Below are 57,671 nucleotides of genomic sequence, written 5' to 3'. Positions count from 1 at the left end.
AGTAACAAGCCAATTGACCTACTTTGGCTAATCGATAAATGACTGCTGCTGATTACTTTAGATAAGACATCAATATTAATGCTCACTTTTCAATTTTCGTGCTCGTTTATTCAGCACCACTCTGGTAGAGTGCTTATAAATCAATAGCTTTACTTTAGTAAGCCTTAAATAATAGGTTTATTAAATGTGCATGCGCGTTTTGCCAAATATACGCGCATGCGCACTAATAAGCTGTTAGCTGTATTGATGACTATCGAGAATTAATCAATGAGCTCAGAGCAAACAATTAATGAGCAAGAAATATTACAATCTTGGTTGACGGTCATTGTAATGCTTACGGTTTTTTGGTCGCCAATAGAAAGATATGTTGACCAATGTGTAAGCATTCTCTTTGAATTTGGTAAAGGTAAAAAGAAGCCTCTGACGCTCTCACATAAACTGGGTTTTATTCAGAAAGAACTGACAGAACTAGATTTTACCGACGATGATCTTATATCTCTTATCAAAGCCACAAAAAGTACGGTTCAAATACGAGATATTTGTGTCCATGTGGTAATAGATAGCTTTGATTCAAATGAACTCAAAATAAGTAAGGTGCAAGGAAAAGCAGAAAAATATGCTATTGAAATGTTTACTATAACAAGTGAACGTTTAAATAAATCTGCTAATAACCTCATGCGTTTAAATGCTCATTGGGGAGCGCTTGTTGAAAATCTAAATGAACGGTTGAAGTGCAGCTAATAGCCTGATAAATAGGGGGAATGCGGCTGGCTCTCTCGCTTATCTCGTATTTTAGCCCGTCAAACTTTGCCAGTTATTAAGGCGTTAGCCATCGATCCAGAAAGGAGCAATATGTCAGACTTATGTAAAAATGCCGTAGCCTTCCTACAAAAGAGATTTCCAGTTGCATCTGTACTTAATCATGAAAGTATTTTTAGTGATGCACATGGTAATGAAGCCTTAAGGATTTGGCCGATGATTGCACAAGATTCTCAGTCTGGAATGAAGCAAAGGGCAATAGCGATTGAGAGTTTAGGGAGTAAGGGGGAGATTTATGCTGTTGCTCAATCCATGGATAAAATCTTTTCCGAGCTAGACTCATCTGTTTATGTGAGAATAGGAAATAGCCTAAAACCTACAGGCCATGAAATTGATACAAATCAAATGGTCTTTGCACCAAGAGTTGTTCTTTACACAAATAAGCTTTGCATACCTAGAGAAACCGTCATTCAGGCATTTAATTCCGTTAAGACTCTAATTGATATAGTAGATGAGAGTGAAATGCATAAAACACTTTTTATTTCTTATGGAGGGCCTGATGAGCCGGCCGTTACAGAGATAAACAAAAAGATTAAGTCAAAAGGGATTAAGACATGGTTTTTTCCTGATGATGCTAATCCAGGAGATAAACTACACCGGATGATGCATGATGGAGTTAATAACCATGATCGAGTGTTGTTGGTTTGCTCAAAAGAATCACTTACGAGACCCGGTGTTTTAAATGAAATTGAAAGGGTTCTAGAGCGAGAGGCTAAGGAAGGTGGAACAGAGATTCTTATTCCTATTACTTTAGATGATTTTGTTTACGGCGATTGGGCACCAAGCAGAGGCGATATTGCAGAACAAATAAGATCCAGAGTTATTATTAAACTAGAAATTGGCTCTGATCAAATTGGTAGTTCAATCGAAAAGTTAGCCAAGGTTTTAAAGTAAAATGGCTAACAAGCAGCAACGGACTGTCAAACCTGTCACTCAAATTGCTGCGCAAACACGCGCCAGTTTTGCCAGCCGCTGTGCTGAGCGTTATGCATTACAACGGAGTTTTGAGTAAGATGAAAAAATATTTTATTTCCCTGTTTGCTTTTCTTGTTCTTCAGGGGTGTGGGACTCTCGATAATAAAACTATTTTAATCGACTCTGGTGATCCTAAAGATAAGGTTATTGAAATACTTGGAGTACCGTACGACCGACAATTTAAAGGAAACCAAGAAGCATGGCAATATTGTGTTTCAGGCGCAGGATTTGGTTATAACGACCATAAAATCATTTGGTTTACTGATAAGAAAGTGACAGGCATTACTACTTATAGAACAACTCGTAGTGGCTGTACTGGTTCTGTAAAAACAATCAAATGGGAAGAAGCTCCAGACTATACAATTGAAATTCGTGATAGGTAATACATAACAAGGCGCTAAAGAACAGACAAAAAACAGTTGGCTTTTGCTCGTTCCTCACTAATTTTGGCCACCAAATTTTTGTCGCTTAGCGCGGCGTTAACTAGCACTATAGGATATCTGCTGTGAGATGTTTTCTTTTATTCTTCTTTTTACTTTTGACGGGTTGTTCCGCAACACCAATTGATTACAGGCCTGTTGATGTAACAAATTATGAAGCATCCACAGCCGTAATTGAACAAGTTGTTTATGAACAACCAATTAAATATCGACCATCAGGTATTGTGGTAAATGAACTTTTTATTGGTTTTGACTACGGAGTATTGTCTAAGACAAAATCAACAGGCATCGTAACTCCTTTATCTAATAGCTCAGCCTTAGGACTTAACTCTTCATCTACAGAATTAAAAAACACGATTGAACGCTATTATTTTAATTCTTTATCTATCCCTAGATTATTCAAAAAAAGAGAGTGGTATATTATTAAATTATTAAATAAGAACGGTGGAGTCGTTAAGAATATTTATACTAGAGACGAAACGAAAGCTAAATCCTTTATAAACCATATATCGAAGCTTATTGTATATGCTAGTTAACAAGCGCCTCAAGTGCGGAAACAAAACGCTTAGGCGGGCGTTATGTGAATAGCAAGACTATAGGGATATGTATGAAATTTCGAAATTTCTTGAATGACTTAGCAAATGGTTTAATTGAACCTTCTTTTGTAAAGAACCTTATCATGACTCCCAATGAGGAAGATAACTATTACTTTAGGCTTGGCGATAGATGGTGCCGTGTTGAGCAACTCCTATCAGTAAACCCAGTAGCACTGGATATATTGAAGAAGTTTTCTTTCTGTCAGCTCGATCCTGATTACGCTTTTTCTTCTTGTAATCTCAAGGCTCAATACATCCCTGATGAAGATTTTATCAATGAGGGAAGTGCGATTGTTATATTTTCACTGGTAGGTTCCCAATGGATTCATACTGTTCGTATCTCAAATCAAAATAAACAGTACGATGAACTTGGGCAAGAATTAGTCGAGTCAGAGTAAACTTTTTGAACTGATGTTAGGGCGTAATTAGTTGCCCCTCTAGTTTTAGTCATAAATCAATAGTTAGTTGGTCATATTGGACCCACAGAAAACACCGTTTCCCCATCGAAGTTGCCGAAGTACGTTGGAATAAATCGCGTGATGCCGACAGGGATGTCGGTGTAGCTTTCGCGGGGCAGGATGCCCCATCGGAAGCGTTAGCGATTTATCCATAAGTATGAGGCGCGTATCTAATGCATGTAACTTCGTCGGGGCGTCATGGTGGATGCAAGGAGGATAAGGACGAGCAGTCCTCCTTGCCCGAGTGTGAGCTGGAAGCTCACGACCTTTTATCAAACGAAGTTTGATTGCTTCAACGCTTAGTTGTTAGACATAGTCTAACTTTCAAGTCGAAAACTCGACAGCCACCATTGTTATTAACAGCAAAACAATCGGTTCGCTGAAGCAGACCGAAGCTGAACTCAATCAGCTCCAGAGTTGCCAAATTCGAAAATAAACAAGCGTTTTAAATAACTGGTCTCTGACCTAAACCCCCCGTATAATCGCACCGAAATGTACAGGTTGGACGGTTTTTGTACATATCTATATTCGTACCTTGTTAACCTAGGCGCACGGTGAAGCAGACAATGATTGTTTGCTAACTAGAAAAGCCTTACTTAAGTTAGCAATTATTACACCCTACAAATCAATATAATAAAATCCAAGGGACTTAGTTCCATGTTAGAAAAATTATTCAAATTAAAACAACATCAAACAACGCTAAAGCAAGAGGTTGTGGCTGGTTTAACGACCTTCTTGACCATGGCTTACATTATTTTCGTTAACCCTATGATGCTGGCCGATGCGGGCATGGATCATGGTGCGGTGTTTGTCGCTACCTGTTTGGCTGCAGCAATAGGCTGTTTAGTGATGGGCTTAGTGGCGAACTACCCGATTGCACTGGCACCTGGCATGGGGCTCAACGCCTTCTTTACTTATACCGTCGTTGGCGAGATGGGCTATTCATGGGAGACGGCGTTAGGTGCGGTGTTTCTATCGGGGATCTGCTTTCTAATTCTATCGCTTGTGCGTATTCGAGAGTGGATAGTTAATAGTATCCCTATGTCACTGCGACTCGGTATCGCCGCTGGCATCGGTCTTTTCTTGGCTTTGATAGGCCTTAAGAGTGCGGGCATTGTCGTTGCGAGCCCTGCAACGCTGGTGACTATGGGTGATATTACTGCTTTCCCGGCGGTGATGGCGGTATTGGGCTTCTTCTTGATTATTGCCATGGTACATAGAGGCATGAAGTCGGCGGTAATTATTAGCATTCTTGCTATTACCGCTTTGGGCCTACTGTTTGGCGATGTGCAGTATCAAGGTATTGTGTCTGCGCCGCCTTCAATTATGCCGACGTTTATGAAAATGGATCTGTCTGGTGTGCTTGAAATCAGCATGTTATCTGTAGTGTTTGCCTTTCTATTTGTCGATCTATTCGATACCTCTGGCACCCTAGTTGCGGTGGCGCAGCGCGGTGGCTTCTTAGATGACAAGGGCCGTTTACCTAGACTTAATCGCGCACTAACCGCAGACAGTACGGCAACCATTGCCGGTGCTATGTTGGGAACGTCAACTACGACTAGTTATATCGAAAGTACTGCGGGTGTCAGCGCAGGCGGCCGCACAGGCTTAACCGCTGTGGTCGTGGGACTACTCTTTTTGGGAGCGTTATTTATCTCGCCATTAGCGGGTATGGTGCCAGCTTACGCGACGGCAGGGACACTTTTTTATGTCGCTATCTTGATGATGGCGGGGCTGGTTCATGTTGAATGGGAAGACATCACCGAAGCGGCGCCTGTGGTGGTTGTGTGTATCCTTATGCCACTGACTTTCTCTATTGCTACAGGGATCGCCTTGGGCTTTATCTCTTATGCAATGATTAAATTGATGAGCGGACGCTATAAAGATCTCAGCATTGGCGTGGTGATCTTAGCCGCACTGTTTATCGCCAAATTTATCTATGGCTAACAGCCGTTGTGAATAGATGAACCTTAGATAAAAAGCCACATCGAGTGTGGCTTTTTATTAGGGGGACTGTTAAAAAATCTCGCGCTAAATTTCAACGTTCTGCTAAATTTCCAGCATTTATGATTGGAAAACACTAATTGCCGCTTTTTTTTTAGTTTCTTTGTTGGTGCTTACTACCATTTCAAACCTAGATTGGGTATAAGGATTTATTCAATATAATTTTGTTAGCAAATAATGAACTTAAGTGAGATTAGCTACCGCCGCGTAGTGGTTAAATTGGGAACGAGTGTACTGACTTCTGGCAGCCGTAAGCTAGATAAAGCACACATGGTTGAATTAGCACGGCAGATGGCCTGCTTGATGAAAGCGGGTGTCGAAGTTGTATTGTGTACTTCTGGTGCGATAGCCGCTGGTAAAGAGCATTTAGGCTACCCCGAATTACCCGATACCATTGCCAGTAAACAGTTGCTTGCTGCGGTAGGGCAAAGCCAGCTAATTCTAGCTTGGTCTCAGTTATTTAGTATTTATGGTTTGCATGTTGGGCAGCTATTGCTGACTCGCGCAGACTTGCATGACAGAGAGCGTTACTTAAACGCGAGAGACTCACTCAATGCCTTGCTCAATAATGGCATCATTCCAATTATTAACGAGAATGACGCGGTGGCAACGGCGGAAATTAAGGTCGGTGACAACGACAACTTGTCTGCACGAGCCGCGCTTTTATGTGATGCCGATCTGCTTATCCTTCTAACGGATCAAAAAGGTCTGTTTGACGCTGATCCGCGCAAGAATCCTGACGCAAAACTGATCACCGAAGTTCAAAATATCGATGATAGCCTACGCATGCTAGCGGGCGGTGCCGTATCTGGTTTAGGTACCGGCGGCATGGCGACTAAGCTTGAGGCGGCTGATATCGCGCGTCGTGCAGGTATAGAGGTGGTGATAGCCTCGGGCCACCATAAAGATGTGATTCAAAATGTGGTCTGTTCGAAACCTGTAGGTACGCATTTTACCGCGCTTGAGCATCCATTAGAGAGCCGTAAACAGTGGATCTTAGCCGGACCGAAAGCCCGTGGCCAAGTTGTACTTGATAGCGGTGCGATAGGAGCGGTCACCGAGAAGGGCAGAAGCTTACTTTCTAAAGGCATAACCGAAGTAAAAGGTGTATTTCAACGTGGCGATACCATTGAGCTGATTGATACCAAGGGCAAGGTGTATGCTAAAGGTATGAGTCGCTATGGCTCAGTAGATATGACTAAGATTGCAGGAAAGCACTCAGATAGTATCGAAGAAGTGCTTGGGTATGATTATGGTGATGCAGTGGTTCACCGCAACGACATGGTGGTGTTATGAGTAACGAAGGATATTTAACGGCTTTAGGGCAGAACGCTAAACAGGCAAGCTATGCATTAGCCTGTCTTTCAGGAGCGCAAAAGTCAGCTCTGCTTCGCTGTATTGCCGATAAACTCACAGCTGCAAAGGCCGATATTGTTAGCGCTAACCAACTAGACGTGGCACAGGCGAAGGCCAATGGTCTGTCTGACGCGATGATTGACCGTCTATTACTCGATGAAACTCGCTTAATGGGTGTGATTGGCGACATTGATAACGTGATTGGCTTGACCGATCCTGTAGGTAGTGAGATCGATAGTCGACTACTCGATAACGGGTTACGTTTGTCACGTCGTCGTGTGCCTTTAGGTGTCATTGGAGTCATTTATGAAGCACGCCCCAATGTGACTGTCGATATTGCGGTATTGGCGCTAAAAACTGGTAATGCGGTTATTTTACGTGGCGGTAAAGAAACGCTGGCATCAAATAAAGCGCTTTGTGAAGTGATCCGCTCAGCCATGATTGAACAAGGCTTGCCTGCAGACTGCGTACAGTTAATTGATAACCCAGATAGAAGTTTAGTGTCCGGTTTATTAAAGCTTGATAAGTATGTCGATATGATCGTGCCTAGAGGCGGGCAGAACTTGCAGCGTCTATGTGCGGAGCAAGCAACGATTCCAGTTATTTTAGGCGGAATTGGTATTTGTCATATCTTCGTTGATGCTGAGGCTAACCTAGAAAAAGCGGTTTCTGTCATTGAAAATGCCAAAGTGCAGCGACCTACGGTTTGTAACGCGCTGGATACTGTGCTTATTCACCAAAGTCATGCAGAGCTGTTTATTCCTAAGTTATGTAAGCACTTAGCTAACCTCGGGGTTAAATTCTATGGCTGTGATCAGACGCAAGCTATCTTGACTGCAGAAAGTATTGAGGTTTCTGCGGCAACAGCTGAGAGCTTTGCGACAGAGTGGCTATCTCTGACTCTTGGGATCAAAGTCGTTGCAGACTTAGCCGATGCGGTTGAACATATCCGTAGCTTCTCAAGTGGTCACTCTGAGTCGATATTGACCGATAATATCCATACCGCAAGTGAGTTCATGAATGCTATCGACTCAGCCGCGGTCTATGTCAATGCTAGCACTCGCTTTACCGATGGTGGCGAGTTTGGCCTTGGTGCCGAAGTTGCGGTAAGTACACAGAAGTTACATGCTCGTGGACCTATGGGTTTAGAAGCGCTTACAACCTATAAATGGTTAGCCTGGGGCGATTATACGGTTCGAGGTTAAACAGGGCTTACAAATTGTCTATTTAATTCACATAAAAAAGCCGCATTGAGCGGCTTTTTTTATGACTTTTTCTAGGGGGATGCGCTATTTCGATACGTGTCGTTAAGTGTGCGGCGGTTGAAATATTTGCAGCTCATAAGTGACGATCTGGTGTACGTATAACACAAAGTAGGTGAGTGTCATCAATACCGTATAGATCCTAAAGGGTTTAAGCACGTCTCGCATATAGAAAAAATGCCGATACCGATTCTCTCGGGTAAAGTAGAGTGATGGAATGAGAAAAAAACAGTATAGAAACGCAAAATACCAAGAGTAGGAGCGTCCTAAGTGTAACTCATTTAACAACATCGCCACGGCAACTAGCATAGAACTGAGTCTGATAAACATGGCTATTTTGGGATGTCTGAAATATTTAAGTGCATCCATACATTTGTAATACATAACTAATATCCATTTTGTTACGCAATTGTTACTTTATACCTATGCCTAAGCTGATTTACAATTAAAGTTTAGCTTATTAATGGCTTTTAAACGAAAAAAGCCGAACATAAAGTTCGGCTAGAAGGAGTAACTTTGCTGTTTTAGGCGTTTAAGCTGATATACGTTTCCTTGTTCGCCATTGACCAACTTTGGGCAAAACTTGCTGTAATACCAGAGCGAGAATAATTAAGCCTAGGCCTATATAAGTCGACTTTTCAATGCTCTCTTGCAAAATCCAAGCGATAAAGCCAATCGACATCACAGGGGTGATAAATACCAAGGTACTGATACTGGCTGTGCGCTCGGCTTTCTTTAAGGCGACCAACCAGAGTACGAAGGTGACACCCATTTCAAATAGCCCAACGTAGACGCCAGCCAATAGTGCCTTCAGATCTAGGCTTGGCAGCGATTGGGTCAGCATGAGCGCGACTAGGATAAAAGGCAGTCCCACTAGAAAGCTCAGAAGCAAACTAACAACTGGATCGCCTTTATCTTTGGTATTTACAATCCAGTAAAGCGACCAAAGTACAGTGCTGGTTAGCGCCAGCGCAACCCCTGTCATGCTTTCAAATTGCACGCCAGTAATATTACCTTTGGTGGCAATAAAGAATACGCCGCAATAAGCAACCAATGCCGCTGTGACATCGCTCTTACGCAGTGCTTGCCCAAGTAAAGGCACCGATAATAGCGGCAGCAAAATCGCCCAAGTGTAATTTAGCGACAGTGCTTGTTGAGCTGGCAGCAGATCGTAAGCTTTAAATAAAACTAAATAGTATAGGAATGGATTCAGTAGCCCAGTCTGTAGGTAGAAAAGCGGCCTTGAGAGAAATTGCTGCTTAATTAGCGGTAATTTTCTCTGTGCGATCAGGATGACACCTAAGGCAAATATTGAGGTTGTAACAGCCACAAATACCAGCTGCAGCGGCGTATAGTGCGCCAATGCTAATTTAAATGCAGTTGCAACGGTGGACCATAGGAAAATGGCACCGATACCAAACAGATACGCTTGATGGGATGATTTCAATGTTTACTACTCTACAAAATGAGATGACAACTAAGCGTAAATTGATTCGTGATGAACCCAATTGACACGCTACCTCTAGATTGTATCCATTATACGTTTTGGCTCAGTTTACGAACGAGTCATAGATCAAATTAATGCATTCTTAAGATAATTTTTAAATTTTCCCTTGTATTCACTCTAAACGTCCCAATATAGGGGTTAAGAGACGATTTGGGGTGAAAAAAAAAGACTTGAAAACGATTCGGTCTGTCCCCATTTCAATAACCAGATAACAAATTTAGTTTTTAAAAAGTTTTTCGGAGGACTCCATGGGTAGAATTATTGGTATCGATTTAGGCACAACTAACTCTTGTGTTGCAGTATTAGATGGCGACAAAGCGCGCGTATTGGAGAATGCTGAAGGCGATCGTACTACACCCTCAATCATCGCATACACTGCTGATGAAACCTTAGTTGGTCAGTCTGCAAAGCGTCAGGCTGTAACAAACCCAAATAACACAGTATTTGCTATTAAGCGTCTTATTGGTCGTCGTTTTAAAGATGACGAAGTTCAACGTGACGTTGATATCATGCCATTCAAAATCATCAGCGCTGACAACGGCGATGCATGGGTTGAAGCACAAGGCAAGAAAATGGCTCCGCCACAAATCTCTGCTGAAATCTTGAAGAAGATGAAGAAGACAGCTGAAGATTACTTAGGTGAAGAAGTAACAGAAGCGGTTATTACTGTTCCTGCATACTTTAACGATTCACAGCGTCAAGCTACTAAAGATGCGGGTCGTATCGCGGGTCTCGAAGTTAAGCGTATCATCAACGAGCCAACAGCGGCTGCACTTGCTTACGGTATCGATAAGAAGCAAGGCGACAACATCGTTGCTGTTTACGACTTAGGTGGTGGTACATTCGATATCTCTATCATCGAAATCGACAGCGTTGATGGCGAGCAAACTTTCGAAGTACTTGCTACAAACGGTGACACTCACTTAGGTGGTGAAGACTTTGATAACCGTATGATCAAGTATCTTGCTGACGAGTTCAAAAAAGAGCAAGGTCTAGACCTACGTAACGACCCACTAGCGATGCAGCGTCTAAAAGAAGCGGCAGAAAAGGCGAAGATCGAACTATCAAGCACAACACAGACAGAAGTTAACCTGCCATACATCACTGCTGATGCAACAGGTCCTAAGCACTTAGTGGTTAAGATCACTCGTGCAAAACTTGAGTCACTAGTTGAAGACTTGATCAAGCGTTCACTTGAGCCGCTAAAAGTTGCTCTAGCTGATGCTGACCTATCTGTTTCTGATGTTAACGAGGTTATCCTTGTTGGTGGTCAGACTCGTATGCCTAAAGTACGTGAAGAAGTATCTGCATTCTTCGGTAAAGAGCTACGTCAAGACGTTAACCCAGACGAAGCGGTTGCTATCGGTGCTGCGGTTCAGGCGGGCGTACTATCTGGCGACGTTAAAGACGTATTGCTACTAGACGTTACTCCACTATCTCTAGGTATTGAGACTATGGGGAGCGTAATGACTAAGCTTATCGAGAAGAACACCACTATCCCGACTAAAGCTTCACAAACATTCTCGACTGCTGACGACAACCAAAGCGCCGTGACAATTCACGTACTTCAAGGTGAGCGTAAGCAATCAAGCGGTAACAAGTCTCTAGGTCAATTCAACCTAGAAGGTATCGAGCCAGCTCCACGTGGCATGCCACAAATTGAAGTTGCTTTCGACATCGATGCTGACGGTATCTTGCATGTATCTGCTACAGACAAGAAGACTGGCAAAGCACAAAACATCACCATTAAAGCCTCTTCAGGCCTAAGTGATGAAGAAGTTGAAGCTATGGTTCGTGACGCTGAAGCACACGCTGACGAAGACGCTAAGTTCGAAGAGCTAGTAACGGCTCGTAACCAAGCTGATGGCATGGTTCACGCGACTAAGAAGCAGATCGAAGAAGCGGGTGAGGCACTACCAGCGGACGAGAAAGAGAAGATTGAAGCTGCAATGGCTAACGTTGAAACTGCTGTAAAAGGCAACGACAAAGAAGCGATTGAAAAGTCTACTCAAGAGCTAATGGAAGCGTCTTCTAAACTAATGGAAATCGCTCAAGCTAAAGCGCAAGCACAGCAAGGTCAACCAGAAGGCGAAGCGAAAGCGGCTAAGCCAGAAGATGACGTAGTCGATGCTGAGTTTGAAGAAGTTAAAGACGACAAAAAATAATGCCGGGTAACTCCTAAATTATTGTAGCGGGCGTTACGAGGAAACTCTAACGCCCGTTTGTGCAACTTTAGCAAAGAAAGTATTAAAACTATGTCAAAGCGCGATTATTACGAAGTATTAGGTGTCGGACGTGATGCCAGCGAACGCGAAATTAAGAAAGCTTACAAGCGTTTAGCAATGAAGTTTCACCCTGACCGTAACCCGGGTGATAAAGCGGCTGAAGCCAGCTTTAAGGAAGTTAAAGAAGCTTACGAAATCCTAACCGACGGCGATAAGAAAGCCGCCTATGATCAGTTTGGTCATGCTGGCGTCGATCCTAACCGCGGTGGCGGTGGTTTCGGTGGCGGCGCCGATTTTGGCGACGTATTTGGCGATGTGTTTGGCGATATCTTCGGCGGTGGACGCCGTGGTGGTCAGCGCCAAGCAGCACGTGGTAGCGATCTGCGTTACAACCTTGAACTATCTCTAGAGGAAGCGGTTCGCGGTCTAACTAAAGAGTTACGTATCCCAACATTGGCTGCTTGTGACGCTTGTGATGGCAGCGGTGCTAAGAAAGGCTCTTCGCCAACCACATGTGGTACCTGTCATGGTCAAGGCCAAGTGCAGATGCGTCAAGGCTTCTTCGCTGTTCAGCAGGCATGTCCAACCTGTCACGGTCGCGGTAAGATCATCAAAGATCCTTGTAACAAGTGTCATGGCGAAGGTCGTGTCGAGAAGAGTAAGACGCTGTCAGTTAAGATCCCAGCAGGGGTTGATACGGGCGATCGCATTCGTCTTTCTGGCGAAGGTGAAGCTGGTGAGTTCGGTGCACCTCCAGGAGACTTATATGTGCAGGTGAGCGTGCGTGAGCATGCTATCTTCCAGCGTGATGGCAACAACCTTTACTGTGAAGTGCCAATCTCATTTAGTAAGGCTGCTTTAGGTGGCGAGATTGAAGTGCCAACACTCGATGGTAAGGTTAATCTGAAGATCCCAGCCGAAACGCAGACAGGCCGTATGTTCCGTATGCGCGGTAAAGGTGTTAAGTCGGTTCGCAGCCATGCGGTAGGTGACCTGCTATGTAAGGTTGTAATGGAAACGCCAGTTAACCTTAATGAACGCCAGAAAGAGCTACTTCGTGAATTTGAAGATACCTTAACGGGTCAGTCGAAGAAGCATAGCCCAAAGGCTGAAGGTTTCTTCGATGGCGTGAAGAAGTTTTTTCAAGATCTAAATAGCTAAAACTGGGTTCGTTCAGTATATAATTTAAGCCTCGCAACTGCGGGGCTTTTTATTATACGAATCAGTACAAACATTTAGTCACTAAGCGAGAGTTTAGCGGTTTTGAGGCAAGGTAAAGAGCGAAGAGCATGGTTGAACTTGGTTCAAGTTTATTAAGAGTCACAGCATCAGATTCGCTAAAACTCGCCAGTCTGGAACGTTTTTGGCTGCCTACTTCTGCGTTGAATAGATTTATAAGGGAATAACCATTATTGCAGCTATTCGCCTTGAATTAGTTTGCCAAAAATCGTTCTGAGCTGATCAAATTCTTATACTGATTGGTATTATTTTTAAAATGGAAGAGAGCAATATATGAAAGGAATACTAATACTGCTTAGCGCGGCATTGTTTTTAACGGGCTGTGCAACACATCAATCACCTACAGGCCGTGGGCAAACCTTGCTGTTTTCATCCCAAGAGATGTCACAACTTGGCGATAGCTCTTTTGCTCAGATAAAACAGCAAGAAAAAATCAGTCAAGATAAAGCGCTAAACGCGTATGTTCATTGTGTCGCTGACAGAGTGACTCAAGCGCTGCCCGATCAGAGTTTACCTTGGGAAGTGGTGGTGTTTGAGTCAGATCAAGTCAACGCCTTTGCCTTGCCGGGTGGCCATATCGGCGTGTATAGCGGATTGCTTGATGTGGCGGTCAATGCTGACCAACTTGCCACGGTTATTGGCCATGAGATTGCTCACGTACTGGCAAATCACAGTAACGAGCAGGTATCACGTGCACAGCTGACAGGTGCGGGTATGCAGCTTGCCGATTTGGCGCTCGGTGCTGGCGGTATTGCCGATAAAGAGCTCTATATGGCCGCGCTAGGTTTAGGTGTGCAAGTGGGTTACATATTGCCATACGGTCGTGAGCAAGAGTCAGAAGCGGATGTGGTCGGCGTAGAATTGATGGCGAAAGCAGGCTTTGATCCCGCACAGAGTGTCGAGCTTTGGAAGAACATGTCAAAAGCGGGCGGCGAGCAAGGGCCTGAACTGCTCTCTACTCATCCGTCACACGGCCAACGTATCGCTCAGTTGCAACAGATGCAGGCAAAAGCCCAGCCTTTATATCAAGCCAGCAAATTAAGTGTGAAAAATACTTGTCAAAGACCAAAATAGCTACGGTTTTTAGGGCAACATCACAGAAATTATGATAAAGTTGCGCGCGAAAATTCATTTGAATCATTGAGAGTACAATCATTATGTCTGAGAAGTTCAGTACAATTGAAGCGCAAGCAAGCTACGGTGTTGGTCGTCAACTAGGTGAGCAACTAGCTGCTAACTCGTTTGAAGGTATCGATATTTCTGCTGTTCAATTGGGTCTATCTGACGCTTTCGAAGGTAAAGAAAGTGTTGTATCTATGCAAGATATGCAAATTGCATTCACTGAAATTAGTCAGCGTATCCAGAAAGTTCAAGAAGCTGCTGCAGCTGCTGCATCTGAAGAAGGTGATAAGTACCTAGCCGATAACGGTGCACGTGAAGGCGTTGTGACTTTAGAATCAGGCCTACAGTATGAAGTTATTACTGAAGGTAATGGCGACAAGCCAGGTTACGACTCTACAGTTCGTACTCACTATCACGGTACTTTCATCTCTGGTGATGTATTTGATAGCTCTGTAGCTCGTGGTGAGCCAGCAGAATTCCCAGTTTCAGGCGTTATCGCTGGCTGGACTGAAGCACTACAGCTAATGCCTGTAGGCTCTAAGTGGAGACTGTTCGTACCACAGCACCTAGCATACGGTGAGCGCGGTGCGGGTGCAGCGATCCCACCATATTCAACTTTGGTATTCGAAGTTGAACTATTAGATATTATCTAAGTTAGACAATAAGCCTAAGTTAATACTTAGGCTTTTTTTTGACATATGCAGGGAGACACTGAGATGACTGAACGAGTAAGAGTGGCAATAACCGGCGGCAGCGGTCGTATGGGACGTACTCTTATTGAAGCGGCAAAGCAAAATGACGCTATTTTGCTAGGCGCAGCGATTGAACGTGCAGGTTCGACCCTAATGGGCGTTGATGCTGGTGAGCTTGCTGGGGTTGGTTCGATGAACGTAGCCATCACCGACTCACTCGATAAAGCTGTCGATGATTTTGATGTGCTTATCGACTTTACTTCACCAGAAGCCAGCGTGGTTCACACCGACTGGTGTGCAAGACATGGCAAGGCAATCGTTATCGGTACAACCGGGTTCAATCATGCTCAGAAAGAGCAAATCTCAGCCTATGCTGATCAAGTACCTATTGTAATGGCACCCAATATGGCCGTCGGCGTTAACCTGATGTGGAAACTGCTTGAAGTGGCTGCAGAGGTAATGGGGCATTACAGTGATATCGAGATTATCGAAGGTCACCATAGATATAAGAAAGATGCACCATCAGGCACGGCGCTTAAGATGGGCGAAGTGATTGCCGAAACCTTAGGCCGTGATCTGGAGAAGTGCGCCGTTTATGGCCGCGAAGGTATTACCGGTGAACGTGACAGAGGAACCATAGGTTTCGCGACTGTACGTGCTGGTGACATAGTTGGTGAACACACAGCGCTATTTGCCGATATTGGTGAGCGCTTAGAGATCACCCATAAAGCGTCTAGCCGTATGACCTTTGCCAATGGCGCGATGCGCGCAGCAACTTGGCTGGTCGAGCAAGATGCAGGGCTCTACGATATGCAGCAAGTCTTAGGCTTGAAAGCATAATTATTTAAACCGCTATTAGCGGTTTTTTTTTTGCTAAAAAAATTTTTTTGACAAATTCCTTATCTGTACTATGGACAGGTTTAAATTTTACATATAAAATCGGCGGAATTTGTCAAAATTTTGCATTTTAGCGAAAGTTGGTATCTTAAAAACACACAAAAAACAATCAATTTCAATGATTTGGCTCTTTCCGGAGGTCGCGTTGACAAAGTCTGCCTTACTCGTACTTGAAGATGGAACCATTTTTTCTGGCACTGCAATCGGTGCTGAAGGGATGTCTGTTGGTGAAGTCGTTTTTAACACTTCAATGACTGGTTACCAAGAAATTTTGACTGATCCATCATATTCACGTCAAATGGTAACCCTCACTTATCCACATATTGGTAATACTGGTACCAATGAAGAAGATACAGAATCTGATTCTGTTCATGCATGTGGCCTTATCATTCGAGACTTGCCGCTAATCGCAAGTAACTTTCGTAATCAGCAATCTTTAAGCGATTATTTGATCGCTCACAACGTTGTTGGCATTGCTGATATCGATACCCGTAAATTAACTCGTATCCTACGTGAAAAAGGCGCTCAAGCCGGTTGTATCATGGTTGGTGATTTAGATGAAGCTAAAGCGCTAGCTGCAGCTAAAGCCTTCCCTGGTCTTAAAGGCATGGATTTAGCTAAAGAAGTCACTACAAATGAAACTTACTCATGGCGCAGCGGCAGCTGGCGTTTAGTTGGCGGTTTGCCATCTGACACCCCAGAAGCTGAGCTTAAGTATAAAGTGGTAGCCTACGACTATGGTGTTAAGCGCAACATCCTACGTATGTTGGTTGACCGCGGTTGTGATGTGACGGTTGTACCTGCACAAACTCCGGCGAGTGAAGTGCTAGCGATGAATCCTGATGGGGTGTTCTTATCAAACGGTCCTGGCGACCCAGAACCATGTGATTATGCAATCGCTGCGATTCAAGAGATCTTAAAAACAGATATTCCTGTTTTCGGTATCTGCTTGGGTCACCAGTTATTGGCATTAGCTTCAGGTGCTAAAACACTGAAAATGAAGTTTGGTCATCATGGTGCTAACCACCCAGTAAGCAATATTGAGCAAGGTAACGTGATGATCACCAGCCAAAACCATGGTTTTGCTGCTGATGAAGCCACACTACCAGCCAACATTAAGGTGACTCACAAGTCGCTGTTTGATGGCTCTTTGCAAGGTATTCACCTTACTGATAAGCCTGCATTTAGTTTCCAAGGCCACCCAGAGGCGAGCCCTGGACCACACGATGCTGCGCCGTTATTCAATCACTTCATCGATTTGATTGAGTTATACCGTAAAAACGCCAAGTAGTAACCTCATCCGGGAGAAGATTTAAGCAATGCCAAAACGTACAGATATAAAGAGTATTCTTATCCTAGGTGCTGGACCAATCGTAATTGGTCAAGCCTGTGAGTTTGACTACTCAGGCGCCCAAGCCTGTAAAGCCCTACGCGAAGAAGGCTACCGAGTTATTCTGGTTAACTCTAACCCTGCAACCATTATGACTGACCCTGAAATGGCCGATGCAACTTACATCGAGCCAATCCAGTGGGAAGTGGTACGCAACATTATTGCTAAAGAGCGTCCTGATGCGATTTTGCCAACCATGGGCGGCCAGACAGCACTTAACTGTGCACTAGAGCTTGAAAGCCGTGGCGTACTAAAAGAGTTTAATGTTGATATGATTGGTGCTACCGCCGATGCAATCGACAAAGCGGAAGACCGTAGCCGTTTCGACAAAGCTATGAAGTCGATTGGCCTTGAGTGTCCGCGTGCGGGTATCGCACATACTATGGAAGAAGCTTACGGCGTATTAGACCAAGTTGGTTTCCCATGTATTATTCGTCCGTCTTTCACCATGGGTGGCAGCGGCGGCGGTATCGCTTATAACAAAGAAGAGTTTGAGGATATCTGTTCTCAAGGTCTAGAGTTATCACCGACTAACGAACTGCTTATCGACGAATCTCTGATTGGTTGGAAAGAGTACGAGATGGAAGTGGTTCGTGACCGCAATGATAACTGTATCATTGTTTGTTCTATCGAAAACTTCGACCCAATGGGTGTTCACACCGGTGACTCAATCACGGTTGCACCAGCGCAAACCCTAACGGATAAAGAATACCAGTTGATGCGTAATGCATCACTAGCGGTTCTACGTGAGATTGGTGTTGAAACAGGTGGTTCAAACGTACAGTTTGGTATCAACCCGAAAGATGGCCGTATGGTTATCATCGAGATGAACCCACGTGTATCACGTTCATCAGCACTTGCGTCTAAAGCAACAGGTTTCCCGATTGCTAAGATCGCCGCCAAGCTAGCGGTAGGTTTTACTCTTGACGAGCTAAGCAACGACATCACAGGCGGTGCGACTCCAGCATCATTTGAGCCTGCAATTGACTACGTTGTGACTAAGGTTCCACGCTTTAACTTTGAAAAATTTGCTGGTTCTAACGACCGCTTGACCACACAGATGAAGTCTGTGGGTGAAGTGATGGCGATTGGCCGTACCTTCCAAGAGTCACTGCAAAAAGCCCTTCGCGGCCTTGAAGTGGGTAAGAATGGTCTATGTCCGCATATCGACCTTGCAGATAGCGAAGCGTTAACCCGTATTCGACATGAGCTTAAAGAGCCTGGTGCAGACCGTATTTGGTATATCGCCGATGCATTCCGTGCAGGTCTTTCAGTTGAAGACATCTTTGGCCTAACTAACATCGACCCTTGGTTCCTTGTACAGCTTGAAGACTTACTAAAGTCTGAAGCGCAAGTTGCTGAAGCCGGCCTTGCTGGTTTGACTGAAGACTTCCTACGCCAGCTTAAGCGCAAAGGTTTTGCAGACTCTCGTCTAGCAGCACTTGCAGGTGTTAGCGAGACGGAAGTGCGTAAACTGCGTACTCGTTTTGAAATTCACCCTGTTTACAAGCGTGTTGATACCTGTGCGGCTGAATTCTCGACTGACACGGCTTACATGTACTCTACTTATGAAGAAGAGTGTGAAGCGAACCCATCAAACCGTGACAAGATCATGGTGTTGGGCGGCGGTCCAAACCGTATTGGTCAAGGTATTGAATTTGACTACTGCTGTGTACACGCGGCATTAGCCCTACGTGAAGACGGTTATGAAACCATCATGGTTAACTGTAACCCTGAGACGGTTTCTACCGATTACGACACATCAGACCGTCTATATTTCGAGTCAGTAACATTTGAAGACGTGCTTGAAATCGTACGCATTGAGAAGCCAAAGGGCGTAATCGTGCAGTACGGTGGTCAAACACCACTTAAATTGGCTCGTGACCTAGAAGCCGCTGGCGTACCAATTATCGGTACTAGCCCAGATGCGATTGACCGCGCAGAAGACCGTGAGCGTTTCCAGCAAGCGATTGAACGTCTAGGCATGAAGCAGCCAGAAAACGATACTGTGACGACCGTTGAAGGCGCAGTGATTTCTGCTGAGCGTATCGGTTATCCGCTGGTTGTGCGTCCATCTTATGTTCTTGGTGGTCGTGCGATGGAAATCGTATATGACGAGCAAGATTTACGTCGTTACTTCAACGAAGCGGTAAGCGTATCGAATGCATCGCCAGTACTACTGGATCACTTCCTAGACAACGCAATCGAAATCGATATCGATGCGGTTTGCGATGGCGAAACGGTTGTGATTGGTTCAATCATGGAACATATCGAGCAGGCGGGAGTTCACTCAGGTGACTCTGGTTGTTCATTGCCTCCATATAGTTTGAGCCAAGACATTCAAGACCGCATGCGTGAGCAGGTGGGTAAGCTTGCAATGGAGCTCGGGGTTGTAGGTTTGATGAACGTACAGTTCGCGGTGAAGGATAACGAGATCTACATGATTGAAGTTAACCCACGTGCTGCCCGTACCGTACCATTCGTTTCTAAGGCGACTGGCGTACCATTGGCTAAGATTGCTGCGCGAGTGATGGCGGGACAAAGCCTTAAGTCTCAGAACTTCACAGAGGAAGTGATTCCACCATTCTTCTCTGTAAAAGAAGTGGTATTGCCGTTTAACAAGTTCCCAGGTGTTGACCCTCTGCTTGGCCCTGAAATGCGCTCAACGGGTGAAGTCATGGGCGTGGGTGATACGTTTGCCGAAGCTTATGCTAAAGCACAGCTAGGTGCGACATCTGAAGTACCTAAGTCTGGTCGAGCACTGTTGTCTGTTCGTAACAGCGATAAGGCCCGTGTAGCCGATTTGGCTGCTCAATTGATTGAGCTAGGTTACCAAATTGATGCAACACACGGTACTGCGGTTATCTTAGGCGAAGCGGGTATTAACCCACGTCTAGTGAACAAGGTACATGAAGGTCGTCCACACATTCTTGACCGCATCAAGAACGGTGAGTACACCTACATTGTTAACACGACAGAAGGTCGTAAGGCGATTGAAGACTCGCGTCAGCTACGTCGTGGTGCACTGCGTTACAAGGTGAACTACACAACGACTCTGAACGCAGCATTTGCAACTTGTATGGCTCACTCGGCGGATGACCGCTCGAACGTGACGTCAGTACAAGAGTTGCATAAGCGCATTACCCAGTAAGTTAAGCGAAGCTTGAATAAAAAGGCCGCTTTTAGCGGCCTTTTTTATTGCAGGCGAGAAGCGGCTCAATAAAAAATTTATCTGTAACGGCTAGTAACTCTAGCCAAGGTTGAGTAAGCTCTAGATCGGCTGTTACGATATCGTTATTGCTGTATTCCTCGTTTATATCGCCAGCTTGACTTATATTTTGAACACAGAAGCTAAGTTATCGAGCGCAACAGATAGATTAGAGTGCATCGTTTGCCCTCAGCGTTTACAATAACGCAATTCCACCAAATTTTTATCTCACTGACAGTTAGGCTCAGTGGGGCATGCTTTTGTTTTAAAGGAGACGAAAGAAGCTTATGAGTACGGTTCCAATGACAGTTGTCGGTGCTGAACAACTGCGTAAAGAATTAGATTATCTTAAGTTCGAACGCCGCCCACAAATTGCTGAAGCAATTGGTGAGGCGCGTGAACTTGGCGATTTAAAAGAAAACGCCGAGTACCACGCAGCACGCGAAGAACAAGGTTTGTGTGAGGCACGCGTTAGAGATATCGAAGGTAAGCTTTCTCACGCACAGATTATCGATGTGACAACTATGGCTAACAACGGCCGTGTTATTTTCGGTTCTACCGTGACGATTTTGAATGTCGATACCGATGAAGAAGTGACTTACCGTATCGTAGGTGAAGACGAAGCGAATATTAAAGAAAACTTGCTTTCAGTCAGCTCTCCGATTGCCCGCGGTCTTATCGGTAAGAACCTAGATGACGAGATCTCTATCGTAACCCCAGGTGGCACTAACGATTTTGAAATCATCAAAGTAGACTACATCTAACTTTAGGGTGAGATAGTCGAGTGAAGCCGCTTTTTAGCGGCTTTATTATTGGTTTAATGGGTATTAAAAGCTTTGTGTCTTTAGCTAACTAGGTTTACTATGTTAGCGATAAATAAGACATATATTGGGACGTTAATTGCAGTTATTGGTGCGCTTTGGATTTATCTTGTTGCTCATAGGGGGATTATTTCTCACGCCTGTGGCTGCGAGTGCGTCTGAGCAAAAACCACAGCAAGCTGACGTTTCAGTGGCTGGGCACGTTAATGAGCGAGCGCAGTTAAAAGACCAATCGCAGTTACAAGCGCAAGTAAAGCAGGGTGTTGACTTGGCTGTGTTAAGCCTGCCTGATGTCAACTCTATTACGCTAAAGGATAATCACGCCCAGAAGAAGCAGGGAGATGACTCTGAATATGCGCCGCTGGTATCATCACGTTTCGTCAGTTTCTCGCAGCATGATCCACAGCAAACACGTCCAGAATATCTACTCGCGTTTGAATTTATATCGCCTGCCGTTCCATCGTTAACTGTAGGTTACCGAGTGGAGTTTACTCCGGCTCTCGATTGGTTGTTACATATCCCAAGTTCTACACATAGACTCTCCGCTTGGAAAGAGTCCAATCTTCTCTATCGCTTTTCTCAAGCTCGCGCCATTAGCTAAGTTCCATAAGCCATTTCGGCTTACCTATCGAGAACTTCTTTACCTCTGTGCAGCAACAAACCTCATTTGGCTAAAGGAAGGTTTTATAAACTTTGCCTTTAAAACATAGGTTTCATGCTTAGCCGTGTGTTTTCCCACTCATTACTTTTATGAGTTAGCACCGCATTGGTAAGTACTATTTGCTGTTTTAAGCATGACTAGGCTGGTCACTAAAAGCAGGCTCTTCTCGATAGCGATTACCGCGATATTACTTGTGCCCAAGTCCACTCTTACGGGTTAATAACCCGGACTAATGGCAAGTCATTATCGCGTTCTTAGGCAATATACAGAGCAAAATATTATGAGAGAGAACAAGAGTCCGACAATCTTAAACCATTACAGCGCATGGAAATATGTGCTGTTAGTAGTCACTATCATCATTATGTTATTTAGCGCATTACCCACATTCTATGGTGAGGATGCTGCGGTGCAAATAAGCGATGAGGCGGGTCTTAAGGTTAACCCCCTGGAGTTACATCAACTGTTGGTATCACAAGGTATCAGCGTCAAGCGCATCGATCAGGCTAGCGGTCAAACTCTGATCGTGCTTGACGACAATTCACAACAGAGCAAGCTCAAGACCTTACTTGTAAGCCAAGTAGAAGATCCTGCTAAGTTAACCCTTACTCTTGCGCCAGCAGCGCCTAACTGGCTATTGTCACTTGGTTTTTCCCCTATTAAATTGGGGCTGGATCTACGAGGTGGAGTGCAGTTTCTACTCGATGTTGAAATTGACCCCGTTTATAAGCTGCAGGCCAATACCTTCATCGAGTCTGTTAGACAATTTGTGCGTGAACAGTCGCTATATGGTGTCACGATTCAGGAGCAGGTTGACGGCCATGTGAATATCACAACAACAGACTTAACCCAAAGAGCGGCGATAAGAGAGTTTATTAAAACTCAATATCCCAATTGGCAAATCACTAATTCTGGCGGCCAATCTCTAAATGTTGGCCTGTCTGAAGCTGAAAAAATTAATATTCGCGATCTAACCGTGAAGCAAAACTTGCAGATCATGCGTAGCCGTATCGAGCAGCTTGGGATCAGTGAGGCCGTGGTTCAGCGTCAAGGTGAGCACCGCATTCGCATCGAGCTCCCAGGTGTACAAGATCCTGCAGCTGCCAAGTCTGTGATCGGCGCCACTGCAAGCCTCGCTTTTTATCAAGTTAAGCAGCCGGGTTCAGTCAATGCCAAGGTTCTCAAAGATGAGCAGGAGCAACCTGTCTATGTCGCCAGACGTCCAGTACTAGGCGGTGAACATATCGTCGATGCCAGAGCGTCTCTTGGAGAGATGGGGCTACCAGAGGTGGTGATCCATTTAGACCGAGAGGGAGGCGCCATGATGTCGGACTTTTCCCGTGACAATATCGGTAAGCCGATGGCGACCTCATACAGCGAGTATAGCCGTGATGATAGAGGCAAGATAAGACAAACCACCGAGGTGATCAGCATTGCGACAATACAATCACAACTGGGTGACCGCTTTAGTATTACTGGCGTGGGAGAATACGCCGCCGCGCAGCAGTTAGCGCTCTTATTGCGTGCAGGATCGATGACGGCGCCGGTGACTATCGTAGAGGAGCGTACTATCGGCCCGAGCCTTGGTGAGGAAAATATCACCAATGGTTTCTCAGCGCTAGCTTTAGGCATGGCGGTGACATTATTGTTTATGGGGCTTTGGTACCGCCGTTTAGGCTGGATAGCAAACGTGGCGCTTGTGGCCAACATGATCCTTATTTTTGGCTTAATGGCATTAATCCCTGGCGCGGTGTTAACTCTGCCGGGCATTGCGGGTCTTGTGTTAACAGTCGGTATGGCAGTGGATACTAACGTACTCATCTTCGAGAGGATTAAAGATAAGCTAAAGGAGGGGAGAAGTTTTGCTCATGCTATCGATAGAGGTTTCGATAGCGCCTTTTCAACCATTGTCGATGCCAACTTCACCACCATGATAACGGCTGTGGTGCTTTACGCTATTGGTAACGGGCCAATTCAAGGCTTTGCGTTAACCCTAGGGTTAGGTCTACTCACCAGTATGTTTACCGGAATATTTGCATCCAGAGCATTAGTTAACTGGGCATATGGTCGTAACTTTAGTCGTAATGTGAAGGTGTAATATGGAACTTAAGAATATGAGTAAATTAAGCAAGTTGACTAAGGCACGTTACCTCTCGAGTATCTTCTCTGTGCTTGTCATGCTGTCATCTATTGGCATTATTTTGGTTAATGGTTTTAATTGGGGCCTAGACTTTACTGGCGGAATTGTTACTGAAGTCAAACTTGATCCCAAGATCAAGGCTGAACAAATTAGCGAGTTGTTGGCCAAAACATCTGAGCAGGAGGTCAGTGTTATTTCCGCGGGCGAACCTGGTCGTTGGATTTTGCGTTACGCCAAAGTAGACAATGCTGGGGCGCAGGATATTAAAACGGTATTGGCGCCTTTGACTGATAATGTTCAAGTGCTCAACTCGAGTATCGTTGGGCCACAAATTGGTCAAGAGCTCGCAGAACAGGGCGGCTTGGCACTACTTGCAGCAATGCTATGTATTTTGGCTTACTTGAGCTTTCGGTTTGAGTGGCGTCTTGCCAGTGGCGCACTACTCGCGCTATTTCACGATGTTATCTTCGTGTTGGCCTTCTTCTCGTTAACTCAGATGGAGTTTAATCTAACGATTCTGGCTGCGGTACTGGCTATTTTGGGTTACTCATTGAATGACTCTATCGTGATTGCCGATAGGGTGAGGGAAGTGCTCATTGCTAAGCCAAAAGCGGCGATTGATGAGATCTGTAGCAGTGCGGTGCAAGCAACCTTCTCGCGCACCATGGTTACCAGCGGTACAACCTTGTTTACCGTTGCTGCCTTATGGATTATGGGCGGCGCGCCGTTGCAGGGGTTTTCTATTGCCATGTTTCTCGGCATCATGATTGGAACGATTTCGTCAGTATCAGTGGGTACTTGCTTACCCGAGTTTCTAAAGGTGAGTGCAGAGCATTACAAGGTTGAGCCTTTAAGCGAAACACCATAAAAGGCTCATAAAAAAAGAGCCGCTGAATTAACAGCGGCTCTTTTTATTTATCTTGCAACGGCTTCTTAAAGAGGCCCTTGCTAATTACTTTGCCTTAGGCACAGCAATTTTCATTTCTTCAGACTGACGGAACAGTACTAAGACGTGACCGATAAGCTGTACTTTTTCAGCTTGAGTTTCACGTACAATGGCATCTACGATAGCGTTTTTAAGCTCTCTGTCACCAGAGGCTACTTTCACTTTAATCAATTCATGATGAGAAAGTGCATTATCAATTTCAGCCAGTACTCCTTCAGTCAGGCCGTTGCCACCAAGCATCACTACAGGCTTGAGACTGTGCGCTAAGCCCTTTAAGTGCTGTTTTTGTTTGGTTGTTAAGTTCATTTATACCAACTTTATGCTGAGTTACTGTTGAAAACCCGCTATTCTACCCTTATATAGTCTTTGTGTAACTCTCAATTTTGTTGCGGATTTTAAATGTCAGGAAAAAAACGAACAGCCAGTTCATCTCGCTGGATGCAGGAACATTTCGACGATCACTATGTCAAACTGTCGCAAAAGCGCGGTTTAAGGTCGCGTGCGGCCTTTAAGATTGAAGAGATCCAGGAAAAAGATAAACTCATTCGTCCGGGAATGACGGTTGTTGATTTAGGTGCCGCACCGGGTGGCTGGTCTCAAATTGCCGTTAAATTGGCTGGAGACAGTGGTAAAGTTATTGCTTGTGATATCTTACCTATGGACCCGATTGTTGGTGTTGACTTCCTACAGGGTGATTTCCGTGAAGAGAAAGTGCTAGATGCATTGCTCACGCGTGTAGGCGATGCCAAGGTTGATGTTGTATTATCCGATATGGCACCAAACATGAGTGGTTCAGGTGGGGTCGATCAGCCTCGCGCTATGTATTTAGTAGAGCTTGCGTTAGATATGTGTCATCAAGTGTTGGCACCTAATGGTAGCTTTGCAGTTAAAGTCTTTCAGGGGGAGGGCTTTGATGAATATATGAAAGCGGTTAAAGAGGCGTTTAAAACCGTTAAAACACGTAAGCCAGATTCTTCGAGACCACGTTCTCGTGAAGTCTATCTTGTGGCGACAGGTTACAAGTTATAGTAATCTATCGTAAGTACTCTAACATTAGTTTTCGAAAGACTTTAAAAGAGGTCGAGTAATTTGAGTGACATGGCAAAAAATTTAATTCTCTGGGTTGTCATCGCCGTTGTGTTGATGTCAGTTTTTCAGGGCTATTCCCCCTCTTCTTCTACCAAGCAGAAGATGGATTATTCAACCTTTTTAGACGATGTTCGCTCTGGACAGATTAGTACTGTCGAAGTGAAAAGCGATCAGCGTACCATTGAAGGAACAACGACTACAGGCGAGAAGTTTGTCACTATCATGCCGATGCCAGATCTTGATTTAATCAACGATCTAGACCGTAAAGGCATCATGATGAAAGGACAAGAGGCTGAGGAGTCTGGTTTCTTAACCCAGATCTTTATCTCTTGGTTCCCGATGCTACTGCTTATCGGTGTATGGATTTTCTTTATGCGCCAGATGCAAGGCGGGGGCGGTAAAGGCGCAATGTCATTTGGTAAGAGTAAAGCCAAGTTGATGAGCGAAGATCAGATCAAGACGACTTTTGGTGACGTTGCTGGTTGTGACGAAGCGAAAGAAGACGTTAAAGAGCTGGTTGATTACCTAAAAGAGCCGACTAAATTCCAGAAGCTGGGTGGCCGTATTCCAACAGGTGTACTACTCGTTGGCCCACCAGGTACGGGTAAAACTTTGCTTGCTAAGGCGATTGCCGGTGAAGCTAAGGTTCCTTTCTTTACTATTTCGGGTTCGGATTTCGTAGAGATGTTCGTCGGTGTTGGTGCATCTCGTGTGCGTGACATGTTCGAGCAAGCGAAGAAGTCTGCGCCTTGTATCATCTTTATCGATGAGATCGATGCCGTAGGTCGCCAGCGTGGCGCCGGTGTGGGTGGTGGTCACGATGAGCGTGAGCAAACACTTAACCAGATGCTAGTTGAGATGGATGGTTTCGAAGGTAACGAAGGTATTATCGTTATCGCTGCGACTAACCGTCCAGACGTACTCGATGCTGCACTGCTACGTCCAGGTCGTTTCGACCGTCAAGTGGTTGTAGGTTTGCCTGATGTGCGTGGTCGTGAGCAAATTCTTAAAGTTCATATGCGCAAAGTGCCTTTGGCAGATGGCGTTAAGGCAAGTGTCATTGCCCGTGGTACGCCAGGCTTCTCTGGTGCTGACCTTGCGAACCTTGTTAACGAAGCGGCGCTATTCGCGGCTCGTAACAGCCGCCGTGTTGTTGGTATGGAAGAGTTCGAAAGTGCAAAAGACAAGATCATGATGGGCGCAGAACGTCGTACCATGGTGATGTCGGAAGAAGAGAAAGAGATGACTGCTTACCATGAAGCGGGTCATGCAATCGTGGGTTGTTTGGTGCCAGAGCACGATCCTGTGCATAAGGTAACGATTATTCCACGTGGTCGCGCACTGGGTGTGACCTTCTTCCTACCAGAGGCCGATGCTATCAGTCAGAGCCGTCGTAAACTTGAGAGTCAAATCTCGGTTGCCTACGGTGGACGTATCGCGGAAGACTTGATTTACGGTAGCGAGAAAGTCTCTACTGGTGCGTCACAAGACATTAAGTACGCCACTTCTATTGCGCGTAACATGGTGACCCAATGGGGCTTCTCTGAGAAGCTGGGCCCTGTACTATACGCTGAAGATGAAAATGAAGTGTTCTTAGGGCGTAGCATGGGTAAATCTCAGCATATGTCTGATGACACCGCTCGCATTATCGACGCAGAAGTGAAGCTGCTTATCGATGCCAACTATGGTCGAGCGCATACTTTCCTAACCGAAAATATGGACATTCTTCATGCAATGAAAGATGCATTGATGAAGTATGAGACTATCGACTCTGAGCAGATCGATGACTTGATGGCTCGTCGTGAAGTGCGTATGCCTGCCGAATGGCAAAAAGATCAGCAGTCTAACGACAGTGACAGCAATAACACTTCATCTGAGAAGAAAGAAGAGATCAAGGAAGCTAAAGAAGAGAAGCCAAATGTCAGTGATGCTGACGAATCTCCAGCTAAGTAATCTTTAGTTTGATAAAGAAAACCCCGTCTAGGGGTTTTCTTGTTTACGGAGCTTTATTTTGTCTATATTAACCAGCGGTCAAAACCTGCTTGATTTGAGTTCTCCTGTCGTGATGGGGATCTTAAATGTTACGCCTGATTCCTTCTCTGATGGTGGCGAATATTCATCATTTGAAACAGCCTGCAAGCAAGCCGATTTAATGGTGGCCCAGGGCGCAAAAATCATCGATATCGGTGGTGAGTCTACCCGTCCCGGTGCGAAAGATGTGTCGGTTGATGATGAATTAGCACGTGTGTTGCCTCTAATTGAATATGTTAGCCGTAATCATGATGTGTGGATCTCTATCGACACCAGTAAAGCCGACGTCATGTTGGCAGCGGTTAGAGCCGGCGCTCATTTGATTAATGATGTAAGAGCCTTGCAAGAGCCTGAAGCATTAGAAACCGCCGCAAAGCTCAATGTGCCAGTGTGTTTGATGCATATGCAGGGGCAGCCAAGAACCATGCAGGATGCGCCATATTATGATGATGTGGTAAGTGATGTCAGTGCGTTTTTTAGTGAACGAATCGATGCCTGTATTGCTGCAGGAATAAAGCGAGAGCATATTGTGCTAGACCCTGGATTTGGGTTTGGTAAGTCATTAGCTCATAATTATGAATTACTCAATCGGATGGCTGAGTTCTCCACGTTCAATTTACCAGTGCTTGCGGGATTATCCCGTAAGAGCATGTTCGGTCAATTACTTGGACGTGAGGTATCACAAAGATTAAGTGCCACACTTGCTGGTAATATGCTGGCAATACAAGCGGGTGCTCAGATAGTGCGGGTTCATGACGTACAAGAGACCTGTGACATGATAGCGGTGTTAGACGCTGCCAAGAATTTTAAAACTTTAGCTTAGCACAGGGCTTTACAGGCCAGCCGTTCAGCTAGGGTTAGTATTTTTTACGGTAGAATCAATGGATTTAGATCTACCTGATTATTGAGTTTGGAGTTCAAGTGAAGCAAAGACAATTTTTCGGAACAGACGGTATTCGTGGCAAGGTAGGGGCAGGTAAGATGACCCCGGAGCTTGCGCTTAAGCTTGGTTGGGCAGCAGGTCGTGTGTTATCTCGTGCTGGTACCCAGAAGGTGATCATAGGCAAAGATACCCGGATCTCGGGTTACCTCTTTGAGTCGGCACTAGAAGCTGGCCTTTCTGCTGCGGGCCTCGATGTGATGCTGATTGGTCCTATGCCAACGCCTGCTGTAGCATACTTAACACGTACATTCCGTGCCGAGGCGGGGATCGTGATCAGTGCTTCCCATAATCCCTATTATGATAACGGCATTAAGTTTTTCGCTAATGACGGTAGTAAGCTCGATGATGACGTCGAACTTGAGATTGAAGCGGAACTCGAAAAGACGTTAACTTGCGTAGAGTCGCACTTGCTAGGTAAAGTTGCCCGTATCGATGACGCCGCTGGTCGTTATATTGAATACTGTAAGAGTCACTTTCCAGCTGAGCAGACCCTTAGCGGACTAAAGATTGTGGTTGACTGTGCTCACGGCGCAACATATCACATCGCTCCAAGTGTATTTAAAGAGCTAGGCGCCGAAGTCATTGCGATTGGTGATAAGCCAAATGGATTGAACATCAACGATAAAGTTGGTGCGACATCTATGGGGCAGATCTGTGAAACGGTATTGGCTGAAAATGCCGATTTAGGTATTGCGCTCGATGGCGATGGTGACCGTATCATGATGGTTAACCGTCATGGCCGCGTAATCGATGGCGATGAAATCCTGTATATTCTTGCTTGCGATGCACAAAAGCGTGGTGTGCTTCGCGGTGGTGTGGTTGGCACCTTGATGTCTAACCTAGGTCTAGATCTTGCGCTGCAAGCACTTGATATTCCATTTGTTCGCTCGAAAGTTGGCGACCGTTACGTGATGGAGTTACTCAAAGAGCATGATTGGCGTATCGGCGGTGAAAACTCAGGTCATATCTTGAATTTAGATCATGGTACGACTGGCGATGGTATTGTCGCGGGTATCTTGGTGTTGGCTGCTATGCAGCGCCAAAATGCCACCCTTGAAGAGTTAACTGCGGATATTAAAATGTTGCCGCAAGTGTTAGTTAATGTTCGCTTCGAAGGCGACAGCGATCCGTTAGCTTCTGAAGTCGTTCTCGCTGCGCAAGCTGAAGTAGAGCAAAAGCTAGGCGCGCGTGGTCGAGTATTGCTGCGTAAGTCGGGTACTGAACCACTATTGCGAGTGATGGTTGAAGGTGATGACCAAGTTGCAGTAACTGAATATGCTAATTATATTGCCGATGCAGTACGCAATTTAGTTTAGTAATTAATGGATTAACAACGGTGTTGAAGCTATGTCGCGATTAAATATTCTGCAAATTGATGTTTAATCGTGTCATTGGGATAGTGGTCGCGTAAAAAGTGCGCGTTCTCGCCAAGATTATGAAAAAATAACGCCTTTAGGTATTGTAAGTTCATAAGTGGTTCGCTATTATTCACGCCGCTTTCAAAGGAGACAGTAATGGCACTTAGACGTCCCATGGTTGCTGGTAATTGGAAAATGAACGGCAGTGCGCAGTTGGCGCAAGAGCTATTCAAAAAGTTCGCTACCAAGCTCCAAGATGATTCAGTGGAAGTGGTCTTGTGTCCACCTTCTATTTACTTAGAGAGTGTTCGACAGCTACTAGATGAAAATAAAGAGACCTTAAATGGTTGCTTAGTCAGAATGGGAACTCAGAACCTTAGTCAACATGACTTCGGTGCCTATACTGGTGAAATATCTGGTCAGATGTTAAAGGATTCAGGATGCCGATATGTTATTATCGGGCATTCAGAACGTCGCCGTATGTACGGAGAGACGAGTAATATTGTAGCAGAGAAATTTGCTGCCGCTCAGAAACATGGTTTGACCCCAATATTATGTGTTGGTGAGTCGGGTCCAGCTCGTGAAGCAAGACGCACTTTTGAAGTGATTGCTGAAGAGTTAGACGTGGTCATCGAAAAGAATGGCACCATGGCTTTTGACAACGCGATTATCGCCTACGAGCCGTTATGGGCAGTGGGAACAGGTAAGAGCGCTACGCCAGAGCAGGCTCAAGAAGTTCATGCGTTTATTCGCAAACGCCTCTCTGAAGTATCTCCATTTATCGGAGAAAACATCAGGATTTTGTACGGTGGTAGCGTAACACCGAGTAATGCAGCAGACTTGTTTGCTCAACCTGATGTAGACGGTGGTTTGATTGGCGGTGTAAGCCTTAATGCTACCGAATTTCTCAGTTTATGTACGATAGCGATGAGCGCATAATATGTATGAAGTTCTAATGGTTGTTTACTTGTTGGTTGCGATTGGTCTAGTTGGCCTGATCTTAATCCAGCAAGGTAAAGGTGCTGACATGGGGGCCTCTTTCGGCGCCGGTGCTTCAGGTACTCTGTTCGGTTCATCTGGTTCTGGTAACTTTTTGACTCGTTCAACTGCGATTCTAGCAGTAGCGTTTTTTGCACTAAGCCTTACTATCGGTAACCTAAGTGCGAATCACTCTAAAGCTGAAGGTGCATGGGACGATTTAGGAAGCGATGCAGCTCAAGTTGTAGAACAAGTTCAGCAAGAAGCTGAAAAGTCAGAAGACAAAATCCCTGACTAACTCATAAGGAAACTTATGATGGTATCAATCGACAACGATTGATACCGACTGTAAAACTGCTATTAACCTCTTATACGTAGCAGTTAATTAAAAACAGTCAAACCACGGTTTTATGCGGATGTGGTGGAATTGGTAGACACGCCATCTTGAGGGGGTGGTGAGCTATGCTCGTGAGGGTTCAAGTCCCTCCATCCGCACCAAATCCCTGGTTTCGTTAATGACGAAATCGAGGATAATAAAGAGGCTAAAGAGTCCTTTATTATTGCAAGTGACGAGGTTTCTCAATATACTTGCACAAGTTGTCGCGGGGTGGAGCAGTTTGGTAGCTCGTCGGGCTCATAACCCGAAGGTCGTCGGTTCAAATCCGGCCCCCGCAACCAGCTTCCCAGTAAAGAAATTTATTTCTATACTGTTACAGGTTCTGGATATATCAACCTCGTCATTACGGGGTTTTTTGTTATCTGGAACTTATAAAACTGTCACCGAGTGTGACGTGTACTGGGGCTATTAGGCCCTTTTTTGTTTTTCTGGGGGTGTTAACCTTGGCTACATTAGAACGCAAACTGGTAGAGATGCTCAAAGCGCCAGTTGAAGCATTAGGGCATCAGCTTTGGGGTTTGGAATATATTCAAGCAGGCAAGCATTCTATCTTGCGTTTATATATAGACAATGAAAAAGGCATCTTCATCGAAGATTGTGCTGAAACCAGCCGCCAAGTTAGTGCTGTTATGGATGTTGAAGATCCAATCTCCACAGAATACACATTAGAAGTTTCTTCTCCAGGTGTTGATAGACCTCTGTTTACTGCAGAGCAGTACAAGGCCTACATCGGGGAGACCGTAAAAGTACAATTAACGATGCCAGTAGCTGGCAGTCGTAATTTAAAAGGCACCGTTACTGGCGTTGATGGGCAAATGCTTAATCTGTCGGTAGATGGGAACGAACTGATCGTTGCTTTGGATAATATCCGTAAAGGCAACTTAATCGCTAAGTTTTGATGAATTCAAGGTGAACGAGGCAAGACAATGAATAAAGAGATTCTGCTAGTCGCTGAGGCGGTTTCAAATGAGAAAGGTGTACCGCGCGAGAAGATTTTCGAAGCGCTGGAGATTGCACTAGCCACAGCAACCAAGAAAAAATACGAAGGTGATATCGACGTTCGTGTTGCTATTGATCGTAAAACAGGTGCGTATGAAACTTTCCGTCGCTGGATGGTAGTAGAAGACGCTGGTGTTCCTTTAGAGAACCCATTCCGTGAAATTACGCTTGAAGCAGCGAAGTTTGATGATCCAGAAGTTGAGCTAGGTGGTTTCATCGAAGATGAGATTGAGTCAGTAGCATTTGACCGCATCACCACTCAAACAGCTAAGCAAGTTATCGTACAAAAAGTACGTGAAGCTGAGCGTGCGCAGGTTGTCGATCAGTTCCGTGACCGTGAAGGTGAATTGATCGTTGGTGTTGTTAAGAAGAGCAACCGTGAAAGCGTTGTTGTTGATCTAGGTAACAATGCCGACGGTGTGCTGTTTAAAGAAGATCTGATTTCACGTGAATCATTCCGTCCTGGCGACCGTGTTCGTGCATTGCTTTACTCTGTGCGTCCTGAAGCACGTGGTGCACAGCTATTCTTGACTCGTACTAAGCCAGATATGCTGATTGAGCTATTCCGCGTAGAAGTACCTGAAATTCAAGACGAGATGATCGAAATCATGGGCGCAGCTCGTGATCCAGGTTCTCGCGCTAAGATCGCTGTTAAGTCAAACGACCGTCGTATCGATCCTATCGGTGCATGTGTTGGTATGCGTGGCGCTCGTGTACAAGCTGTATCAAACGAGCTTGGTGGTGAGCGTGTCGATATCGTACTTTGGGACGATAACCCAGCACAATACGTGATTAACTGTATGGCTCCTGCTGACGTGGCATCAATCATCGTAGATGAAGACAACCACTCAATGGATATCGCCGTTGAAGCAGACAGCCTAGCTCAAGCAATTGGTCGTAACGGTCAAAATATTCGTCTAGCGACTCAACTATCTGGTTGGGAACTAAACGTAATGACAGTTGATGATATGAAAGCTAAGCATCAGGCTGAAAGCGCTAAAGTGGTGAATCTATTCATCCAAGCACTAGACGTTGATGAAGAGTTTGCACAACTGCTTTCTGATGAAGGCTTTACTTCTCTTGAAGAAGTGGCGTACGTACCAGAATCAGAACTACTAGAAATTGATGGATTCGACGAAGATATCGTTGAGTCATTAAGAGAGCGCGCTAAAGCGGCGATCTCTACTCGCGCACTTGCGACTGAAGAAGCACTTGACGGTGCTGAACCAAGTGAAGAGCTTCTTGCGTTAGAAGGTCTAGATAGACACTTGGCATTCGTAATGGCAAGCAAAGGCGTTATTACGCTTGAAGACTTAGCCGAACAAGGCATTGATGATTTGATCGAAATTGAAGAATTAACAGAAGAAAAAGCAGGTGAGCTAATTATGGCTGCCCGTAATATCTGTTGGTTTGGCGAAGAAGCATAAGTCGATCAACAGAGGGGAGTTTTATAGATGGCAGATACTACAGTAGATAAATTGGCCAAAGAAGTAGGGAAGAGCGCTGAACGCTTGGTCGAGCAGTTTTCACAAGCAGGTATTAAGAAAACTGCAACGGATACCGTTTCTGAATCAGAGAAGCAACAGCTACTCGATTTTCTTAAGAAGCAGCATGGTGGCGATTCTGCCCCAACGAAAATGACATTACAGCGTAAGTCAGTTTCGACATTGAGCGTTGCGGGTAGCGGCGGTCAATCAAAAGACGTTAAAGTTGAAGTGCGTAAGAAGCGTACTTTCGTTAAGCGTGACGCAGCGGCTGAAGCTGAATTAGCAGCTAAGGCTGAGGCGGAAGCGAAAGCTGCTGCAGAAGCCGAGGCGAAAGCAAAAGCAGAAGCTGAGGCGAAAGCTAAGGCCGAAGCAGAAGCTAAAGCAAAGGCTAAAGCAGAAGCCGAAGCGAAGGCGAAAGCTCAAGTAGCGAAGCCTGTTGCAGAAACTGCAGACGAGAAACAAGCTAAAGCTGAAGAAGCTAAGTTATTAGCTGCACAAGAAGCTGCTGCTAAAGCCAAGGCTGACGAAGAAGCTCGCGCCGCTGCTGAAGAAGCGCGTCGCTTAGCTGAAGAAAACGAGAAGCGTTGGGCTGAAGAAGAAAAAGCCCGTAAAGAAGCTGAGAAGAGTGTAGATCACCACGTGACAACATCTTCTGAAGCGCGTGCGGCTGAAGATACTGCCGATGCAAACGCTGAAAAGCGTGGTCGTCGTACTCGTAAGCCAGCAGCAAAAGCGGGTAACGATGCCAATAGCGGCAGCCCTATGGGTAAAGGCAAAGGTAAGCGCGGTGGTAAAGATAACCGTCGTGATAGCCGTAACCCACGTAACGCTCGCAACAATCGTAGCGTTGCTCCTGAGTCAATGGATCACGCGTTCACTAAGCCTGCAGCAGTAGTTAAAGCTGACGTAAGTATCGGTGAAACGGTTTCTGTTGCAGAGCTTGCTTCTAAGATGTCTATTAAAGCTACTGAAATCATCAAGCAGATGATGAAGATGGGCTCTATGGTGACGATTAACCAAGTACTGGACCAAGAAACTGCTCAGCTTGTTGCTGAAGAGATGGGCCACAAGGTAATTCTAACCCGTGAAAACGAATTAGAGCACCAAGTACTTGCTGACCGTAACGGTGACGTTAAGGTTGAGCCTCGTGCACCAGTTGTTACCATCATGGGTCACGTTGACCATGGTAAGACTTCATTACTTGACTACATTCGCCGTGCGAAAGTTGCTTCAGGTGAAGCGGGTGGTATTACTCAGCACATAGGTGCATACCACGTTGAAACCGACAACGGTATGATCACTTTCTTAGATACCCCTGGTCACGCTGCATTTACAGCAATGCGTGCTCGTGGTGCTAAGGCTACCGATATCGTAATTCTAGTTGTTGCGGCTGACGATGGTGTTATGCCTCAAACAATCGAAGCGATTCAACACGCAAAAGCCGGTGGCGTTCCACTGATTGTTGCTGTGAACAAGATCGATAAGCCAGAAGCTGATCCAGATCGCGTGAAGTCTGAGCTATCTCAGCACGGCGTAATGTCTGAAGATTGGGGCGGAAGCAACATGTTTGTTCACGTTTCAGCTAAGACTGGTCAAGGTATCGACGAGCTACTAGAAGGTATTCTTCTTGAAGCTGAAGTACTAGAGCTGCAAGCTGTTCGTGAAGGTATGGCTGCGGGTGTTGTTGTTGAATCTAAGCTAGATAAAGGCCGTGGTCCAGTTGCAACAGTACTTGTACAAGAAGGTACCTTGAAGCAAGGCGATATCGTTCTGTGTGGTCTAGAGTACGGTAAAGTCCGTGCAATGAAAGATGAGAACGGTAAGTCTATTACTGAAGCGGGTCCATCTATCCCTGTAGAGATCTTAGGTCTATCAGGTGTGCCATCAGCGGGTGACGAAGCGACCGTTGTACGCGACGAGCGTAAAGCACGTGAAGTTGCACTATACCGTCAAGGTAAGTTCCGTGACGTTAAGTTGGCTCGCCAGCAGAAGTCTAAGCTTGAAAACATGTTTGCCAACATGGTTGAAGGCGAAGTTAAAGAACTTAACTTGGTACTTAAAGCTGACGTTCAAGGTTCACTTGAAGCGATTGCTGATTCACTAGATAAACTATCGACTGACGAAGTTAAAGTGAATATTATTGCTCGCGGTGTAGGTGGTTTAACCGAGACTGATGCAAGCCTAGCTGCAGCGTCTAACGCAATTATGGTCGGCTTTAACGTTCGTGCTGATGCACAGGCGCGTAAAGTTGTTGATAGCGAAAGTGTTGACCTACGTTACTACAGCATCATCTATCAGTTAATTGATGAAGTGCGTGACGCAATGGGTGGTATGCTTGCACCAGAATTCAGACAAGAGATCATTGGTCTTGCTGAAGTTCGTGACGTGTTTAAATCGCCTAAGATTGGTGCAATTGCTGGTTGTATGGTTACTGAAGGTACCATTAAGCGTAGCGCACCAATTCGCGTACTACGTGACAACATCGTTATCTACGAAGGTGAGCTTGAATCACTTCGTCGCTTTAAAGATGACGTTAACGAAGTTCGTAACGGCATGGAATGTGGTATCGGTGTGAAGAACTATAATGACGTCAGAGTTGGCGATCAGATTGAAGTCTTCGAGACCGTTGAGATAGCACGTACATTGTAAACCTGTCTCAGTATTTATGGGGGCGGCGTTAGCCGCCCTTACTTTTTGATTAGATGGCAAAATATTATGGCAAAAGAATTTAGTCGTACACGCCGTATTGCACAGCAACTACAGCAAGAGCTAGCGGTTGTGCTTCAGCGTGATATGAAAGACCCACGCATCGGCTTTGTCACTGTTAACGATGTAGACGTTTCTCGCGATTTAAACTACGCAAAAGTTTATGTGACCTTCTTCGAAGAAGATCCAAAGTTAGTCGAGCAGAAAGTCGAGGCATTAGAGGCGGCTGCGGGTTATATCCGCTCACTCGTTGCAGGCCGCATGAAGCTGCGCGTTATGCCTGAGCTACGCTTTATCTATGACAGCTCACTCGTTGAAGGTATGCGTATGTCTAACCTTGTTAGCCGCGTTATCAGTAATGATGAAGCCAAGCAGAAGCAGCATGGCATCGAGTCTGATGCAGAGCAAGACAGCAAGGAAGAGGGCGACAAATAATGGCACGTCGTTCTCGCGGCCGTTTTATCGACGGTATTGTACTGTTAGATAAAGACACCGGCATGAGCTCAAACTTTGCTCTACAAAGAGTAAAGCGCTTTTTTAATGCAAATAAAGCAGGTCATACCGGCGCTCTGGATCCGCTAGCTACGGGTATGTTACCTATCTGCTTGGGTGAGGCTACGAAGTTCTCACAGCACTTACTCGATGCTGATAAGCGTTATTTAGTGACGGCTAAGCTTGGTCAACGTACCGATACGAGTGATTCGGACGGTGAAGTTGTTCAAACGAGAGAAGTTAACTTCACTCAAGAGCAGTTAGATGAGGCTCTGGAACATTTTCGCGGTGAGACGATGCAAGTTCCCTCAATGTATTCTGCATTGAAATACCAAGGCCAGCCTTTGTACAAGTATGCCCGTGAAGGAATTGAAGTTCCTCGAGAGGCGCGCCCAATCAATGTGTTTGAGCTTAACTTTATTAGCCTTGAAGGTGATGAGTTAACCTTAGACATTCATTGTTCAAAGGGCACTTATATCCGCACTATCACCGATGATTTAGGTGAAATGTTAGGCTGTGGTGCACATGTTATCATGCTGCGTCGTACTCAGGTTGCGGGCTACCCATACGACAAGATGGTGTCGCTCAAGCAGCTAGAAGAGCTAGTTGCCAAGGCTGAGGCGGAATCATTACCGTTAACAGAGGTGTTAGATCCGCTTCTGTTACCTATGGATACAGCGGTAAGTGGCTTTAAAGAGGTGAATGTCTCTGATGAGCTAGCGACTTACCTGATGAACGGTAATCCAGTTCAGGTGGCTAATCTACCTGTTGATGAATTAGTGCGGATCACCATAGGTGAAGCGCATCAGTTTGTTGGTATTGGCCAAATGAACGATGATGGGTTACTGGCTCCTAAGCGCCTTATTGTATTAAGGGAGCAACAAGACTAATTGTGGATGATTAATCCTACAATAGGCTTGCTACCTAAAGTCTAAATAGGTAGAATGGCGCGCCCCTTTGGCTGAGTTAGTGATCGGCTAAAGAATTTTAATGAAATATTTTGGAGATAGAAATGTCACTAAGTACTGAAGCAAAAGCACAAATCTTGGCTGAATTCGGCCGTTGTGAAAACGACACTGGTTCTACTGAAGTTCAGGTTGCATTGTTAACTGCACAAATCAACCACCTACAAGGTCACTTCAAAGAGCACATCCATGATCATCATTCACGTCGTGGTCTTTTGCGTATGGTTAGCTCTCGTCGTAAGCTTCTAGCTTACCTAAAGCGTACTGAAAACGTTCGTTACCAAGAACTAATCAAGAAACTAGGTCTACGTCGTTAATTTTAACGTCTGATCTATTAAAAGGAGGCTATGCCTCCTTTTTTTGTGCCTGTTTTATGCTCGTTTTTTCTGTCGTGTTCGCTGAGGTCTCTTGAGCCTGTATGGCTTACGACTATAACCTTGGTGATGCGCTATAGTCAGCTAATCGTTTCTCGGGCATTAGGGTTTGCCGCGAGATAATTTGCTTCAAAGGTGTCTATTGCTAAAGGCTTACTAAAGTAAAAACCTTGGCCTATCTCGCAGCCGCGTTTTTGCAACCATTCGAGTTGCTGCTCATTTTCAATTCCCTCTGCGACAATGCTCAGATCCAGCTGTTTTCCTAACATCAAAATAGTCGATGCTATGGCGCTCTCTTGCGGTAGATCAGAAACAAAGCCGCGATCGATTTTCATGGTATTTATCGGCAAGCGACGCAGATAAGACAGAGAAGAGTAACCGGTACCAAAATCATCTACTGCGATGCCGAATCCTGCGGCCTTTAATTGATTTAACTTAATGATTGCACTTTCAATATCATTCATTAAAGACGTTTCAGTTATCTCTATCTCTAATAGTTCTGGCGCTATTTGGTAGCGTAGTGCCGCTTGTTTTATATCCGGGACTAGGCTTGAGTCTTGGAACTGTTGGGAGGAGACGTTAATTGCGATCGGCATGGCAAGGTTATATTTAACTTTCCACTGCTGAATGGTCTTACAGCTCTGCTCTATTACCCAGCGGCCAATGGGGATGATAATCCCGGTCTCTTCGGCAACAGGAATAAAGGAGGCAGGGCTAATAAGGCGGCCGTCTTTTTGCCAACGGATCAGCGCTTCACAACCAACCACCTCTCCACTTTTGAGATCGAGTTTTGGCTGAAAGTGTAGTAAAAACTCACTGTTTTCCAGTGCATCATGCAGTGAGGCTTCGGTGCGTAATCGCACGGCTGCGCGCTCTGTCATTTGTGGCTTAAAGAATGCCCATTGATTTGACCCCGCAGCCTTGGCGCTATACATGGCGATATCGGCGTGACGAATGAGATCTTCTGCCCGTAGGCCGTCATCGGGATAAATCGCAATACCAATAGAGGCTGCTGGGTGGACTGTATGTTCATTAAGTTGCATAGGAACATTGAGCTGAATGAGCAACTTATCGACAAGTTCGGCCGCATGGTTAGGCGATTCAATGCTGTCTGCAAGTACCACAAATTCGTCTCCGCCTAACCTTGCAACAGTTCCAGACTGGCCAACGGCTATTTCTAGGTTACGCGCTACACGCACTAAGAACTGGTCACCTATATCATGCCCAAGCGAGTCATTGACATTCTTAAACCTGTCTAAGTCAATAAACAGCAGGGCAAATCGGCACTCTTGAAGCTTGGCTCTTTGAATGGTTACCGTGATGGTTTCTAGTAGTAGAGTACGATTAGGTAAGCCTGTTAGCGGGTCTCTGGTGGCCATTTTGCGCAACTTATTTTGGGTTGTGTCGAACTGCGCCAAAATTTGGTTAAGCTTTGAGATAACGACACCAAGCTCATCATTGCTATGGGAGCGAGTCACGGGAAGTAGATTTTTCGCAGGAGACTCAGGATCAATTTTGTCGATAGCCTCGCTTATTTTGGCGATAGGCTGGGTAAGGAAACGATGAAAAACAACGGAAAGCACTAACGTCAGTAGAAAAGCGCGGGCGAGTGTCGCCCAAAGGCTAAATCTAAGGCTAGAAATTAAAGCGCTTGTGAGCTCCTGAGTATCATAAAACACCGTTAAGGTGCCAATAAGCTCTTTATTTCCATTCGCGTCGGTATAGAAAGGTCGATATAGGGAGCGAGAAACCTCTTTTAGATCGCCAAATAGCTCCGAGCTGATCTTGATGAAAAATTCTGGATTGGCGGCTGGCGCACCATTATTAACTGAGACGAAGCGGCTGCCATCTTCGAGTTCTAACAATGCGGAGCTAACATGTTTGACTTTCAAGATCCCTTGAATGGTTTGAGCGGCGAGTAGGTCATCTAGGGCCCAGATGGCATTTATCGCTGGTTGCTCAAAGGAGTCGATTAGCTCACGTTGGGTCAGGCTAAGCTCCTCACGTGTATCGGTGACGAGTAGAAAAATTTCAATTAAAAAGATCGCAACAGCAAAAAATAAAGTGGAAGAAACGAGCAAAACGGTCTGCTTCCATGTGAGCGATTTGAAACTCTCCTTCATCAACTCTCTTCCCTTATATCAATGGTTTAGGTTTGTTTCACTCGTTTGTGACCAGCTAAGGTTACCTTCGCTATTGACGAGTTGGTTCACTTTAGAGAAAAGATTGTGCTTTGTCATCAATCTATTCTCTTTATCTATTGAATAAACTTGCAGTATACTTACGCGCGTAATTAAGGTAATTAAATATTAAGGAATGGTTCACGTGAATCCAATCGTAAAGAGTTTTGAATATGGTCAGCATACGGTCACTCTAGAGACCGGTGTTATTGCGCGTCAAGCAGATGCTGCTGTTTTGGCAAGTATGGGTGATACAACGGTATTGGTTACTGTTGTTGGCAAGAAAGCTGAAGAGCCAGGCCGTGACTTTTTCCCGCTAACCGTTAATTACCAGGAAAAAACATACGCAGCAGGTAAGATCCCAGGTGGATTCTTTAAGCGTGAAGGTCGTCCATCTGAAGGCGAAACCCTAACTGCACGTCTAATCGACCGTCCAATCCGTCCACTATTCCCGAACGGTTTCAAGAACGAAGTTCAGGTTATCATTACAGTTGTTTCTGTTGACCCTGAAATCAGCCCAGAAGTTATCTCTATGATTGGTACTTCTGCTGCACTATCGATTTCTGGTATTCCATTTAATGGTCCACTAGGTTCGGCTCGTGTTGGCTATGTCAATGGCGAATACATCCTTAACCCAACTGTTACGCAGCTTGTTGATAGCCAGTTAGAGCTGTCTGTTGCAGGTACTGAAAGCGCTGTACTTATGGTTGAGTCTGAAGCAAACGCACTGCCTGAAGAAGTTATGCTAGGTGCGGTTGTTTATGGTCATGAACAGCAACAAGTTGTTATTCAAGCAATTAAAGAGCTACAAGCTGAAGTTAACAAGCCTGTATGGGACTGGTCAGCACCAGTACAAGACGAAGAGCTTGTTGCTAAGATCAAAGAGCTGGCAGAAGCTGGTCTAACAGAAGCTTACCAAATTGAAGTTAAGCAAGATCGTTACGCTCAAGTTGGCGTTGTTAAGTCAGCAGCTAAAGAAGCATTACTGGCTGAAAACCCAGATGCAGATACCCGTGAAATCGATGGTCTACTTGGTAGCCTAGAGAAGAAAGTGGTTCGTAGCCGCATCATCGCTGGTAACCCTCGTATCGATGGTCGTGAACCAGATATGGTTCGTGCACTTAACGTGATGGCTGGCGTACTTCCACGTACTCACGGTAGCTCACTATTTACTCGTGGTGAAACTCAGGCGTTAGTAACTTGTACACTTGGTACAGAGCGTGACGCGCAGAAGATTGATAGCATCATGGGCGAGCAAACTAGCCGCTTTATGTTGCACTACAACTTCCCTCCATATTCTGTTGGTGAAACGGGCATGGTAGGTTCACCAAAGCGTCGTGAAATTGGTCACGGTAAGCTAGCATGGCGTGGTATCAACGCTGTTATGCCGACAGCTGAAGAGTTCCCATACAGCGTTCGTGTTGTATCTGAGATCACTGAATCTAACGGTTCAAGCTCTATGGCGTCAGTTTGTGGTACTTCTCTAGCCCTTATGGATGCTGGTGTACCAATCAAGACTTCTGTTGCAGGTATTGCAATGGGTCTAGTTAAGGAAGGCGATGATTTCGTAGTTCTTTCTGACATCCTAGGCGATGAAGATCACCTTGGTGACATGGACTTTAAAGTAGCGGGTACTCGCGACGGTATTACTGCTCTGCAGATGGATATCAAGATCGAAGGTATCACTAAAGAGATCATGCAGATCGCATTAAAGCAAGCTTATGGTGCGCGTGTTCATATCCTAAATGTTATGGATCAAGCTATCTCTGGTCACCGTGAAGATATTTCTGACCACGCTCCACGTATCACGACTCTTAAGATTAACCCTGAGAAGATCCGTGATGTTATCGGTAAAGGTGGTGCTACTATTCGTGCACTAACAGAAGAAACTGGTACTACGATTGAGCTTGAAGATGACGGTACAGTGAAGATTGCTTCTGCAAATGGTGAAGCGACTAAAGAAGCTATCCGTCGTATCGAAGAGATCACTGCAGAAGTTGAAGTTGGCTCTGTATACAACGGTAAAGTCGTTCGTATCGTAGACTTCGGTGCATTCGTAACGATTCTTCCTGGTAAAGATGGTCTAGTACACATCTCTCAAATCGCTGAAGAGCGCGTTGCGAACGTGTCTGACTACCTAGAAGTAGGTCAAGAAGTTAAAGTTAAGGTGATGGAAGTTGATCGCCAAGGCCGTGTACGTCTTTCTATGAAAGAAGCGACACCTAAAGCCGAAGCGCCTGCAGCTGAGTAAGCACTAACACTTTAATAAAAAGGAGGCCTTAGGCCTCCTTTTTTTATGCGTATAAATTAAAGTTGATCAATTAATCTGCGCTAATTTGATTATTTTCAATTCCTTGATAGCAGTCGTGATAAGGGGTTGCTATGATTGGTGCTATTGGCGAACTCAAAAGGTTAAATGGATGAATCAAAAGATACGAACTGCCGTGGTAGTGGCTATGGCAAGTGTAAGTATGCTGTTGACAGGATGTGTGTCCACTCAGTCCGATAGTGAACAACAAACATCGATAAGGGTTGCCCCTGTTTCGCCCGACTATAAATTGGAAATTACCTTAGCTAAGTTGAATGAAATCTTGGCTTCTGTGGAGTTAACACCTGAGCAGCGTGCGCGTTTTCATTACGACCGTGGTGTTATCTATGATCGTGTCGGCTTGCGTATATTGAGTCGTATCGATTTTCACCAAGCATTAAAGTTGCAGCCTAACTTAGCCGATGCTTATAACTTCCTTGGGATCTATTACACTCAGGAAAGTGAGTTTGAAAGCGCCTATGAAGCATTCGATGCTGTATTAGAACTATCACCTGATTACGATTATGCCTACCTGAACCGCGGGATTTCACTCTATTATGGTGAGCGTATGGAACTTGCCGTATCGGATATGAATGCCTTTTACGACCGAGACCCATCTGACGGATATAGAGTATTGTGGCTCTATTTAGCAGAGCGTGAGATTGACGAGCAAGCTGCACAGCTTAAGCTGGCCGAGAACCGCCAGAATTTACAGGCTAATGTATGGTCTACGGCTTTAGTCGATTTTTACTTAGGGAAAAAGACTAAGGAAGAGGTGTTTAATCTCGCGAAAGAGGGGCTAAAGCATCCTAATGAATATGCGGAGCGTCTTTGTGAAGCTTACTTCTATATGGCAAAGATTGCGCAAAAACGGGGTGATAATGCCGAGGCGGCTAATTACTTTAGATTAGCATTGGCGACAAATATCTATGATTTTGTTGAGCATCGTTACGCGAGGCTTGAGCTTGCTAAAACCAATGAAGCTTTAAATATGGCTACTAACTAAAGTTAATCAACGCGCATTAAAAGCCTCCCTTCGGAGGCTTTTTTATTCGCAGGCTTTACAAATAGATGCCGATGCACCCGATGTGGTAGCTAAAAGGTAGGTGAGCGGCTATAATTGCGGCCTTTGTGAACTCCCAGAATTACAGGTAAACATGTCAGGCTATAAAGTTGAGGTCGACAAACGTCGCACTTTTGCCATCATCTCTCACCCAGATGCGGGTAAAACCACCATTACTGAAAAGGTTCTTTTATTCGGAAACGCGCTGCAGAAAGCGGGTACGGTAAAAGGCAAAAAGTCAGGTCAGCATGCTAAGTCTGACTGGATGGAGATGGAAAAAGATCGCGGGATCTCGATTACAACCTCTGTAATGCAGTTCCCATATAACGATGCTTTGGTTAACTTGCTTGATACCCCAGGTCACGAAGACTTCTCTGAAGATACTTACCGTACATTAACGGCGGTAGACTCATGCTTGATGGTTATCGACTCGGCGAAAGGTGTTGAGCAACGTACTATTAAGTTAATGGAAGTGACGCGTCTGCGTGATACACCAATCGTGACCTTCATGAACAAACTCGACCGTGATATTCGTGACCCAATCGAATTGATGGATGAAGTCGAAGAAGTTCTCAATATTGCCTGTGCTCCTATTACTTGGCCAATTGGTGCGGGTAAAGAGTTCAAGGGGGTTTACCACCTGCTGCGTGATGAAGTGATCTTGTATCAAGGCGGTATGGGTCACACTATTCAAGATTCTCGTATCATCAAGGGACTAAATAACCCAGAGCTTGACGAAGCGATTGGCAGCTACGCTGCCGATATTCGTGATGAGATGGAACTGGTTGTTGGTGCATCACACGAATTCGATCATGAGTTGTTCTTGAAAGGCGAGTTGACGCCAGTATACTTCGGTACCGCATTAGGTAACTTTGGTGTCGACCATATTCTTGACGGTATCGTTGAGTGGGCACCAACACCACAGCCTCGTGAAACCGAAGCGCGTGATGTACAGCCTGAAGAAGAAAAATTCAGTGGTTTCGTATTTAAGATCCAAGCAAACATGGATCCTAAGCATCGTGACCGTGTTGCCTTTATGCGAATCTGCTCTGGCCGCTACGAACAGGGCATGAAGATGCACCACGTGCGTCTAGGTAAAGACGTTAATGTCAGCGATGCGTTAACCTTTATGGCGGGCGACCGTAACCGCGCGGAAGCGGCTTATCCTGGTGATATTATCGGTTTACATAACCACGGCACGATTCGTATAGGTGACACGTTCACCCAAGGCGAGAAACTTCGCTTTACTGGTGTGCCTAACTTTGCGCCTGAGATGTTCCGTCGCATTCGCCTAAAAGACCCATTAAAGCAAAAGCAGTTGCTTAAAGGTCTTGTACAGCTTTCTGAAGAGGGCGCCGTACAGGTATTTAGGCCTCTCGATAGCAACGACTTAATTGTAGGCGCCGTAGGTGTGCTACAGTTTGAAGTGGTTGTCGGTCGTCTAAAGACCGAATATAAGGTAGAGGCTATTTACGAAGCGATTAGCGTTGCAACTGCACGTTGGGTTTACTGTGATGATCATAAGAAGCTAGATGAGTTTACCCGTAAGTGTAGCCAAAACTTAGCTTTAGACGGTGGTGATAACCTGACTTATATTGCACCGACTATGGTTAACCTCAATCTTTCGATGGAACGTTATCCTGATATTGAGTTCGCTAAGACACGCGAAAACTAAGACAGGCGAAAACGAATACTCGCTATACTAGTACTCGTTAAGTGATTCATCGCTAAAACCCCAGGCATTGCCTGGGGTTTTGTTTTTTTATTAACCCAAGTCAGTATAAGCGGTCGCTTGACTCAGGGCGGTTTTTGGCACACACGTTCAAGGCAATAGCGCAAAGAATGCTTGTCCGCTAGTGCGGCGCAGATGTTGGCCACTATAAAGGTTCAAGAATTGCGAGCTTCAGGCCCACAGCGCTCTCACTAAACGAGCAAGTCTTTATACTGATTGGTATTAGCTAAGGTACCTTGCACTTATATCGAAAGGGCTTATAAACTCAAGGGGAAAGGAGGGCGTATATGAAGTTTATAAAAAAAGTCTGGGCTAAGTACATTCAGTGGTGTGATGCCATGGGCTTAACGCCTGAGAATCGCCGCAGCTGCGCGCCGCGTTTATCTGAGCCGGAACTGACCAGTATTAAGTCGAGGGCCGAAGCACAACCAAGTCCCTTAACTGAAGGCGCTGCAAAGTGTGAACTTAACGGAAAATAAAGGCGAAATGATGCAAGCTATTATCGACAGTCACGCTCATTTAGATTTTCCTGAGTTTGATCTAGACCGCGACTCCTTATACGCCAAGATGCATAGTTTAGGGATCTGTCAGGTTGTGATCCCCGGCGTTTCGGCCGATAAATGGCAAAACCAGATTGCCATTGCCAAGCGGTACGGCAGTTACTTTTCATTAGGGGTGCACCCCTGGTATTGTGAAAATGCCTCAGCTAAGGATATGACCGACTTAAAGAGCTTACTTGAGGCGCATAAAGGTGATGCCAGTTTAGTCGCTGTGGGCGAATGCGGGCTTGATAAGTTACATAAAAGTAATTTCACAACACAAATGAAGCTATTCAAAGCTCAAATCTGTCTAGCTAAAGAGTTTGACCTACCTCTCATTATGCATTGCGTTAAAGCTCATGAAGAAACCCTAAACTTGCTTAAAAGTGAGGCACCGCGTAGGAAAGGGGTCATTCATGGCTTTTATGGTGGCCCTCAGTTGGCCATGGGATATGTTAAATTGGGTTACAAGTTGGGTATAGGTGGCTTGTTACTCAATGATAATGCACCTAAGTTACAACAAACCGTGGCCGAATTACCGTTAGAATCCTTCATTGTGGAAACCGATTCACCTGCAATGGCGCCAAAAAATAGCCGAAATAATCGTAACTCGCCGCTAATTTTGCCTGAAATCCTCAAAAAAATGGCAAATTTACAAAAAAAATCACCCGTTCTTATTTCAGAACAGATGTTTTCTAATGTTACGCAACTCTTTGACCTTTAGTTTTTTTCTGTTTAAACAGATGTATGTCGCACCAAAAATCCCAACAAAATCATTGAAATAAAACCTCAAAAATTTGATCAATACGACGCTTTTAGCGACGTGGTCGGGTATAATCGGTTTCGTAGGAAAAGGTTGGTTAACAACATAATTAAAAAGTATTAACAATAGGGTGATGGTTAATGGATATTTTAATGAGTTTAGTAGGGGTGGTCACCCTACTAGCGATAGCCTTCGGGTTATCAAACAATAGAAAAGCAATTAACAAGCGTACCGTATTTGGTGCATTGGCAATTCAAGCCGCTTTCGGTGGTTTCGTATTGTATGTTCCAGTCGGTAAAGACATTCTGAAAAGTGTGTCTGACGCAGTATCTAGTGTAATTGGATACGCACAAAACGGTATTGGTTTCTTATTCGGTGATCTAGCTAACTTTAAAGTTGGCTTTATTTTTGCCATTAACGTACTACCTGTCATCGTTTTCTTCTCTTCTCTAATCGCAGTTCTTTACTATTTAGGCATCATGCAGTGGATCATCCGTATTATCGGTGGTGGTCTACAAAAAGCACTTGGCACAAGTCGTACAGAGTCTATGTCTGCTACAGCGAACATCTTCGTTGGTCAAACTGAAGCGCCATTAGTTGTTCGTCCGTTCATCGCGACGATGACTAACTCTGAACTGTTCGCCATCATGGTGGGTGGTCTTGCGTCTATCGCTGGTTCAGTTCTAGCGGGTTATGCGCAGATGGGTGTACCAATTGAGTATCTAGTTGCCGCTTCATTCATGGCAGCACCAGGTGGTCTATTAATGGCTAAACTGATGCACCCTGAAACAGAAGAAGCTAAGAATGACATGAGCGACTTACCAGAAGATCCTGATAAGCCTGCTAACGTTCTTGACGCTGCAGCTGCAGGTGCTTCATCTGGTATGCATCTAGCACTTAACGTTGGTGCAATGCTTCTAGCATTCGTAGGTTTGATTGCTATGATCAACGGCATCATCGGTGGTGTTGGCGGATGGTTTGGTATGGAAAACCTAACACTAGAATTGATTCTAGGTTACATCTTCATGCCGCTAGCATTCCTTATCGGTGTACCTTGGAACGAAGCGCTTGTAGCGGGTTCTTTCATCGGTCAGAAGATTGTTGTTAACGAATTCGTTGCTTACCTAAACTTTGCTCCATACCTAAAAGATCTAGCCGATGGCGGTATGGTAGTAGCTGAGACTGGTGTTGCGATGAGTGACCGTACTAAAGCGATTATCTCTTTCGCTCTATGTGGTTTCGCTAACCTATCTTCAATCGCGATTCTACTTGGTGGTCTAGGTGCAATGGCTCCTACTCGTCGCCATGACTTAGCTAAGCTTGGTATCCGCGCAGTTATCGCAGGTTCTCTAGCTAACTTAATGAGTGCAACTATCGCGGGTCTATTCCTAGCGTTGTAAGCCTCTTTTAGACTGAGCCTATATGGCTCAGTCTTCGTTTTAGCTCTAGTCAAGTTAAAACAAATGTAAGTCAATCGTTTTCCAAACTAAACATTCAACGAAATGATCAATAACTAGGGTTAGGGTTTGTTTCGGCTTAAAAACAACAATAAGAGTGATAAAGCAGTACTTACTGCCTTGAAATTACAAAAGTTGTTCGAATGTTAAAACTTAGTGTTCGCATTTTTACATTAATAATGTTGATGTTTGATGTAAATAAAGTAAAATGCGCGCCATAAAAAAGAAACGCTGACTCTTCAATAAAGAGGAGCAGCAAACCATAAATAGAAATGGGGTTGATGATGAAAAACGTTAAAACTTTAGCACTAGCTGCTACAGCTGTTGCTGCAATGTCTGCACCTACCTTCGCTGCTGACCGTACAGACCTACGCGCTGGCGACTACAGCTGGATGCAGTTCAACGCAATGTACGCATTCAATGAACTACCATCTGACGGTGACGGCGATGGCCACGACTACCTAGAGATGGAATTCGGCGGCCGCGCTGGTATCGTTGATCTATACGGTTATGTTGACGTGTTCAACCTAACTAACAGCAGCTCAGGCGATAAGACTGGCGGCGACAGCAAGATGTTCATGAAGCTTGCACCACGTTTCTCTATCGATGCGATGACTGGCTGGGATCTATCTGCTGGTCCAATCCAAGAAGTATACTTCTCTACTCTATTCAACTGGGGTGGCGGAGCATTCAATAAAGACGGTAAAGGTGATGTAAACGCATCTTTCTGGGGTATCGGTGCTGACGTTATGGTTCCATGGTTAGGTAAAACTGGCATGAACTTATACGCTCACTATGACATGAATATCAAAGAGTGGAACGGTTACCAATTCTCTATGAACTGGTTCAAGCCTGTTGTTAACTTCGACAACGGTTCATTCATCTCTTTCCAAGGTTATGTTGATTACCAGTTCGGTGCTGATGAGAAGTATGGCAACGAATTCGTTCCACAAACTACTAGTGGTGGCGCTGCATACTTCGGTCTACACTGGCATTCAGAGAACTACGCTCTAGGTTATGGTCTAAAGGGCTACCAAGACGTATACCTACTTGAAGACGGTGCTGGTATCGTAGGTCTAGAAACTACTGGTTGGGCACATTACCTAACTGCTACTTACAAGTTCTAAGCATTAGCTTAAACCTTGTGAGTCTATGTCAGAGCCGCGAACTTCGCGGCTCTATCTAACTTCCACTCACTGCCACGTTCATCCTTAAAATTTTATTTCAGCTTTTGGTCAGCTATATAGCAAACGGTAATACAAAGGTGTTAGTTTTTACTTAAGCATCAGCTATATTTATTATGCTCACTAAAGTGGGTTTAGTTAACAAGCTTGTTTAGGTAAGTATTGACTACTCTTCTCTAATAAAAATCGACATAAGAGAAGTTACAGTAAAAGTTACAATAGATTTATTACGCGCTAAAACGGATTTTTCGCGGAAAGGCAGAAATAGCAGTATCAATCTCCCTTCCCGGTCTTCATGGATTCAAGTCGTGACACTAGTGTCAGGATGGTTGCGCTCATTGGAGTTAACAACGTTGGATACCTGAATAGTATTTTTGTGTCTAGAGTCTGTAAGGACCTAGGCATATATTCGGCAATGCCCGAAGGCCCGGCCCATAACTATAATCAAAATAAGCCAGTTCAAGGCATCGCCGTGCGATAATTTTCTGTTTTAAATTAATAATTTGAATCTTTCTCGGAGAGCTATTATGAGCGACTTAAAAAAAGCAGCACAACAAGCCATTAATCTAATGGATCTTACAACCCTGAATGACGATGATACCGATCAGAAGGTGATCGAGATTTGTCATAAGGCTAAGACGCCTGCTGGCGATACTGCTGCAATTTGTATTTATCCTCGCTTTATTCCTATTGCGCGTAAAACATTGAATGAAATCGGTGGCGAAGATATCAAGATCGCGACTGTGACTAACTTCCCACACGGTAACGATGATATCGCTATTGCTGTGTTAGAAACTCGTGCAGCAGTTGCCTATGGTGCCGACGAAGTTGATGTCGTATTCCCATACCGCGCTCTGATGGAAGGCAATGAAACTGTCGGTTTCGAGCTAGTAAAAGCCTGTAAAGAAGCGTGTGGTGAAGACGCTATCCTTAAAGTGATCATCGAGTCTGGCGTGTTAGCCGATCCTGCTCTTATCCGTAAGGCATCTGAGCTGTCTATCGATGCTGGCGCCGATTTCATCAAGACCTCGACTGGTAAAGTTGCTGTAAACGCAACTCTAGAAGCGGCAGAAATCATGATGACTGTGATCAGCGAAAAGAACCCTAAAGTAGGTTTTAAGCCTGCAGGTGGCGTAAAAGACGCTGAAGCAGCAGCTGAGTTCCTAGGCGTTGCTGCACGTCTACTAGGCGATGACTGGGCTACTCCAGCAACATTCCGTTTCGGCGCGTCAAGCCTGTTGACTAACCTACTTCATACACTTGAGCTAGGCGATGCACCACAAGGTGCACAAGGTTACTAACCTTTAAAGATTAAACTTGTTGTTAAGTGTGATCTAAATCTTATTAGGTGTATCAAAAGTTCGTTAGTATGTAACAATATTACGGCTTTTGATTCCCCTTAAGCAGATTGATAACTGAAACTTCTATTTAATGGAAACTAAGTTACACTCTTGGAGGTAGTACATGTTTTTAGCTCAAGAAATTATCCGTAAAAAACGTAATGCGCAGGCTCTTTCGACAGAGGAGATCCAATTCTTCGTCAAAGGGATCACTAACAATACGGTTTCAGAAGGTCAGATCGCAGCCCTAGGTATGGCGGTCTATTTCAATGACATGAACATGGATGAGCGTATTGCATTAACGACTGCGATGCGTGACTCCGGCACTGTGCTCAACTGGCAGTCATTGGATCTAAACGGTCCGATTATCGATAAGCATTCAACTGGTGGCGTGGGAGATGTCATTAGTTTGATGTTAGGCCCTATGGCGGCAGCGTGTGGTGGTTATGTACCAATGATTTCCGGTCGCGGCCTTGGCCATACTGGTGGTACGCTCGATAAGTTTGACGCCATTCCGGGTTATAATACCGAGCCAGACAGCGCACTGTTTCGTAAGGTAGTAAAAGAAGCGGGTGTGGCTATTATTGGTCAAACTGGCGATCTCGTTCCTGCCGATAAGCGTTTCTATTCTATTCGTGATAATACCGCAACGGTTGAGTCCATCTCGTTAATCACAGCTTCCATTCTTTCTAAAAAGCTTGCCGCAGGTCTAGATGCATTAGCCATGGACGTTAAGGTCGGTACGGGCGCATTTATGCCAACCTATGAAGCTTCTGAAGAGTTAGCACGCAGTATTACTGCCGTTGCTAATGGAGCTGGCACTAAGACTACGGCATTACTCACCGACATGAACCAAGTGTTGGCGTCATGTGCTGGTAACGCAGTTGAAGTGAAAGAAGCGGTCGACTTCATGACTGGTGCTTACCGTAATCCTCGTCTCTATGAAGTGACTATGGGGCTGTGTGCCGAAATGCTGCAGCTTGGCGGTATCGCAACTAGTGAAGCGGAAGCTCGCGCTAAATTAAACGCAGTATTAGATAACGGTAAGGCGGCTGAGATCTTTGGACGCATGGTGTCAGGTCTAGGTGGCCCGGCCGATTTTGTTGAGAACTACAGCAAGTATCTACCAGACTCGCAAATTATTCGTCCAGTTTATGCGGACAGAGCTGGTTTCGCATCGGCGATGGATACCCGTGAACTTGGACTGGCAGTCGTTACCTTAGGCGGCGGTCGCCGCAAGCCTGGTGATGCTCTGGACTATAGTGTTGGACTTTCTAAAGTCTGTGCACTTGGCGATGAGATCAATAGCGACAAACCGATAGCCTTTATTCATGCACAATCTGAAAGCGCCTTTGCTGAAGCCGAAGCGGCAGTGAAAAAAGCGATTCACATTGGTGATACCAAACCGGAAAAAACACCGGAAATTTATCGTTATATCCGCGAGTCGGATCTGTAACGGAGCACAGTTTATGAAACGTACTATAATCATGATGCTAGATTCGTTTGGCGTCGGTGCAGCGCACGATGCCGAGGCGTTTGGCGATGTGGGTTCTAACACTTTTGGTCATATTGCTAAGGCCTGTGCCGAAGGTAAAGCGAATGATGGCCGTGAAGGACCATTGAAGCTTCCTAACTTAGCGCGCTTAGGCCTAGGTCATGCATCGAAAGAGAGCACAGGTGAATTTCCTGCAGGCTTTGGTGACGATGTCGAAGTGATTGGTGCATACGGTCACGCAGAAGAGCTGAGCTCGGGTAAAGATACACCAAGTGGCCACTGGGAAATGGCAGGCGTACCTGTCCTTTATGAGTGGGGTTATTTCAGTGATTTGACCAACTCTTTTCCACAAGAGCTAACCGATAGAATCCTAGCGAGAGCAGGGCTGACGGAGTTTCTAGGTAACTGCCACTCTTCGGGTACAGTTATTCTCGAAGAGCTTGGTGAAGAACACATGCGCACAGGTAAGCCAATTTTCTATACCTCTGCTGACTCTGTGTTCCAGATTGCTTGTCACGAAGAGACATTTGGTCTTGAGAAGCTTTATGAGCTTTGTATTATCGCTCGTGAAGAGCTTGCCGATTACAACATCGGTCGTGTGATTGCGCGTCCGTTTGTCGGCACTGGCCCGAGTGACTTTGCTCGTACTGGTAATCGTCGTGACTACGCGGTTGAGCCGCCAGCACCAACCGTGCTTGATAAGCTTAAAGCGGCAGGTGGTGAAGTCGTGAGTGTTGGTAAGATCTCTGACATTTACGCCCATTGCGGGATCACTAAGAAGGTTAAGGCGACGGGTCTTGAAGATCTATTTGATGCGACCTTAGAGCAAGTTAAGCAAGCGGGTGACAATACCATTGTATTCACTAACTTCGTCGACTTTGACTCTCATTACGGTCATCGCCGTGACGTTGCTGGATACGCTCGCGGGCTTGAGTACTTCGACTCTCGTCTACCTGAGATCTTAGCGTTGCTGGATAAGGATGATTTCCTGCTGCTAACTGCCGACCATGGCTGTGATCCAACTTGGCCTGGTAGCGATCATACTCGTGAGCGCGTGCCGGTTCTAGCCTATGGTGCAGGCCTTGAAGCTGGCTCATTAGGACGCCGTAGCAGCTTTGCTGATATGGGGCAGTCGATTGCAAGCTACTTTAAGCTTGAACCTATGGAATATGGCGAGTCATTCGTTCGTTCATAAGCCGTGAAAAGATTTTAAATTTGACGGCTCACTTTGAGCCGTTAGCAAACAAAGACTCAAGTTATTAACGACGGTCTAAAAAATACAAATAGGGGTTATTCTGATGGCAACACCACACATTAATGCCGTAGACGGCGCATTTGGCGATACAGTTCTATTTCCAGGCGATCCACTACGCGCTAAGTATATTGCTGAAACATTTCTAGAAAACGTTGAGCAAGTGACTGACGTTCGTAACATGCTAGGTTTCACTGGTACTTACAAAGGCGTTCGTATTTCAGTTATGGGTTCAGGTATGGGTATCCCATCTTGCTCAATCTATGCAACTGAATTGATCAAAGATTACGGCGTTAAGAACCTAATCCGCGTGGGTACTTGTGGCGCGATCAGCACTGACGTTAAAGTTCGTGACGTGATCATCGGTATGGGTGCATGTACTGACTCACAAGTTAACCGTTTACGTTTCAAAGGCCAAGATTTCGCAGCTATCTGTGATTACAGCCTACTAAGCGCAGTTGTTAAAGCTGCTGACGCCAAAGGTACTAAGTACCGCGTTGGTAACGTATTCTCTGCAGACCTTTTCTACACGCCAGACCCATCTATGTTTGACGTAATGGAAAAGATGGACGTGCTAGGTGTCGAAATGGAAGCTGCTGGCCTATACGGCGTAGCGAAAGAGTTCGGTGCTAAGGCGTTGTGTGTTGTTACTGTATCTGATCATATCCGTACAGGTGAGAAGACCTCTTCTGATGAGCGTCAAACAACCTTCAACGAAATGATCGAAATGACGCTAGAAGCGGCTATTACACTGTAATCGTTTCTGCACTGCAGTTATAGACTGCCAAATAAAAACGGACGCTTATGCGTCCGTTTTTGTTTTATCGCTTAATCAGTCGATTATCCGTTATTCCCAGACATTATTTGCCCGCATTAATCTGAGTTAGGGGCTTTATTTGAGTCAGGCTTCTGGGTTGGCTTTGGGCTTGCTTTAGCCTTTGGCTTTGTTTCAGACTTCTCCTTAGTCTTTTTCTCTGCTGCCGCAACTGATTGAGCCTCTGGTTTGGCTTTAGGCTTAGTGGCTGTTTTACGTTTCGTGGCGGCTTTAGGCTTGCTAGGAGACGCTTTAGGTTTGCTAGCAACTTTGGCCTTAGCTTTACTCTTGTTATCGCTTTGCGCAAGCTCTGGCGCTTGATTGGACTCAGAAGTAAGCTCTTGAGTAGGTGCTTGAGCAGGCTCTGACGGCTCAGCCATAGAGTGAGTCGTGGCTTCAGCCTTAAGCTTAGATATCACATCGGCTCCCTCCGATGCGATGGTTTGCTCTTCGGCACTGACAGCAGTTTTAGTGATATCAGTTGAATTGTTTTTTTTCGCCTGCTTGTTAGCCTCACTAGCTTGCTGCTTTGCAGCCTTTGCTGCGGCCTTTTCAGTTTTCTTGGCCAGTAATCGTCGTAGCTTGACTCTGGCTTTACGCCTATCGAAGTCTGCGCGTTTGAAAGAGAGTGCCCGAGATAGCAACATGCCGATGAGGCCGGCAATTAACAGCATTATTTGTTGCTGCTCCATGTTGATATGATGAGCCTCTTTAATTTCATTAAAGAAGTACTTAGGCTCTAGACGTACCTCTACATAACCTAAATTCTTACCATCTTGAGACACGGCTTCAACATAGGGCGGGTACTGCTCCAAAATTGAGGCCAGCTCTTCAGAGTCGGGCTCTAGATCTTCATCGATGACGCTTTGAGCAAATGATAGTCTTACACCATCTTCGCTGAAGATACTGGCAGACATGACTTTAGGATCTAATACCAATGCTTGAGCTAACCACTGCAGTTGCTCATCATTCTCTAATTGAAGTGCAGGCGCGGCACCATAAGCCGTTTGTTGAACCAGCAATCTCGCCATCTTTTCTGTTTGGGACTTTAGAAGCTGCTGTCCTTGTAGTAGGCTAGTTTCCCACAGCTGATCGAGACCGATGAATAATGCGATCGCTATGATGATTTGTAATAGGCGACTTATTCGATGGCTCTTTTTTAGGCCTTTTAAATAGAACACTGAAACCCTTAATTTATTGTGTACTCACCTAATCATAATTGATTATGTCTGTGCTCGGTAGCTGGAGAGCTATAACTAATGGAAAGTTTGAGTCAATCGACTGTTTTTGCTTGGTTAACTACCGAAGGTAGCATGTCTTTTACTGCTGGGGAACAAAGTTGTTTCCGCCATATCGAGGCCGAATATCCTAGAGGTTTTTCTCGTTATCGGATTCTATTTTCCGAATTAGAAACCCCAAATACAGTGCAACTTATCAATGACGCTATAGAGAGTTGGCTTGGATCCCTCGATGTCAAACTGAGCCTAGCTCTGATTAAGCGCGATTGCGGTCTGAATTGCCTCGAGGTTTGCACATCAGAGGCTTTAAGCGCCGAGCAGATTGCAGCGATTAGTGAGACGACGTCTTTAGAGTTATTTGAGTTAGCAGTCGATGCGCCTCTGTTAAGCCAAGCGGGTCTATTGGTAATGGATATGGACTCAACTGCGATTGAAATTGAGTGTATCGATGAACTGGCCGAAATGGCGGGTGTAGGCGCAGCCGTGGCGGAAGTTACTGAGCTCGCAATGCAAGGCGAGCTCGATTTCGAGCAGAGCCTCAGGGCTCGCGTTGCTAAGCTTAAAGGTGCTAGCGCTGAAATTATCGATACCTTATGCGTCAAGTTGCCGCTAATGCCTGGTTTAAAGGAGATGATTGCCGAGCTGCAGAGCCATGGCTGGCGCACTGTGGTGGCTTCAGGCGGTTTTACACCGTTTGTGAACTCCCTTAAGCAGCAATTGGCGTTAGATGCTGCTTATGCGAATAAGCTCGATATTGACGACGGTAAACTACTCGGTACCGTCTCTGGAGAGGTCGTCGATGCTCAATATAAGGCCGATACTGTGCTTAAATGTGCCAAGCAGTGGCAGATACCAGTAGGGCAGAGGGTGGCGATAGGTGATGGCGCGAACGATATTCCGATGATCAATACTGCCGACTTTGGTATTGCTTACCATGCTAAGCCCAAATTGGCCCAGGCGGCGGATGTCAGCATCAATCGACTCAACCTTAAGGTGTTACCTTACCTATTTCAGCGCACTTAACGGGTAGATGGTGCTAGATATTAGACATTAGCTATCAAATCCGATCGTTAATACTAATTTTAGCGTTAACACTAATTTTAGCGTTAACACTAGGCGTTACGTTTTGAGGCTCATAGCAATTTTGTTATGAGCTTTTTTATGTTTAAAAGAGACAGCTATCATCTTGATCCCTTTGATTGATTTCAACCTTATCGCGTTTTAAGGCAGGTTCCGCCGACGGTATTGAACACTTTGTTAGAGTCTTTACTCTTGTTTTTAGGCTAGTATTTCAGTAGCTTAGTTAAAAAACAATAAGAGTGTTAGCCATTGAATATTCAGCAAAAATCCCTCTATATTCCCTACAACCATGGTCATCTGCATTTAAGGCAGATAACGCCAGTTCATGCTGACATGAGTAAACCGCCTGTGCTGATGCTGCATGGTGCCATGTCAAATGGGCGCGTGTTTTACAGTGATTCAGGCAAGGGGCTTGGCTGTTATTTGGCGGACTCGGGCGTGGTGGTGTATGTATTGGATACCCTTGGTCGAGGCCTGAGCGAGCCAAAACTCGCTCGTGGTTTTAAAGCCGGTCAAGGTGAAGTAATTCGAGAGCAGCTCCCCTTAATTCAGCAGTATATTTTATCGCTTCACCCTAAGGTTGAGCGGGTGCATTGGTGTGCTCACTCTTGGGGCGGGGTGTTAATGGCCAGTGCTATTGCACGTTACAGCA

Annotated in this window: 49 protein-coding genes and 2 tRNA genes (1 of these 51 only partly in view); 46 read left to right on the top strand and 5 right to left on the bottom strand. The window is 45.2% G+C overall.

What is annotated here, in order from left to right:
- Nucleotides 1–267 precede the first annotated feature (267 nt).
- From L1D44_RS03130 to L1D44_RS03095, 8 genes are all read left to right on the top strand, one after another.
- On the top strand, nt 268–741 hold the full coding sequence (locus L1D44_RS03130; RefSeq protein WP_239888788.1) for a hypothetical protein: 474 nt from the start codon (nt 268–270) through the stop codon (nt 739–741).
- A gap of 111 nt (nt 742–852) precedes the next feature.
- On the top strand, nt 853–1,713 hold the full coding sequence (locus L1D44_RS03125; RefSeq protein ID WP_239888787.1) for a toll/interleukin-1 receptor domain-containing protein: 861 nt from the start codon (nt 853–855) through the stop codon (nt 1,711–1,713).
- Nucleotides 1,714–1,832: 119 nt separating this feature from the next.
- Nucleotides 1,833–2,177 (top strand): hypothetical protein, encoded by a 345-nt coding sequence (locus L1D44_RS03120; protein WP_239888786.1) that lies wholly within the window; start codon nt 1,833–1,835, stop codon nt 2,175–2,177.
- Between the two features lie 122 nt (nt 2,178–2,299).
- Entirely contained in the window at nt 2,300–2,770 is a 471-nt protein-coding gene (locus L1D44_RS03115; protein ID WP_239888785.1) for a hypothetical protein, read from the top strand.
- Nucleotides 2,771–2,913: 143 nt separating this feature from the next.
- Entirely contained in the window at nt 2,914–3,228 is a 315-nt protein-coding gene (locus L1D44_RS03110) for a hypothetical protein (RefSeq protein ID WP_239888784.1), read from the top strand.
- Between the two features lie 717 nt (nt 3,229–3,945).
- A complete protein-coding gene (locus tag L1D44_RS03105) occupies nt 3,946–5,235 on the top strand; it encodes an NCS2 family permease (RefSeq protein WP_239888783.1) in 1,290 nt (429 codons plus the stop codon).
- Nucleotides 5,236–5,469: 234 nt separating this feature from the next.
- Entirely contained in the window at nt 5,470–6,588 is a 1,119-nt protein-coding gene (proB, locus tag L1D44_RS03100) for a glutamate 5-kinase (RefSeq protein WP_220768042.1), read from the top strand.
- Nucleotides 6,585–7,853, top strand: a complete 1,269-nt coding sequence (locus tag L1D44_RS03095) for a glutamate-5-semialdehyde dehydrogenase (protein ID WP_239888782.1) — start codon at nt 6,585–6,587, stop codon at nt 7,851–7,853. Before proB ends, L1D44_RS03095 begins: the two co-directional genes overlap by 4 nt.
- Before the next feature lie 102 nt (nt 7,854–7,955).
- On the opposite strand, the gene L1D44_RS03090 is transcribed toward L1D44_RS03095, so the two are convergent.
- On the bottom strand, nt 7,956–8,294 hold the full coding sequence (locus tag L1D44_RS03090; protein ID WP_220768044.1) for a hypothetical protein: 339 nt from the start codon (nt 8,292–8,294) through the stop codon (nt 7,956–7,958).
- A gap of 148 nt (nt 8,295–8,442) precedes the next feature.
- Nucleotides 8,443–9,357 (bottom strand): DMT family transporter, encoded by a 915-nt coding sequence (locus tag L1D44_RS03085; RefSeq protein WP_239888781.1) that lies wholly within the window; start codon nt 9,355–9,357, stop codon nt 8,443–8,445.
- Nucleotides 9,358–9,665: 308 nt separating this feature from the next.
- Here L1D44_RS03085 and dnaK point away from each other — a divergent pair, with 308 nt between their 5' ends.
- From dnaK to secF, 11 genes are all read left to right on the top strand, one after another.
- Complete coding sequence (dnaK, locus tag L1D44_RS03080; protein ID WP_239888780.1) at nt 9,666–11,582, top strand: molecular chaperone DnaK; 1,917 nt, start codon at nt 9,666–9,668, stop codon at nt 11,580–11,582.
- Between the two features lie 90 nt (nt 11,583–11,672).
- Nucleotides 11,673–12,803: a molecular chaperone DnaJ gene (gene dnaJ, locus L1D44_RS03075; protein ID WP_220768047.1), complete on the top strand. Its 1,131-nt coding sequence runs from the start codon at nt 11,673–11,675 to the stop codon at nt 12,801–12,803.
- Nucleotides 12,804–13,154: 351 nt separating this feature from the next.
- Entirely contained in the window at nt 13,155–13,955 is an 801-nt protein-coding gene (locus L1D44_RS03070; RefSeq protein ID WP_239888779.1) for a M48 family metallopeptidase, read from the top strand.
- A gap of 83 nt (nt 13,956–14,038) precedes the next feature.
- Nucleotides 14,039–14,656: an FKBP-type peptidyl-prolyl cis-trans isomerase gene (locus L1D44_RS03065; protein ID WP_239888778.1), complete on the top strand. Its 618-nt coding sequence runs from the start codon at nt 14,039–14,041 to the stop codon at nt 14,654–14,656.
- A gap of 63 nt (nt 14,657–14,719) precedes the next feature.
- Entirely contained in the window at nt 14,720–15,535 is an 816-nt protein-coding gene (gene dapB, locus L1D44_RS03060) for a 4-hydroxy-tetrahydrodipicolinate reductase (RefSeq protein WP_239888777.1), read from the top strand.
- Nucleotides 15,536–15,710: 175 nt separating this feature from the next.
- Nucleotides 15,711–16,883 carry a glutamine-hydrolyzing carbamoyl-phosphate synthase small subunit gene (gene carA, locus L1D44_RS03055; protein ID WP_220768051.1) on the top strand — a complete coding sequence of 391 codons (1,173 nt, stop codon included), beginning with the start codon at nt 15,711–15,713 and terminating at the stop codon, nt 16,881–16,883.
- 28 nt (nt 16,884–16,911) lie between these two features.
- The gene (carB, locus tag L1D44_RS03050) at nt 16,912–20,133 is read left to right on the top strand and encodes a carbamoyl-phosphate synthase large subunit (protein ID WP_239888776.1); all 3,222 of its coding nucleotides are present in this window, start codon (nt 16,912–16,914) and stop codon (nt 20,131–20,133) included.
- A 344-nt stretch (nt 20,134–20,477) separates the two neighbouring features.
- Complete coding sequence (greA, locus tag L1D44_RS03045) at nt 20,478–20,954, top strand: transcription elongation factor GreA (protein WP_220768053.1); 477 nt, start codon at nt 20,478–20,480, stop codon at nt 20,952–20,954.
- Nucleotides 20,955–21,090: 136 nt separating this feature from the next.
- Nucleotides 21,091–21,612 (top strand): hypothetical protein, encoded by a 522-nt coding sequence (locus L1D44_RS03040; RefSeq protein WP_239888775.1) that lies wholly within the window; start codon nt 21,091–21,093, stop codon nt 21,610–21,612.
- Nucleotides 21,613–21,952: 340 nt separating this feature from the next.
- Nucleotides 21,953–23,767 (top strand): protein translocase subunit SecD, encoded by a 1,815-nt coding sequence (secD, locus tag L1D44_RS03035; protein WP_239888774.1) that lies wholly within the window; start codon nt 21,953–21,955, stop codon nt 23,765–23,767.
- A gap of 1 nt (nt 23,768) precedes the next feature.
- Nucleotides 23,769–24,677 (top strand): protein translocase subunit SecF, encoded by a 909-nt coding sequence (secF, locus tag L1D44_RS03030; protein WP_239888773.1) that lies wholly within the window; start codon nt 23,769–23,771, stop codon nt 24,675–24,677.
- Nucleotides 24,678–24,761: 84 nt separating this feature from the next.
- On the opposite strand, the gene yhbY is transcribed toward secF, so the two are convergent.
- Complete coding sequence (yhbY, locus tag L1D44_RS03025; protein WP_202721862.1) at nt 24,762–25,061, bottom strand: ribosome assembly RNA-binding protein YhbY; 300 nt, start codon at nt 25,059–25,061, stop codon at nt 24,762–24,764.
- Nucleotides 25,062–25,154: 93 nt separating this feature from the next.
- Between yhbY and rlmE the strand changes: the two genes are divergently transcribed.
- The 14 genes from rlmE (at nt 25,155) to rpsO (ending at nt 38,517) form a co-directional block, all read left to right on the top strand.
- Complete coding sequence (gene rlmE / locus L1D44_RS03020; RefSeq protein ID WP_202721861.1) at nt 25,155–25,784, top strand: 23S rRNA (uridine(2552)-2'-O)-methyltransferase RlmE; 630 nt, start codon at nt 25,155–25,157, stop codon at nt 25,782–25,784.
- Nucleotides 25,785–25,844: 60 nt separating this feature from the next.
- On the top strand, nt 25,845–27,797 hold the full coding sequence (gene ftsH, locus L1D44_RS03015) for an ATP-dependent zinc metalloprotease FtsH (protein ID WP_275660384.1): 1,953 nt from the start codon (nt 25,845–25,847) through the stop codon (nt 27,795–27,797).
- A gap of 112 nt (nt 27,798–27,909) precedes the next feature.
- A complete protein-coding gene (folP, locus tag L1D44_RS03010; RefSeq protein WP_220768081.1) occupies nt 27,910–28,698 on the top strand; it encodes a dihydropteroate synthase in 789 nt (262 codons plus the stop codon).
- Between the two features lie 98 nt (nt 28,699–28,796).
- On the top strand, nt 28,797–30,134 hold the full coding sequence (gene glmM / locus L1D44_RS03005) for a phosphoglucosamine mutase (RefSeq protein ID WP_220768058.1): 1,338 nt from the start codon (nt 28,797–28,799) through the stop codon (nt 30,132–30,134).
- A gap of 198 nt (nt 30,135–30,332) precedes the next feature.
- A complete protein-coding gene (gene tpiA, locus L1D44_RS03000; protein ID WP_202721857.1) occupies nt 30,333–31,115 on the top strand; it encodes a triose-phosphate isomerase in 783 nt (260 codons plus the stop codon).
- Nucleotide 31,116: 1 nt separating this feature from the next.
- Nucleotides 31,117–31,452, top strand: a complete 336-nt coding sequence (secG, locus tag L1D44_RS02995) for a preprotein translocase subunit SecG (RefSeq protein ID WP_220761661.1) — start codon at nt 31,117–31,119, stop codon at nt 31,450–31,452.
- 114 nt (nt 31,453–31,566) lie between these two features.
- Nucleotides 31,567–31,652: transfer RNA gene (locus L1D44_RS02990), tRNA-Leu, on the top strand.
- A 103-nt stretch (nt 31,653–31,755) separates the two neighbouring features.
- Nucleotides 31,756–31,832 (top strand) — tRNA-Met (locus tag L1D44_RS02985).
- Between the two features lie 162 nt (nt 31,833–31,994).
- Complete coding sequence (gene rimP, locus L1D44_RS02980; protein WP_202721855.1) at nt 31,995–32,450, top strand: ribosome maturation factor RimP; 456 nt, start codon at nt 31,995–31,997, stop codon at nt 32,448–32,450.
- Nucleotides 32,451–32,477: 27 nt separating this feature from the next.
- The gene (gene nusA / locus L1D44_RS02975; RefSeq protein WP_220768059.1) at nt 32,478–33,977 is read left to right on the top strand and encodes a transcription termination factor NusA; all 1,500 of its coding nucleotides are present in this window, start codon (nt 32,478–32,480) and stop codon (nt 33,975–33,977) included.
- A gap of 27 nt (nt 33,978–34,004) precedes the next feature.
- Entirely contained in the window at nt 34,005–36,686 is a 2,682-nt protein-coding gene (infB, locus tag L1D44_RS02970; protein ID WP_239888771.1) for a translation initiation factor IF-2, read from the top strand.
- Between the two features lie 66 nt (nt 36,687–36,752).
- A complete protein-coding gene (gene rbfA / locus L1D44_RS02965; protein ID WP_220768061.1) occupies nt 36,753–37,178 on the top strand; it encodes a 30S ribosome-binding factor RbfA in 426 nt (141 codons plus the stop codon).
- Entirely contained in the window at nt 37,178–38,125 is a 948-nt protein-coding gene (gene truB / locus L1D44_RS02960) for a tRNA pseudouridine(55) synthase TruB (protein ID WP_239888770.1), read from the top strand. The genes rbfA and truB overlap by 1 nt, the downstream gene beginning before the upstream one ends.
- Nucleotides 38,126–38,247: 122 nt before the next feature.
- Complete coding sequence (gene rpsO / locus L1D44_RS02955; RefSeq protein WP_220768063.1) at nt 38,248–38,517, top strand: 30S ribosomal protein S15; 270 nt, start codon at nt 38,248–38,250, stop codon at nt 38,515–38,517.
- 137 nt (nt 38,518–38,654) lie between these two features.
- Here the strand turns inward: rpsO and L1D44_RS02950 are convergent, their stop codons facing one another.
- The gene (locus L1D44_RS02950; RefSeq protein WP_239888769.1) at nt 38,655–40,697 is read right to left on the bottom strand and encodes an EAL domain-containing protein; all 2,043 of its coding nucleotides are present in this window, start codon (nt 40,695–40,697) and stop codon (nt 38,655–38,657) included.
- Between the two features lie 202 nt (nt 40,698–40,899).
- On the opposite strand from L1D44_RS02950, the gene pnp reads away from it, so the two are divergent.
- From pnp to deoD, 11 genes are all read left to right on the top strand, one after another.
- On the top strand, nt 40,900–43,005 hold the full coding sequence (pnp, locus tag L1D44_RS02945; RefSeq protein WP_239888768.1) for a polyribonucleotide nucleotidyltransferase: 2,106 nt from the start codon (nt 40,900–40,902) through the stop codon (nt 43,003–43,005).
- Nucleotides 43,006–43,174: 169 nt separating this feature from the next.
- Nucleotides 43,175–44,068 carry a lipoprotein NlpI gene (gene nlpI, locus L1D44_RS02940; RefSeq protein ID WP_239888767.1) on the top strand — a complete coding sequence of 298 codons (894 nt, stop codon included), beginning with the start codon at nt 43,175–43,177 and terminating at the stop codon, nt 44,066–44,068.
- A gap of 151 nt (nt 44,069–44,219) precedes the next feature.
- Nucleotides 44,220–45,800, top strand: a complete 1,581-nt coding sequence (gene prfC, locus L1D44_RS02935) for a peptide chain release factor 3 (protein ID WP_239888766.1) — start codon at nt 44,220–44,222, stop codon at nt 45,798–45,800.
- Nucleotides 45,801–46,144: 344 nt separating this feature from the next.
- The gene (locus L1D44_RS02930; protein ID WP_239888765.1) at nt 46,145–46,336 is read left to right on the top strand and encodes a hypothetical protein; all 192 of its coding nucleotides are present in this window, start codon (nt 46,145–46,147) and stop codon (nt 46,334–46,336) included.
- A gap of 10 nt (nt 46,337–46,346) precedes the next feature.
- Complete coding sequence (locus L1D44_RS02925) at nt 46,347–47,120, top strand: TatD family hydrolase (protein ID WP_239888843.1); 774 nt, start codon at nt 46,347–46,349, stop codon at nt 47,118–47,120.
- A gap of 179 nt (nt 47,121–47,299) precedes the next feature.
- On the top strand, nt 47,300–48,559 hold the full coding sequence (locus L1D44_RS02920; protein ID WP_239888764.1) for a NupC/NupG family nucleoside CNT transporter: 1,260 nt from the start codon (nt 47,300–47,302) through the stop codon (nt 48,557–48,559).
- 341 nt (nt 48,560–48,900) lie between these two features.
- A complete protein-coding gene (locus L1D44_RS02915) occupies nt 48,901–49,743 on the top strand; it encodes an outer membrane protein OmpK (protein ID WP_239888763.1) in 843 nt (280 codons plus the stop codon).
- Between the two features lie 584 nt (nt 49,744–50,327).
- A complete protein-coding gene (deoC, locus tag L1D44_RS02910) occupies nt 50,328–51,101 on the top strand; it encodes a deoxyribose-phosphate aldolase (RefSeq protein ID WP_239888762.1) in 774 nt (257 codons plus the stop codon).
- 163 nt (nt 51,102–51,264) lie between these two features.
- Nucleotides 51,265–52,596: a thymidine phosphorylase gene (gene deoA / locus L1D44_RS02905; protein WP_239888761.1), complete on the top strand. Its 1,332-nt coding sequence runs from the start codon at nt 51,265–51,267 to the stop codon at nt 52,594–52,596.
- Nucleotides 52,597–52,609: 13 nt separating this feature from the next.
- On the top strand, nt 52,610–53,830 hold the full coding sequence (locus L1D44_RS02900) for a phosphopentomutase (RefSeq protein ID WP_239888760.1): 1,221 nt from the start codon (nt 52,610–52,612) through the stop codon (nt 53,828–53,830).
- A 103-nt stretch (nt 53,831–53,933) separates the two neighbouring features.
- The gene (gene deoD / locus L1D44_RS02895) at nt 53,934–54,644 is read left to right on the top strand and encodes a purine-nucleoside phosphorylase (protein WP_220770141.1); all 711 of its coding nucleotides are present in this window, start codon (nt 53,934–53,936) and stop codon (nt 54,642–54,644) included.
- Nucleotides 54,645–54,760: 116 nt separating this feature from the next.
- Here deoD and L1D44_RS02890 read toward each other — a convergent pair whose 3' ends face one another.
- Entirely contained in the window at nt 54,761–55,882 is a 1,122-nt protein-coding gene (locus L1D44_RS02890; protein ID WP_239888759.1) for an AhpA/YtjB family protein, read from the bottom strand.
- A 78-nt stretch (nt 55,883–55,960) separates the two neighbouring features.
- Between L1D44_RS02890 and serB the strand changes: the two genes are divergently transcribed.
- A complete protein-coding gene (gene serB / locus L1D44_RS02885) occupies nt 55,961–56,962 on the top strand; it encodes a phosphoserine phosphatase SerB (RefSeq protein ID WP_239888758.1) in 1,002 nt (333 codons plus the stop codon).
- Between the two features lie 306 nt (nt 56,963–57,268).
- A protein-coding gene (locus tag L1D44_RS02880; RefSeq protein WP_239888757.1) for an alpha/beta fold hydrolase crosses the window boundary here: on the top strand, nt 57,269–57,671 show its start. Its footprint extends 506 nt past the window's final position; only the first 403 of its 909 coding nucleotides appear in the window; its start codon is at nt 57,269–57,271; the stop codon falls past the right edge of the window.

This window comes from Shewanella sp. Isolate13, from assembly GCF_022398325.1.
Lineage (GTDB): Bacteria > Pseudomonadota > Gammaproteobacteria > Enterobacterales > Shewanellaceae > Shewanella.
The sequence above is the reverse complement of the archived record's forward strand: the minus strand, read 5'-3'. Positions and strand labels throughout refer to the sequence as shown.

Excerpts from the sequence above, each read along its gene's own strand:
- L1D44_RS03130 (WP_239888788.1), top strand. The coding sequence starts at position 268 with ATGAGCTCAGAGCAAACAATTAATGAGCAAGAAATATTACAATCTTGG.
- L1D44_RS03125 (WP_239888787.1), top strand. The coding sequence starts at position 853 with ATGTCAGACTTATGTAAAAATGCCGTAGCCTTCCTACAAAAGAGATTT.
- L1D44_RS03120 (WP_239888786.1), top strand. The coding sequence starts at position 1,833 with ATGAAAAAATATTTTATTTCCCTGTTTGCTTTTCTTGTTCTTCAGGGG.
- L1D44_RS03110 (WP_239888784.1), top strand. The coding sequence starts at position 2,914 with ATGACTCCCAATGAGGAAGATAACTATTACTTTAGGCTTGGCGATAGA.
- L1D44_RS03105 (WP_239888783.1), top strand. The coding sequence starts at position 3,946 with ATGTTAGAAAAATTATTCAAATTAAAACAACATCAAACAACGCTAAAG.
- proB (WP_220768042.1), top strand. The coding sequence starts at position 5,470 with ATGAACTTAAGTGAGATTAGCTACCGCCGCGTAGTGGTTAAATTGGGA.
- L1D44_RS03095 (WP_239888782.1), top strand. The coding sequence starts at position 6,585 with ATGAGTAACGAAGGATATTTAACGGCTTTAGGGCAGAACGCTAAACAG.
- L1D44_RS03090 (WP_220768044.1), bottom strand. The coding sequence starts at position 8,294 with ATGTATTACAAATGTATGGATGCACTTAAATATTTCAGACATCCCAAA.
- dnaK (WP_239888780.1), top strand. The coding sequence starts at position 9,666 with ATGGGTAGAATTATTGGTATCGATTTAGGCACAACTAACTCTTGTGTT.
- dnaJ (WP_220768047.1), top strand. The coding sequence starts at position 11,673 with ATGTCAAAGCGCGATTATTACGAAGTATTAGGTGTCGGACGTGATGCC.
- L1D44_RS03070 (WP_239888779.1), top strand. The coding sequence starts at position 13,155 with ATGAAAGGAATACTAATACTGCTTAGCGCGGCATTGTTTTTAACGGGC.
- L1D44_RS03065 (WP_239888778.1), top strand. The coding sequence starts at position 14,039 with ATGTCTGAGAAGTTCAGTACAATTGAAGCGCAAGCAAGCTACGGTGTT.
- dapB (WP_239888777.1), top strand. The coding sequence starts at position 14,720 with ATGACTGAACGAGTAAGAGTGGCAATAACCGGCGGCAGCGGTCGTATG.
- carA (WP_220768051.1), top strand. The coding sequence starts at position 15,711 with ATGATTTGGCTCTTTCCGGAGGTCGCGTTGACAAAGTCTGCCTTACTC.
- carB (WP_239888776.1), top strand. The coding sequence starts at position 16,912 with ATGCCAAAACGTACAGATATAAAGAGTATTCTTATCCTAGGTGCTGGA.
- greA (WP_220768053.1), top strand. The coding sequence starts at position 20,478 with ATGAGTACGGTTCCAATGACAGTTGTCGGTGCTGAACAACTGCGTAAA.
- secD (WP_239888774.1), top strand. The coding sequence starts at position 21,953 with ATGAGAGAGAACAAGAGTCCGACAATCTTAAACCATTACAGCGCATGG.
- secF (WP_239888773.1), top strand. The coding sequence starts at position 23,769 with ATGGAACTTAAGAATATGAGTAAATTAAGCAAGTTGACTAAGGCACGT.
- yhbY (WP_202721862.1), bottom strand. The coding sequence starts at position 25,061 with ATGAACTTAACAACCAAACAAAAACAGCACTTAAAGGGCTTAGCGCAC.
- rlmE (WP_202721861.1), top strand. The coding sequence starts at position 25,155 with ATGTCAGGAAAAAAACGAACAGCCAGTTCATCTCGCTGGATGCAGGAA.
- folP (WP_220768081.1), top strand. The coding sequence starts at position 27,910 with ATGGGGATCTTAAATGTTACGCCTGATTCCTTCTCTGATGGTGGCGAA.
- tpiA (WP_202721857.1), top strand. The coding sequence starts at position 30,333 with ATGGCACTTAGACGTCCCATGGTTGCTGGTAATTGGAAAATGAACGGC.
- secG (WP_220761661.1), top strand. The coding sequence starts at position 31,117 with ATGTATGAAGTTCTAATGGTTGTTTACTTGTTGGTTGCGATTGGTCTA.
- nusA (WP_220768059.1), top strand. The coding sequence starts at position 32,478 with ATGAATAAAGAGATTCTGCTAGTCGCTGAGGCGGTTTCAAATGAGAAA.
- infB (WP_239888771.1), top strand. The coding sequence starts at position 34,005 with ATGGCAGATACTACAGTAGATAAATTGGCCAAAGAAGTAGGGAAGAGC.
- rbfA (WP_220768061.1), top strand. The coding sequence starts at position 36,753 with ATGGCAAAAGAATTTAGTCGTACACGCCGTATTGCACAGCAACTACAG.
- truB (WP_239888770.1), top strand. The coding sequence starts at position 37,178 with ATGGCACGTCGTTCTCGCGGCCGTTTTATCGACGGTATTGTACTGTTA.
- rpsO (WP_220768063.1), top strand. The coding sequence starts at position 38,248 with ATGTCACTAAGTACTGAAGCAAAAGCACAAATCTTGGCTGAATTCGGC.
- L1D44_RS02950 (WP_239888769.1), bottom strand. The coding sequence starts at position 40,697 with ATGAAGGAGAGTTTCAAATCGCTCACATGGAAGCAGACCGTTTTGCTC.
- nlpI (WP_239888767.1), top strand. The coding sequence starts at position 43,175 with ATGAATCAAAAGATACGAACTGCCGTGGTAGTGGCTATGGCAAGTGTA.
- prfC (WP_239888766.1), top strand. The coding sequence starts at position 44,220 with ATGTCAGGCTATAAAGTTGAGGTCGACAAACGTCGCACTTTTGCCATC.
- L1D44_RS02930 (WP_239888765.1), top strand. The coding sequence starts at position 46,145 with ATGAAGTTTATAAAAAAAGTCTGGGCTAAGTACATTCAGTGGTGTGAT.
- L1D44_RS02925 (WP_239888843.1), top strand. The coding sequence starts at position 46,347 with ATGCAAGCTATTATCGACAGTCACGCTCATTTAGATTTTCCTGAGTTT.
- L1D44_RS02920 (WP_239888764.1), top strand. The coding sequence starts at position 47,300 with ATGGATATTTTAATGAGTTTAGTAGGGGTGGTCACCCTACTAGCGATA.
- L1D44_RS02915 (WP_239888763.1), top strand. The coding sequence starts at position 48,901 with ATGAAAAACGTTAAAACTTTAGCACTAGCTGCTACAGCTGTTGCTGCA.
- deoC (WP_239888762.1), top strand. The coding sequence starts at position 50,328 with ATGAGCGACTTAAAAAAAGCAGCACAACAAGCCATTAATCTAATGGAT.
- deoA (WP_239888761.1), top strand. The coding sequence starts at position 51,265 with ATGTTTTTAGCTCAAGAAATTATCCGTAAAAAACGTAATGCGCAGGCT.
- L1D44_RS02900 (WP_239888760.1), top strand. The coding sequence starts at position 52,610 with ATGAAACGTACTATAATCATGATGCTAGATTCGTTTGGCGTCGGTGCA.
- deoD (WP_220770141.1), top strand. The coding sequence starts at position 53,934 with ATGGCAACACCACACATTAATGCCGTAGACGGCGCATTTGGCGATACA.
- serB (WP_239888758.1), top strand. The coding sequence starts at position 55,961 with ATGGAAAGTTTGAGTCAATCGACTGTTTTTGCTTGGTTAACTACCGAA.